Annotated in this window: 42 protein-coding genes, 19 tRNA genes, 3 rRNA genes and 8 pseudogenes (2 of these 72 cut by a window edge); 55 read left to right on the plus strand and 17 right to left on the minus strand. The window is 45.9% G+C overall.

Translation table 11 applies throughout. The annotated features are described in order from the left end of the window. Positions 1-909, minus strand: a pseudogene (locus L0M13_RS05145) (glutamate-1-semialdehyde 2,1-aminomutase) (it extends 377 nt beyond the left edge of the window). A 121-nt stretch (positions 910-1,030) separates the two neighbouring features. On the opposite strand from L0M13_RS05145, the gene bcp reads away from it, so the two are divergent. The 4 genes from bcp to perR all read left to right on the plus strand — a co-directional run bounded on the left by bcp (position 1,031) and on the right by perR (position 3,582). Beyond that, positions 1,031-1,507, plus strand: coding sequence for a thioredoxin-dependent thiol peroxidase (gene bcp / locus L0M13_RS05150; RefSeq protein ID WP_235198619.1), 477 nt, complete (start codon positions 1,031-1,033; stop codon positions 1,505-1,507). Between the two features lie 13 nt (positions 1,508-1,520). Continuing rightward, a complete protein-coding gene (locus L0M13_RS05155; RefSeq protein ID WP_235198620.1) occupies positions 1,521-2,462 on the plus strand; it encodes a D-2-hydroxyacid dehydrogenase in 942 nt (313 codons plus the stop codon). A 2-nt stretch (positions 2,463-2,464) separates the two neighbouring features. After that, a complete protein-coding gene (locus L0M13_RS05160; RefSeq protein ID WP_235198621.1) occupies positions 2,465-3,016 on the plus strand; it encodes a cob(I)yrinic acid a,c-diamide adenosyltransferase in 552 nt (183 codons plus the stop codon). 122 nt (positions 3,017-3,138) lie between these two features. Beyond that, positions 3,139-3,582, plus strand: a complete 444-nt coding sequence (perR, locus tag L0M13_RS05165) for a peroxide-responsive transcriptional repressor PerR (protein ID WP_052652364.1) — start codon at positions 3,139-3,141, stop codon at positions 3,580-3,582. A 94-nt stretch (positions 3,583-3,676) separates the two neighbouring features. Here the strand turns inward: perR and L0M13_RS05170 are convergent, their stop codons facing one another. Beyond that, complete coding sequence (locus L0M13_RS05170; protein WP_235198622.1) at positions 3,677-4,030, minus strand: YgzB family protein; 354 nt, start codon at positions 4,028-4,030, stop codon at positions 3,677-3,679. A gap of 182 nt (positions 4,031-4,212) precedes the next feature. Here L0M13_RS05170 and L0M13_RS05175 point away from each other — a divergent pair, with 182 nt between their 5' ends. From L0M13_RS05175 to L0M13_RS05300, 26 genes and pseudogenes are all read left to right on the plus strand, one after another. After that, complete coding sequence (locus tag L0M13_RS05175) at positions 4,213-5,079, plus strand: nucleotidyltransferase-like protein (RefSeq protein ID WP_235198623.1); 867 nt, start codon at positions 4,213-4,215, stop codon at positions 5,077-5,079. A 460-nt stretch (positions 5,080-5,539) separates the two neighbouring features. After that, positions 5,540-7,089 (plus strand): 16S ribosomal RNA (locus L0M13_RS05180). Between the two features lie 102 nt (positions 7,090-7,191). Next, positions 7,192-7,268 (plus strand) — tRNA-Ile (locus L0M13_RS05185). Between the two features lie 14 nt (positions 7,269-7,282). Continuing rightward, positions 7,283-7,358 (plus strand) — tRNA-Ala (locus L0M13_RS05190). 121 nt (positions 7,359-7,479) lie between these two features. After that, positions 7,480-10,434, plus strand: a 23S ribosomal RNA gene (locus L0M13_RS05195). A 143-nt stretch (positions 10,435-10,577) separates the two neighbouring features. After that, positions 10,578-10,693: ribosomal RNA gene (gene rrf / locus L0M13_RS05200) — 5S ribosomal RNA — on the plus strand. Together the 16S, 23S and 5S rRNA genes with 18 tRNA genes alongside form the textbook arrangement of a ribosomal RNA operon. Before the next feature lie 12 nt (positions 10,694-10,705). Continuing rightward, positions 10,706-10,780: transfer RNA gene (locus tag L0M13_RS05205), tRNA-Asn, on the plus strand. Positions 10,781-10,787: 7 nt separating this feature from the next. Next, positions 10,788-10,877, plus strand: a tRNA-Ser gene (locus L0M13_RS05210). Positions 10,878-10,909: 32 nt separating this feature from the next. Then, positions 10,910-10,984 (plus strand) — tRNA-Glu (locus tag L0M13_RS05215). Between the two features lie 10 nt (positions 10,985-10,994). Next, positions 10,995-11,070: transfer RNA gene (locus L0M13_RS05220), tRNA-Val, on the plus strand. Between the two features lie 74 nt (positions 11,071-11,144). Beyond that, a tRNA-Met gene (locus tag L0M13_RS05225) sits at positions 11,145-11,221 on the plus strand. A 3-nt stretch (positions 11,222-11,224) separates the two neighbouring features. Then, positions 11,225-11,300, plus strand: a tRNA-Asp gene (locus L0M13_RS05230). 18 nt (positions 11,301-11,318) lie between these two features. Beyond that, positions 11,319-11,394: transfer RNA gene (locus tag L0M13_RS05235), tRNA-Phe, on the plus strand. A 22-nt stretch (positions 11,395-11,416) separates the two neighbouring features. Beyond that, positions 11,417-11,492: transfer RNA gene (locus L0M13_RS05240), tRNA-Thr, on the plus strand. Between the two features lie 5 nt (positions 11,493-11,497). After that, positions 11,498-11,581, plus strand: a tRNA-Tyr gene (locus L0M13_RS05245). A gap of 6 nt (positions 11,582-11,587) precedes the next feature. Then, a tRNA-Trp gene (locus L0M13_RS05250) sits at positions 11,588-11,661 on the plus strand. 19 nt (positions 11,662-11,680) lie between these two features. Beyond that, positions 11,681-11,756: transfer RNA gene (locus tag L0M13_RS05255), tRNA-His, on the plus strand. Positions 11,757-11,799: 43 nt separating this feature from the next. Next, a tRNA-His gene (locus L0M13_RS05260) sits at positions 11,800-11,875 on the plus strand. 9 nt (positions 11,876-11,884) lie between these two features. After that, positions 11,885-11,956: transfer RNA gene (locus L0M13_RS05265), tRNA-Gln, on the plus strand. Positions 11,957-11,961: 5 nt separating this feature from the next. Beyond that, positions 11,962-12,036, plus strand: a tRNA-Gly gene (locus L0M13_RS05270). A gap of 7 nt (positions 12,037-12,043) precedes the next feature. Further along, positions 12,044-12,117: transfer RNA gene (locus L0M13_RS05275), tRNA-Cys, on the plus strand. 10 nt (positions 12,118-12,127) lie between these two features. Further along, positions 12,128-12,211 (plus strand) — tRNA-Leu (locus tag L0M13_RS05280). A gap of 638 nt (positions 12,212-12,849) precedes the next feature. Beyond that, positions 12,850-13,466 (plus strand): annotated as a pseudogene (locus L0M13_RS05285) (DUF47 domain-containing protein). Between the two features lie 15 nt (positions 13,467-13,481). Beyond that, positions 13,482-14,480 carry an inorganic phosphate transporter gene (locus L0M13_RS05290; RefSeq protein ID WP_235198624.1) on the plus strand — a complete coding sequence of 333 codons (999 nt, stop codon included), beginning with the start codon at positions 13,482-13,484 and terminating at the stop codon, positions 14,478-14,480. 162 nt (positions 14,481-14,642) lie between these two features. Next, positions 14,643-14,726, plus strand: a tRNA-Leu gene (locus L0M13_RS05295). 319 nt (positions 14,727-15,045) lie between these two features. Continuing rightward, a pseudogene (locus tag L0M13_RS05300) lies at positions 15,046-16,097 on the plus strand (C45 family autoproteolytic acyltransferase/hydolase). Between the two features lie 34 nt (positions 16,098-16,131). Here the strand turns inward: L0M13_RS05300 and L0M13_RS05305 are convergent. Further along, positions 16,132-17,177 (minus strand): annotated as a pseudogene (locus L0M13_RS05305) (C45 family autoproteolytic acyltransferase/hydolase). A gap of 148 nt (positions 17,178-17,325) precedes the next feature. Next, positions 17,326-17,988, minus strand: coding sequence for a B3/B4 domain-containing protein (locus L0M13_RS05310; RefSeq protein ID WP_235198625.1), 663 nt, complete (start codon positions 17,986-17,988; stop codon positions 17,326-17,328). A 70-nt stretch (positions 17,989-18,058) separates the two neighbouring features. Here L0M13_RS05310 and queG point away from each other — a divergent pair. The 3 genes and pseudogenes from queG (at position 18,059) to L0M13_RS05325 (ending at position 20,433) form a co-directional block, all read left to right on the plus strand. Beyond that, positions 18,059-19,203, plus strand: a pseudogene (gene queG, locus L0M13_RS05315) (tRNA epoxyqueuosine(34) reductase QueG). A gap of 10 nt (positions 19,204-19,213) precedes the next feature. After that, the gene (trmL, locus tag L0M13_RS05320; RefSeq protein ID WP_235198626.1) at positions 19,214-19,687 is read left to right on the plus strand and encodes a tRNA (uridine(34)/cytosine(34)/5-carboxymethylaminomethyluridine(34)-2'-O)-methyltransferase TrmL; all 474 of its coding nucleotides are present in this window, start codon (positions 19,214-19,216) and stop codon (positions 19,685-19,687) included. Positions 19,688-20,124: 437 nt separating this feature from the next. Continuing rightward, positions 20,125-20,433 carry a hypothetical protein gene (locus L0M13_RS05325; RefSeq protein ID WP_235198627.1) on the plus strand — a complete coding sequence of 103 codons (309 nt, stop codon included), beginning with the start codon at positions 20,125-20,127 and terminating at the stop codon, positions 20,431-20,433. An 85-nt stretch (positions 20,434-20,518) separates the two neighbouring features. Here L0M13_RS05325 and L0M13_RS05330 read toward each other — a convergent pair whose 3' ends face one another. After that, entirely contained in the window at positions 20,519-21,820 is a 1,302-nt protein-coding gene (locus L0M13_RS05330) for an NCS2 family permease (RefSeq protein WP_235198628.1), read from the minus strand. A gap of 149 nt (positions 21,821-21,969) precedes the next feature. Here L0M13_RS05330 and L0M13_RS05335 point away from each other — a divergent pair, with 149 nt between their 5' ends. Further along, positions 21,970-22,800: an aldo/keto reductase gene (locus L0M13_RS05335; RefSeq protein ID WP_235198629.1), complete on the plus strand. Its 831-nt coding sequence runs from the start codon at positions 21,970-21,972 to the stop codon at positions 22,798-22,800. 28 nt (positions 22,801-22,828) lie between these two features. On the opposite strand, the gene L0M13_RS05340 is transcribed toward L0M13_RS05335, so the two are convergent. Genes L0M13_RS05340 through L0M13_RS05350 form a run of 3 tightly spaced genes read right to left on the minus strand, consistent with a single transcriptional unit; the run spans position 22,829 to position 24,655 of the window. Next, positions 22,829-23,674, minus strand: a complete 846-nt coding sequence (locus L0M13_RS05340; RefSeq protein ID WP_235198630.1) for an RluA family pseudouridine synthase — start codon at positions 23,672-23,674, stop codon at positions 22,829-22,831. Between the two features lie 56 nt (positions 23,675-23,730). Further along, entirely contained in the window at positions 23,731-24,201 is a 471-nt protein-coding gene (locus L0M13_RS05345) for a thioredoxin family protein (RefSeq protein ID WP_235199269.1), read from the minus strand. Positions 24,202-24,229: 28 nt separating this feature from the next. Next, the gene (locus L0M13_RS05350; RefSeq protein WP_235198631.1) at positions 24,230-24,655 is read right to left on the minus strand and encodes a disulfide oxidoreductase; all 426 of its coding nucleotides are present in this window, start codon (positions 24,653-24,655) and stop codon (positions 24,230-24,232) included. A gap of 169 nt (positions 24,656-24,824) precedes the next feature. Here L0M13_RS05350 and L0M13_RS05355 point away from each other — a divergent pair, with 169 nt between their 5' ends. The 4 genes and pseudogenes from L0M13_RS05355 to L0M13_RS05370 all read left to right on the plus strand — a co-directional run bounded on the left by L0M13_RS05355 (position 24,825) and on the right by L0M13_RS05370 (position 30,231). After that, positions 24,825-26,330 carry a carbon-nitrogen hydrolase family protein gene (locus L0M13_RS05355; RefSeq protein WP_235199270.1) on the plus strand — a complete coding sequence of 502 codons (1,506 nt, stop codon included), beginning with the start codon at positions 24,825-24,827 and terminating at the stop codon, positions 26,328-26,330. A gap of 331 nt (positions 26,331-26,661) precedes the next feature. Then, a pseudogene (locus L0M13_RS05360) lies at positions 26,662-28,360 on the plus strand (phospho-sugar mutase). Between the two features lie 103 nt (positions 28,361-28,463). Beyond that, positions 28,464-29,579 (plus strand): GAF domain-containing sensor histidine kinase, encoded by a 1,116-nt coding sequence (locus L0M13_RS05365; RefSeq protein WP_235198632.1) that lies wholly within the window; start codon positions 28,464-28,466, stop codon positions 29,577-29,579. Positions 29,580-29,597: 18 nt separating this feature from the next. Next, positions 29,598-30,231, plus strand: a pseudogene (locus L0M13_RS05370) (response regulator). A gap of 59 nt (positions 30,232-30,290) precedes the next feature. Here L0M13_RS05370 and rsgA read toward each other — a convergent pair. Beyond that, positions 30,291-31,351 (minus strand): annotated as a pseudogene (gene rsgA / locus L0M13_RS05375) (ribosome small subunit-dependent GTPase A). Between the two features lie 322 nt (positions 31,352-31,673). Between rsgA and L0M13_RS05380 the strand changes: the two are divergent. The 4 genes from L0M13_RS05380 to L0M13_RS05395 all read left to right on the plus strand — a co-directional run bounded on the left by L0M13_RS05380 (position 31,674) and on the right by L0M13_RS05395 (position 35,070). Beyond that, the gene (locus L0M13_RS05380) at positions 31,674-31,895 is read left to right on the plus strand and encodes a hypothetical protein (protein ID WP_235198633.1); all 222 of its coding nucleotides are present in this window, start codon (positions 31,674-31,676) and stop codon (positions 31,893-31,895) included. 109 nt (positions 31,896-32,004) lie between these two features. Then, positions 32,005-33,201, plus strand: a complete 1,197-nt coding sequence (locus tag L0M13_RS05385) for a cytochrome P450 family protein (RefSeq protein WP_235198634.1) — start codon at positions 32,005-32,007, stop codon at positions 33,199-33,201. A 91-nt stretch (positions 33,202-33,292) separates the two neighbouring features. Continuing rightward, on the plus strand, positions 33,293-34,579 hold the full coding sequence (locus L0M13_RS05390) for a DUF2254 domain-containing protein (protein ID WP_235198635.1): 1,287 nt from the start codon (positions 33,293-33,295) through the stop codon (positions 34,577-34,579). A gap of 86 nt (positions 34,580-34,665) precedes the next feature. Next, entirely contained in the window at positions 34,666-35,070 is a 405-nt protein-coding gene (locus L0M13_RS05395) for a YndM family protein (protein WP_235198636.1), read from the plus strand. Positions 35,071-35,110: 40 nt separating this feature from the next. Here the strand turns inward: L0M13_RS05395 and L0M13_RS05400 are convergent, their stop codons facing one another. The 3 genes from L0M13_RS05400 to L0M13_RS05410 all read right to left on the minus strand — a co-directional run bounded on the left by L0M13_RS05400 (position 35,111) and on the right by L0M13_RS05410 (position 37,962). After that, entirely contained in the window at positions 35,111-35,680 is a 570-nt protein-coding gene (locus L0M13_RS05400; RefSeq protein ID WP_235198637.1) for a hypothetical protein, read from the minus strand. A gap of 13 nt (positions 35,681-35,693) precedes the next feature. After that, positions 35,694-36,581, minus strand: a complete 888-nt coding sequence (locus tag L0M13_RS05405) for a cation diffusion facilitator family transporter (protein WP_235198638.1) — start codon at positions 36,579-36,581, stop codon at positions 35,694-35,696. Positions 36,582-36,657: 76 nt separating this feature from the next. Further along, on the minus strand, positions 36,658-37,962 hold the full coding sequence (locus tag L0M13_RS05410) for a hemolysin family protein (RefSeq protein WP_235198639.1): 1,305 nt from the start codon (positions 37,960-37,962) through the stop codon (positions 36,658-36,660). 202 nt (positions 37,963-38,164) lie between these two features. On the opposite strand from L0M13_RS05410, the gene chrA reads away from it, so the two are divergent. Genes chrA through L0M13_RS05425 form a run of 3 tightly spaced genes read left to right on the plus strand, consistent with a single transcriptional unit; the run spans position 38,165 to position 41,221 of the window. Continuing rightward, on the plus strand, positions 38,165-39,334 hold the full coding sequence (gene chrA / locus L0M13_RS05415; RefSeq protein WP_235198640.1) for a chromate efflux transporter: 1,170 nt from the start codon (positions 38,165-38,167) through the stop codon (positions 39,332-39,334). Positions 39,335-39,349: 15 nt separating this feature from the next. Further along, the gene (gene kynU / locus L0M13_RS05420) at positions 39,350-40,597 is read left to right on the plus strand and encodes a kynureninase (protein ID WP_235198641.1); all 1,248 of its coding nucleotides are present in this window, start codon (positions 39,350-39,352) and stop codon (positions 40,595-40,597) included. Beyond that, the gene (locus tag L0M13_RS05425; RefSeq protein WP_235198642.1) at positions 40,598-41,221 is read left to right on the plus strand and encodes a cyclase family protein; all 624 of its coding nucleotides are present in this window, start codon (positions 40,598-40,600) and stop codon (positions 41,219-41,221) included. It begins immediately after the preceding gene. A gap of 48 nt (positions 41,222-41,269) precedes the next feature. On the opposite strand, the gene L0M13_RS05430 is transcribed toward L0M13_RS05425, so the two are convergent. After that, the gene (locus L0M13_RS05430; protein ID WP_235198643.1) at positions 41,270-41,704 is read right to left on the minus strand and encodes a low molecular weight phosphatase family protein; all 435 of its coding nucleotides are present in this window, start codon (positions 41,702-41,704) and stop codon (positions 41,270-41,272) included. A gap of 166 nt (positions 41,705-41,870) precedes the next feature. Further along, positions 41,871-42,389, minus strand: a complete 519-nt coding sequence (locus L0M13_RS05435; RefSeq protein WP_235198644.1) for a universal stress protein — start codon at positions 42,387-42,389, stop codon at positions 41,871-41,873. A gap of 475 nt (positions 42,390-42,864) precedes the next feature. Here L0M13_RS05435 and L0M13_RS05440 point away from each other — a divergent pair, with 475 nt between their 5' ends. Then, positions 42,865-44,601 carry an ABC transporter ATP-binding protein gene (locus L0M13_RS05440; RefSeq protein WP_235198645.1) on the plus strand — a complete coding sequence of 579 codons (1,737 nt, stop codon included), beginning with the start codon at positions 42,865-42,867 and terminating at the stop codon, positions 44,599-44,601. Between the two features lie 2 nt (positions 44,602-44,603). Next, positions 44,604-46,358, plus strand: coding sequence for an ABC transporter ATP-binding protein (locus tag L0M13_RS05445; RefSeq protein WP_235198646.1), 1,755 nt, complete (start codon positions 44,604-44,606; stop codon positions 46,356-46,358). Between the two features lie 441 nt (positions 46,359-46,799). On the opposite strand, the gene L0M13_RS05450 is transcribed toward L0M13_RS05445, so the two are convergent. Continuing rightward, positions 46,800-47,003 carry a YheE family protein gene (locus L0M13_RS05450; protein ID WP_235198647.1) on the minus strand — a complete coding sequence of 68 codons (204 nt, stop codon included), beginning with the start codon at positions 47,001-47,003 and terminating at the stop codon, positions 46,800-46,802. A 72-nt stretch (positions 47,004-47,075) separates the two neighbouring features. Between L0M13_RS05450 and L0M13_RS05455 the strand changes: the two genes are divergently transcribed. From L0M13_RS05455 to L0M13_RS05465, 3 genes are all read left to right on the plus strand, one after another. Next, entirely contained in the window at positions 47,076-48,233 is a 1,158-nt protein-coding gene (locus L0M13_RS05455) for a DUF445 domain-containing protein (RefSeq protein ID WP_311195629.1), read from the plus strand. Between the two features lie 12 nt (positions 48,234-48,245). After that, the gene (locus L0M13_RS05460; RefSeq protein ID WP_052652301.1) at positions 48,246-48,593 is read left to right on the plus strand and encodes a YlbF family regulator; all 348 of its coding nucleotides are present in this window, start codon (positions 48,246-48,248) and stop codon (positions 48,591-48,593) included. 86 nt (positions 48,594-48,679) lie between these two features. Next, positions 48,680-49,459: an enoyl-CoA hydratase gene (locus tag L0M13_RS05465; protein WP_235198649.1), complete on the plus strand. Its 780-nt coding sequence runs from the start codon at positions 48,680-48,682 to the stop codon at positions 49,457-49,459. Between the two features lie 225 nt (positions 49,460-49,684). Here L0M13_RS05465 and L0M13_RS05470 read toward each other — a convergent pair whose 3' ends face one another. Beyond that, positions 49,685-49,870, minus strand: a complete 186-nt coding sequence (locus L0M13_RS05470; RefSeq protein WP_235198650.1) for a YhzD family protein — start codon at positions 49,868-49,870, stop codon at positions 49,685-49,687. Positions 49,871-49,990: 120 nt separating this feature from the next. On the opposite strand from L0M13_RS05470, the gene L0M13_RS05475 reads away from it, so the two are divergent. From L0M13_RS05475 to yhaM, 5 genes are all read left to right on the plus strand, one after another. Then, complete coding sequence (locus L0M13_RS05475) at positions 49,991-50,890, plus strand: ABC transporter ATP-binding protein (protein ID WP_235198651.1); 900 nt, start codon at positions 49,991-49,993, stop codon at positions 50,888-50,890. Then, on the plus strand, positions 50,883-52,130 hold the full coding sequence (locus L0M13_RS05480) for an ABC transporter permease (RefSeq protein ID WP_397443517.1): 1,248 nt from the start codon (positions 50,883-50,885) through the stop codon (positions 52,128-52,130). The genes L0M13_RS05475 and L0M13_RS05480 overlap by 8 nt, the downstream gene beginning before the upstream one ends. A gap of 101 nt (positions 52,131-52,231) precedes the next feature. Then, a complete protein-coding gene (locus L0M13_RS05485) occupies positions 52,232-53,449 on the plus strand; it encodes a metallophosphoesterase family protein (RefSeq protein ID WP_235198652.1) in 1,218 nt (405 codons plus the stop codon). Positions 53,450-53,452: 3 nt separating this feature from the next. Next, on the plus strand, positions 53,453-56,284 hold the full coding sequence (locus L0M13_RS05490) for an ATP-binding protein (protein ID WP_235198653.1): 2,832 nt from the start codon (positions 53,453-53,455) through the stop codon (positions 56,282-56,284). After that, a complete protein-coding gene (gene yhaM, locus L0M13_RS05495) occupies positions 56,281-57,222 on the plus strand; it encodes a 3'-5' exoribonuclease YhaM (RefSeq protein ID WP_235198654.1) in 942 nt (313 codons plus the stop codon). Before L0M13_RS05490 ends, yhaM begins: the two co-directional genes overlap by 4 nt. 45 nt (positions 57,223-57,267) lie before the next feature. On the opposite strand, the gene L0M13_RS05500 is transcribed toward yhaM, so the two are convergent. Then, positions 57,268-57,671, minus strand: partial view of a peptidylprolyl isomerase gene (locus L0M13_RS05500; protein WP_235198655.1) — the 3' portion only. The gene runs 511 nt beyond the window's last position; the window shows 404 of its 915 coding nt (coding positions 512-915); the start codon falls outside the window, past its right edge; the stop codon is at positions 57,268-57,270.

Raw genomic sequence — 57,671 nt, forward strand, 5'->3', positions numbered from 1 at the left:
TGCCGGCCATAGTTCCTGCCTGATATGCAGGTCCAAGAGGAGCGACAGTTTCCATAATTTCTTTCTTGCCGCCGTATGCTCCGATTGGCAAGCCGCCGCCGATGATTTTGCCTAAAGCTGTTAAATCAGGTGTTAAACCAAGAAGATCCTGGGCGCCGCCGTAATGGAAGCGGAAAGCTGTGATGACTTCATCATAAACGATCAATGCACCTTTTTCTTTGGCAATGCGGTGCACTTCTTCCAAGAAGCCTTTATTCGGCTCGACGATTCCAAAATTCCCGACGATTGGTTCTACTAAGATACACGCGATTTGTTCTCCCCATGTATCCATAGCTTCAGCGAAAGCTGATGGATCATTGAAAGGAATCGTAATCACTTCTTCGGCAATCGTCTTCGGAACTCCTGCAGAATCAGGGGTGCCAAGCGTAGCAGGGCCAGAACCGGCAGCGACTAATACCAAGTCAGAATGCCCATGGTAGCAGCCAGCGAATTTCATGATTTTTGTCCGGCCCGTATAAGCGCGGAAACACGGATTGTCGTCATAACGGCTTCAGTACCGCTATTCACAAAACGGACTTTGTCCATTTTCGGCATTGCTTCTTTCAGCATTTTCGCAAAAGTGATTTCATGGCGTGTCGGGGTTCCGTATAATAAGCCGGTTTCCGCTGCATGGGTAATGGCTTTTGTGATATGCGGATGTGCGTGGCCCGTGATGATCGGACCGTAGGCAGCAAGGTAATCGATGTATTTATTGCCATCGACGTCCCAGAAATAAGCGCCTTTTGCACGCTCCATTGCCACCGGCGAACCTCCGCCTACCGCTTTATAAGAGCGCGACGGGCTATTGACTCCGCCAACGATATGTAATAATGCTTCTTCATGCAATTTTTCAGATGTAGAATGGTTCATTTTTTACAGCCTCCTAATATTGTCTACTCTTCATTGTAGACAATATTAGGGAAGAACGCCAAAGAAATTGAATATAGCGCTGCCGTCCGTTACGATAGATAGTAGAAAAGGAGTGGTAAAGATGACAACATTAGAAGGTTTGCAAGCACCGGATTTCTCATTGAAAAATGAAGCAGGCAATACAGTCGCTTTAACTGATTTTGCAGGAGATAAGTATGTGGTCCTTTATTTTTATCCAAAAGACATGACTCCGGGCTGTACAACGCAAGCCTGTGATTTCCGGGATGCCGAGAAAGATTTCTCCGAACTGAACGGGGTGATTTTAGGCGTTAGTGCAGATTCGGAAAAACAGCACGGGAAATTCATTGAAAAGCACGGATTGCCATTTTCTTTATTAGTGGATGAAGACCATGCGGTTTCAGAAAAATACGGTGTCTGGGTGCAAAAGAAAATGTACGGCAAAGAATTCATGGGCATTGAACGTTCAACTTTCCTGATCGATCCAACCGGAACGATTGTCAAAGAATGGCGGAAAGTGAAAGTGGACGGCCATATCGAAGAAGTACTCAATACCTTGAAATCTTTGACGAATCAATAAAGGGGCGGAAATTATGGAAGTGCTTTTTACTTTTGTGCCAAAAGAGCATCAGCAGGAAATGCTGAAAGAAGAGTTTCCGGAAGTGGAGTTCCACTTTACTTACCATGATAAATCACGTCTTTCCGATGCGGATGTCATCGTGACATACGGGGAAGATTTAGCTGCTGAAGACATCGAAGAAGCGGCAAATTTAAAATGGATCATGGTGGCAAGTGCCGGAGTAGAAAAAATGCCGCATGAGGCCATTCTCGAAAAGGGAATTACCGTGTCGAATGTGCGAGGCATCCATAAAACACCGATGGCTGAATCGGTGTTGGCGCATTTGCTTGCGATTAAACGCTCGCTTCCGGCCATTTACGAAAGGCAGCAACAGAAAAAATGGGACCGAAAAATCCGTTCAAGCGAATTAGCTGGATCCGCGGCATTGATTATCGGGCCGGGTGCTATTGGCGGTGAAATCGGCCGTTTGCTGCAAGCTTTTGGTGTTTCTACCATAGGCTGCAACCGTTCGGGAAAACAAGCCGATTATATGGATGAAATGGTGTCATTTGACAATATCCTGGATGCGCTGCCAAAAGCGGATACGGTTATTTCCGTAGTGCCTAGCACTGAAGAGACAAGAGGGATGCTTGGCAGTGCGCATTTCAAAGCGATGAAACAGGATGCAATTTTTATGAACTTCGGAAGAGGGGATCTTGTATCGGATGACGTTTTGGTAGAGGCATTGAAGAATGAAGAAGTCGCTTATGCTGTATTGGATGTTTTTGAGCAAGAACCGCTGCCTGAAGACCATCCTTTATGGGAGATGGAAAATGTGGTGGTTTCACCGCATGTATCCAGCCATTCCGGCCGCTATGTTGAACGGGCATTAGAGATTTTTGCACCTAACCTGAAAAAATGGTTGGAAAATAATTCGGATCTTACAAACCTAGTCAATATGGAAAAGGGGTATTGAAAGTGAAAATCTATACGAAAACAGGCGATAAAGGTACAACTTCCCTCGTATATGGCACTCGGGTTGCGAAAAATGACGCACTTGTTGAAGCATATGGCACCTGTGATGAAGCCAATTCAATGATTGGCCTTGCAATTGGGCATATGAACAATGAATTCTTTGAGGAAAAAGAACAGTTGGAATCCATTTTTCATGAAATCCAGACTACTCTATTCCATGTGGGAGCTGAACTTGCCACGCCTGCTGGAAAAGAAGTGAAGTGGAAGCTCAAAGAGGAAGACATAACAAAGCTCGAGCAGTGGATCGATCAATACGATGCAGAAGTGCCAGCACTCAAAAACTTCATTTTGCCTGGGGGCCATCCGACAGGAGCTGCACTCCATGTCGCGCGCACAGTGGTCAGAAGAGCGGAAAGAGCAGCGATTTCCATCGGGGATTCAGTGTCGCCGAATGTATTGGCCTATTTGAACCGGTTATCCGATTTCCTGTTTGTTGCAGCACGCTTAATCAACCAGCGTCTTGGCAAAATCGAAAAAGGCCTTCATCAGTCTTAAACGACTGATAAAGCCTGCAAAGCTTGATAATATAGTGATTTCTTGACATGCACCCTCTTATTTAAGTACACTAATTATAACGATTATAATATAAGAATATTTATGAAGTGAGGTGCACAGCGATGTCTGACGGACAACTAAAGGACGCGCTTGATGCTTTGAAGTCTACAGGTGTGAGAATCACTCCACAACGCCATGCGATTTTGGAGTATATGATTCATTCTACAATGCACCCAACAGCGGATGACATTTATCGCGCGCTTGAGAAAACTTTTCCTAATATGAGCGTTGCAACTGTTTATAATAATTTACGGGTATTCAGAAAAGCCGGTTTGGTGAAAGAATTGACTTACGGCGATTCTTCCAGCCGTTTCGATTTTGTAACCAACGACCACTATCATATGATCTGCAATGATTGCGGAAAAATAGTGGATTTCCATTACCCAGGACTGGATGAAGTGGAGCATCTTGCTTCGCATGTAACAGGATTCCAAGTAGACTATCATCGTCTTGAAATTTATGGAACCTGCCAGGAATGCTCGGAAAAAACTGCAAAAGCCCAATAATCGACGAGCATGTTTCTCATGCTCGTTTTTATTTTGACGGTTTGCTGCAAAAAAATCGCCGGAGCAAGTGAATAGCTCCAGCGATTAGCAGTCTTTATAGTTTAGAATTTTTCTTATTGTAATCGACATCGAATTCTTTTCCTTCAAGTGCAGGATCCATAGTCAATGGTTCACGGCAATGCATACACATGTCTACACGGCCAAGCATTTTTGTATGTCTTCCGCAATTCGGGCATTCAACGGGGATGGTTTTCATCGAGAGCAATCCGATCCATGCATAGACAGCTGTACTGCCGACGATGGCAATAAGGCCGAGCAGCATGAAGATTACCATTACAACCGGATGGTTTCTAAAATAGATCCCGACGTACATAATGACAATACCGATGAAGATCAACGACAAGGCAAAAGTCCGAATGCGATTGATTTTATTTTTATAAGGTTTCATTATTTATTTCCTCCTTGCATCCATCATACTATATCATAAATGCATCGAAAAAGTGATAATGATTCATAGATGCAGGAATCTAAAAGAAATATGTCGAAATAAAGAATACAAGAGCCGGTTTGGATTAAAATGAACGGGCTAATATATCCGCATGTCCGATAGAACGCAAGGAGTGAAATTCAATGGAGCAGATTCTTAGACCGATTTACCAGGAACGTGCCAGCCAGGAAAGTACGCTGGGTGTAATAGTAGTTGAAAAAAGAGAAAAGGTCAGCCCGATTACGGATACATTCGATACAATTCTTTTAATTATTACAAAAGAAAATGAAACTTCGGTATTCACCAAACATTATACGTATCTCGATAAAAAGGCTGCTATGCACATTATTACGGAAAGGCAATTGCATAAATGGCTGTTGCTGGGAACCAACCGGAAAATCGTAGACTGGCTATTCCATGGAAAGATTATCTATGATCGCAATGAATTCATGGAAAAGCTGAAACGGGAATTGAAAGATTATCCGTTCTACGGAAGAAAGATTAAAATGGGAATGGAGTTCGCAAAATTAATCCGCCGTTATTTAGAAGGTAAAGTGTTTTTTGAAGAGAAAAATTATTTGGATGCTTATCATCATATTGTGGAATCGCTGCATCATTTAGCTCGATTAGCTGTACTTGAAAATGGTTTGCCGCCGGAAGTGACTGTGTGGACTCAAGTGAAACAAATGGAGCCCGCAATTTACAAATTATACGAAGAACTTGTAACAAGCGATGAATCCATTGAAAAAAGATTGGAACTTTTATTCTTAGCAAGTGAATTTTATATCCATTCACGGACAAATGATGGCGCCCAACACATCCAAGAAATAATGGCAGGCAAAGAACAGTGGACGATCCAGGAACTGCATGAACAAGAAGAGCTTCGGAATTATTCATCGGACTTAGAGGTGTTTATCGAATACTTGGTCGATAAAGAATTGATTTTTGTAAAAAGTATAAACACGAAAAGCGATGGAATCTTCCATAGATATTATTACTTGAAAAGTTAATTGCGAGAAAAGATTTAAAAAGAGCCAGTTTTTCCGAGAAGGGGAACTGCTCTTTTTTATTTTAATTAATGAAGCATATATAGAAGGAAAATGATTTAAGAATGCTTTCAGAATAAGGGGATTTAAGTATTTTCATTTTTTTCGTAGAATCTGTTGACAAAGAAGCAGGATCCATATTATGATAATACACGTCGCTAAGAGATAAACGATTTCACAAGAAAAAATTATTGTGAAAAAGTGCTTGACTCTTTTGAGAAGCGATGATAAATTAGAGAAGTCGCTTTTACAGGACGGCAAAACATGAACCTTGAAAACTGAACAGCAAAACGTCAACAATATCGGCAACGGACCTCCGGGTCCCGCGCCACAAACTTACTGATCAGGCTCAGCCAGATCAAAGCGAATCGCGCGTCTTTTCGGAGACGGCGATGCGCCAGCATTGAGCAATCAATACTACTCTATAATGGAGAGTTTGATCCTGGCTCAGGACGAACGCTGGCGGCGTGCCTAATACATGCAAGTCGAGCGGAACACTTGGAGCTTGCTCCAAGCGTTTAGCGGCGGACGGGTGAGTAACACGTGGGCAACCTGCCCTGCAGATCGGGATAACTCCGGGAAACCGGTGCTAATACCGAATAGTTTGAAGCCTCACCTGAGGCTTCACGGAAAGACGGTTTCGGCTGTCACTGCAGGATGGGCCGCGGCGCATTAGCTAGTTGGTGGGGTAACGGCCCACCAAGGCCACGATGCGTAGCCGACCTGAGAGGGTGACCGGCCACACTGGGACTGAGACACGGCCCAGACTCCTACGGGAGGCAGCAGTAGGGAATCTTCCGCAATGGACGCAAGTCTGACGGAGCAACGCCGCGTGAGTGACGAAGGTTTTCGGATCGTAAAACTCTGTTGTGAGGGAAGAACACGTACCAACTAACTATTGGTACCTTGACGGTACCTCACCAGAAAGCCACGGCTAACTACGTGCCAGCAGCCGCGGTAATACGTAGGTGGCAAGCGTTGTCCGGAATTATTGGGCGTAAAGCGCGCGCAGGCGGTTCCTTAAGTCTGATGTGAAAGCCCACGGCTCAACCGTGGAGGGTCATTGGAAACTGGGGAACTTGAGTGCAGAAGAGGAAAGTGGAATTCCACGTGTAGCGGTGAAATGCGTAGAGATGTGGAGGAACACCAGTGGCGAAGGCGACTTTCTGGTCTGTAACTGACGCTGAGGCGCGAAAGCGTGGGGAGCAAACAGGATTAGATACCCTGGTAGTCCACGCCGTAAACGATGAGTGCTAAGTGTTAGGGGGTTTCCGCCCCTTAGTGCTGCAGCTAACGCATTAAGCACTCCGCCTGGGGAGTACGGCCTCAAGGCTGAAACTCAAAGGAATTGACGGGGGCCCGCACAAGCGGTGGAGCATGTGGTTTAATTCGAAGCAACGCGAAGAACCTTACCAGGTCTTGACATCCCGCTGCCCGCCTTGGAGACAAGGCTTTCCCTTCGGGGACAGCGGTGACAGGTGGTGCATGGTTGTCGTCAGCTCGTGTCGTGAGATGTTGGGTTAAGTCCCGCAACGAGCGCAACCCTTGATCTTAGTTGCCAGCATTCAGTTGGGCACTCTAAGGTGACTGCCGGTGACAAACCGGAGGAAGGTGGGGATGACGTCAAATCATCATGCCCCTTATGACCTGGGCTACACACGTGCTACAATGGACGGTACAAAGGGCAGCCAACCCGCGAGGGGGAGCCAATCCCAGAAAACCGTTCTCAGTTCGGATTGCAGGCTGCAACTCGCCTGCATGAAGCCGGAATCGCTAGTAATCGTGGATCAGCATGCCACGGTGAATACGTTCCCGGGCCTTGTACACACCGCCCGTCACACCACGAGAGTTTGTAACACCCGAAGTCGGTGGGGTAACCCTTACGGGAGCCAGCCGCCGAAGGTGGGACAGATGATTGGGGTGAAGTCGTAACAAGGTAGCCGTATCGGAAGGTGCGGCTGGATCACCTCCTTTCTAAGGATTTATTCGGAAACAAGATCTCCGGATCTTGTGTTGACGTTTTGCGTTCAGTTTTGAAGGATTCATGTGAATTTTTCAATTTTGATATTCCCAAGAGGGCCTATAGCTCAGCTGGTTAGAGCGCACGCCTGATAAGCGTGAGGTCGATGGTTCGAGTCCATTTAGGCCCACCATAATTTTTCTTCTTGGGGCCTTAGCTCAGCTGGGAGAGCGCCTGCCTTGCACGCAGGAGGTCAGCGGTTCGATCCCGCTAGGCTCCACCAATCATTTTTTATAAATGAACTTGTTCTTTGAAAACTGGATAAAACGACATTGAAACAAATGAAAACAAGCAATTCATGCAAGCACGATCCCAATTGGGATCCACTTTTTAACAAACCACTTGGTTAAGTTAGAAAGGGCGCACGGTGAATGCCTTGGCACTAGGAGCCGAAGAAGGACGGCACTAACACCGATATGCTTCGGGGAGCTGTAAGTGAGCGATGATCCGGAGATTTCCGAATGGGGGAACCCACCGCCTTTAATGGGGCGGTATCCATGTGTGAATACATAGCACATGAGAAGGCAGACCCAGGGAACTGAAACATCTAAGTACCTGGAGGAAGAGAAAGCAAATGCGATTCCCTGAGTAGCGGCGAGCGAAACGGGAACAGCCCAAACCAAGAGGCTTGCCTCTTGGGGTTGTAGGACACTCATTGCGGAGTTACAAAATCCGAATTTAAGCGAAGCGACCTGGAACGGTCCGCGAGACAAGGTAACAGCCCTGTAGCTGAAAGGTTCGGATCTCCCGAGTGGATCCTGAGTACGGCGGAACACGTGAAATTCCGTCGGAATCCGGGAGGACCATCTCCCAAGGCTAAATACTCCCTAGTGACCGATAGTGAACCAGTACCGTGAGGGAAAGGTGAAAAGCACCCCGGAAGGGGAGTGAAACAGATCCTGAAACCGTGTGCCTACAAGTAGTCAAAGCCCAGTTAATGGGTGATGGCGTGCCTTTTGTAGAATGAACCGGCGAGTTACGATTGCATGCAAGGTTAAGCTGAGAAGGCGGAGCCGCAGCGAAAGCGAGTCTGAATAGGGCGAATGAGTATGCAGTTGTAGACCCGAAACCAGGTGATCTACCCATGTCCAGGGTGAAGGTAAGGTAACACTTACTGGAGGCCCGAACCCACGCACGTTGAAAAGTGCTGGGATGAGGTGTGGGTAGCGGAGAAATTCCAATCGAACCTGGAGATAGCTGGTTCTCTCCGAAATAGCTTTAGGGCTAGCGCTCAAATCGTTTAGAATCCTGGAGGTAGAGCACTGTTTGGAGCTAGGGGCCCATCCCGGGTTACCGAATTCCAGACAAACTCCGAATGCCAGTGATTTATGATTGAGGAGTCAGACTGCGAGTGATAAGATCCGTAGTCCAAGAGGGAAACAGCCCAGACCACCAGCTAAGGTCCCCAAATCTATCCGTTAAGTGGAAAAGGATGTGGCGTTGCTTAGACAACCAGGATGTTGGCTTAGAAGCAGCCATCATTTAAAGAGTGCGTAATAGCTCACTGGTCGAGGGTGACACTGCGCCGAAAATGTACCGGGGCTAAACGGATGTACCGAAGCTGTGGATGGACCTCTTTTGAGTGTCCGTGGTAGGAGAGCGTTCTAAGGGCGTTGAAGTCAGACCGGAAGGACTGGTGGAGCGCTTAGAAGTGAGAATGCCGGTATGAGTAACGAAAAGACGGGTGAGAATCCCGTCCACCGAATGCCTAAGGTTTCCTGAGGAAGGCTCGTCCGCTGAGGGTCAGTCGGGACCTAAGTCGAGGCCGATAGGCGTAGACGATGGACAACAGGTTGATATTCCTGTACCACCTCCCCGCCGTTTGAGCAATGGGGGGACGCAGAAGGATAAGGTGAGCGCGCCGTTGGTTGTGCGCGTCCAAGCAGTGAGGCGTGGAATGAGGCAAATCCCATTCCTGATACGTTAAGCTGTGACGGCAAGAGGATTCATCCTCGAGTCCCTGATTTCACACTGCCAAGAAAAGCCTCTAGCGAGGCGGAGGTGCCCGTACCGCAAACCGACACAGGTAGGCGAGAAGAGAATCCTAAGGTGAGCGAGTGAACTCTCGTTAAGGAACTCGGCAAAATGACCCCGTAACTTCGGGAGAAGGGGTGCTCTGGTAGGGTGTTACAGCCCGAGAGAGCCGCAGTGAATAGGCCCAGGCGACTGTTTAGCAAAAACACAGGTCTCTGCAAAACCGTAAGGTGACGTATAGGGGCTGACGCCTGCCCGGTGCTGGAAGGTTAAGGAAGGAGTGCTTAGCGCAAGCGAAGGTGCGAACTGAAGCCCCAGTAAACGGCGGCCGTAACTATAACGGTCCTAAGGTAGCGAAATTCCTTGTCGGGTAAGTTCCGACCTGCACGAAAGGCGTAACGATCTGGGCACTGTCTCAACGATGAGACTCGGTGAAATTATAGTACCTCGGTGAAGATGCAGGTTACCCGCGATAGGACGGAAAGACCCCGTGGAGCTTTACTGTAGCCTGATATTGAATTTTGGTGCAACATTGTACAGGATAGGTAGGAGCCTTTGAGCCTGGAGCGCCAGCTTCGGAGGAGGCGTCGGTGGGATACTACCCTGGTTGTATTGAAATTCGAACCCACACCCCTGATCGGGGTGGGAGACAGTGTCAGGTGGGTAGTTTGACTGGGGCGGTCGCCTCCTAAAGAGTAACGGAGGCGCCCAAAGGTTCCCTCAGAATGGTTGGAAATCATTCGCAGAGTGTAAAGGCACAAGGGAGCTTGACTGTGAGACGTACAGGTCGAGCAGGGTCGAAAGACGGGCTTAGTGATCCGGTGGTTCCGCATGGAAGGGCCATCGCTCAACGGATAAAAGCTACCCCGGGGATAACAGGCTTATCTCCCCCAAGAGTCCACATCGACGGGGAGGTTTGGCACCTCGATGTCGGCTCATCGCATCCTGGGGCTGTAGTCGGTCCCAAGGGTTGGGCTGTTCGCCCATTAAAGCGGTACGCGAGCTGGGTTCAGAACGTCGTGAGACAGTTCGGTCCCTATCCGTCGCGGGCGAGGAAATTTGAGAGGAGCTTGATCCTTAGTACGAGAGGACCGGGATGGACACACCGCTGGTGTACCAGTTGTTCTGCCAAGGGCATCGCTGGGTAGCTATGTGTGGCCGGGATAAGTGCTGAAAGCATCTAAGCACGAAGCCCCCCTCAAGATGAGATTTCCCATTGCGCAAGCAAGTAAGATCCCTCAAAGACGATGAGGTAGATAGGTTCGAGGTGGAAGCGTGGCGACACGTGCAGCTGACGAATACTAATCGATCGAGGACTTAACCAAAATGGCTTTCTGAAGAGCGCGTTGCGTTTGTTTCATGTCGAATATCCAGTTTTGAAAGAATAAGGCAAAAGTTTTTTCAAAAAAAGCTTGAAATACCGGTCAGAATTGGTATAATAAAACTTGTCTTTCAAAATAAATATTAGTCTGGTAGTGATGGCAAAGAGGCCACACCCGTTCCCATCCCGAACACGGAAGTTAAGCTCTTTTGCGCCGATGGTAGTTGGGGGTCTCCCCCTGTGAGAGTAGGACGTTGCCAGGCTGATAATATTATTCCGAAGTAGCTCAGTGGTAGAGCACCGCACTGTTAATGCGATGGTCGTAGGTTCGAATCCTACCTTCGGAGCCATTCTTTTGGAGAGCTGTCCGAGTGGCCGAAGGAGCATGATTGGAAATCATGTAGGCGGGCAACCGTCTCAAGGGTTCGAATCCCTTGCTCTCCGCCAGTAGCAATATCCAAATGAACATACAAATTAATGGCCCCTTGGTCAAGCGGTTAAGACACCGCCCTTTCACGGCGGTAACACGGGTTCGAATCCCGTAGGGGTCACCATTATATAATTGGAGGATTAGCTCAGCTGGGAGAGCATCTGCCTTACAAGCAGAGGGTCGGCGGTTCGATCCCGTCATCCTCCACCATTTACAATACATAAGTAAAACTTGTAAATATGAGTTTCTTCTATAATATAGGAAATAAACTCAATTATTATTATCGCGGGGTAGAGCAGTTCGGTAGCTCGTCGGGCTCATAACCCGGAGGTCGCAGGTTCAAATCCTGCCCCCGCAACCAAATGGTCCCGTGGTGTAGCGGTTAACATGCCTGCCTGTCACGCAGGAGATCGCCGGTTCGATCCCGGTCGGGACCGCCATTTTTATCTTTCAAATGTGGGTCAGTAGCTCAGTTGGTAGAGCATTAGATTGAAGCTCTAAGTGTCGGCGGTTCGATTCCGTCCTGACCCACCATATTTTTAATTTTCATCTCCATGCCGGAGTAGCTCAACTGGTAGAGCAACTGACTTGTAATCAGTAGGTTGAGGGTTCAAGTCCTTTCTCCGGCACCATTTTTGGTGGGGTAGCGAAGTGGCTAAACGCGGCGGACTGTAAATCCGCTCCTTCGGGTTCGGCAGTTCGAATCTGCCCCCCACCACCAGTTTTTAGGGGCATAGTTTAACGGTAGAACAGAGGTCTCCAAAACCTCCGATGTGGGTTCGATTCCTACTGCCCCTGCCAATTTTAAAATTATATGATGGCGGTCGTGGCGAAGTGGTTAACGCACCGGATTGTGATTCCGGCACTCGGGGGTTCAATTCCCCTCGTCCGCCCCATGTTTTAATTTCAATTAAATGCACTTATAAAAATAGTAAAGTGGCGGTCGTGGCGAAGTGGTTAACGCACCGGATTGTGATTCCGGCATTCGGGGGTTCAATTCCCCTCGTCCGCCCCATCTTATTATTGGGGTATAGCCAAGCGGTAAGGCAACGGGTTTTGATCCCGTCATGCCCTGGTTCGAATCCAGGTACCCCAGCTTTTGCGGAAGTAGTTCAGTGGTAGAACGCCACCTTGCCAAGGTGGAGGTCGCGGGTTCGACCCCCGTCTTCCGCTCCATAAAATTGGCGGCATAGCCAAGTGGTAAGGCATGGGTCTGCAACACCCTTATCACCGGTTCGAGTCCGGTTGCCGCCTCCATTTATATTATGCCGGCGTGGCGGAATTGGCAGACGCGCGGGACTCAAAATCCCGTTCCTTCACGGGAGTGTCGGTTCGACCCCGACCGCCGGTATCTTGCAAAGGACCTGCCTGTCCTTTCAAAAAAACCTTCAACATCTTCGGATGCTGAAGGTTTTTTTGTGCTTTAAATAAGAGAGGAGGAAATGGTTTTGAAAAAAGATGTTTAAACAGCAATGAGCGAAATAAAAGTGCGCATCTGCAGTTTTTCATAGGATGAATTTGTATAGAACAGAACCGTTTATCAGGACCCAGGGATGAGGTTAAAAGGTTTAAATTGAGTTACGGACGTTCTCCTCAATGAATTCTCTTATGAAAGATCTCCATCTAAGGGAAGGAAGAAAATATCAGGAAGATTTTAAAAAAGAAACAAACCGGTTTCCAGCTGTATGCAGGCTAGGACGTAGGAGATAAAAGTCTTTCTAATTTCTATGGAATGTTTTATACTAAATTAGCTAATTTGAGAAGTTCTCTTTAACAGAGATCAGATTAAATGGCGAAGGAGAACAGCAGCCGTTACGTTATTACAGAAATGGAGATTAAAGAAAATCGAATAGATTAAACAGGAAATTCATAATCGTTTGTTTTATTAAGGTTTTGTAAAGTTGGGGTTAAAGTTCTATTAAAAAAGATTAAAAAGAGCTATCATAATCTAGCTTTGAATTTATTTTAGAAATTAGCGGAGGTAAGAAAATGGCTTTCAAGAAAAAAGATAAGTTTGCAGTTCTACTAGGGGATATCGCTTTGAATTTAAAAGAGAGTGCAGCTTATTTTGCTGACTATAAATTGCGGAAATCAGTGATTTGAAGATTTTCTCCAATACGATGAAAGATTATGAAACAAAAGGCGATAATTATGTCCATACAGTCATCCAGGACTTGAACAACGCTTTTATCACGCCTATTGAAAGAGAAGACATTCTCGCACTGGCTATGAGTATGGATGATGTGCTAGATGGTTTAGATCATACTGCCTCAATGTTTGAAATGTATTCAATCGTCAATGCGGATGAATTCATGTTGGAGTTTGTAGAAGCGATCCGCCTCAGCACGATTGAAATCGAAACGGCTGTGGATTTGATGTCTTCTAAGAAATTGCCGGCTATGAGAGAGCACGCTATTAAAATAAAAGATTACGAGTCCCAATGTGATGTGACGAGACGCCATGCGATCAAACATCTCTTCCAGACGGAAAAAGATCCGATCCGCATTATTCAATATAAAGAAATCTATGAAGAGCTTGAAGAAATTGCAGACCATTGCCAAAAGGTAGCAAATACATTTGAGTCTATTATCATGAAAAACGCTTAAGGAGCAAGATGACCGATGGATATGGTTCTGCTAATAACAGTTTTAATTGTCGTTTTTGCTGTAATATTCGACTTTATCAATGGCTTTCACGATACAGCCAATTCAATAGCTACTGCAGTCTCTACAAAAGCTTTAAAGCCGCGTCATGCAATTATGCTTGCTGCGGTAATGAACTTTGTCGGAGCTATGGCATTTACAGGAGTAGCAAAAACAATCACGAAGGATATTGTTGATCCATTTACATTGACGAATGGGTCGGTGGTGATTTTAGCCGCTTTGCTTGCTGCAATCACTTGGAACTTGGTTACCTGGTATTACGGAATTCCGAGTAGTTCTTCTCATGCTTTAATCGGTTCTATCGCCGGTGCTGCCATTGCAGCGGCAGGATTCGCAGCATTGAATTACGGAGGGTTTATAAAAATTCTCCAAGCGTTGATTTTATCGCCTATTCTGGCATTCGCTGTGGGGTATCTTGTATATAGTATCTTTAAAGTAGTATTCAAAAATAATAATTTAACGAAAACGAATCGAAATTTCCGCTTGATTCAAATTGCGACAGCGGCTTTGCAATCATTTTCGCATGGTACGAATGACGCACAAAAAGCGATGGGGATTATCACAATGGCGTTGATCGTCAACAACTACCAATCTTCAGATGATATTCAGTTATGGGTACAAGCTACTTGTGCTGCCGCAATGGCATTGGGGACGTCTGTTGGTGGATGGCGAATCATTAAGACCGTTGGCGGCAAGATTATGAAAATTCGTCCTGTCAATGGCGTAGCTGCTGATTTGACTGGAGCAGCCGTTATCTTCGGAGCGACATTCATTCATTTACCGGTTAGTACAACGCACGTCATTTCCTCTTCCATTATGGGGGTAGGAGCTTCACATCGGCTTAAAGGCGTGAAATGGGGAACCGGTAAAACGATGCTGATTACATGGGTGATTACGATGCCGATATCGGCAGCATTAGCCGCAGCCATCTATTTCATCCTTAATATTTTCCTTTAAAAGAAAGACAGGGACTTTGATATTCAAAGCCCTGTTTTTCTTTGGACTTTGGCAGCGGCTTTCATAGCTTATGGATTTAGACGGATGATGAGACTTTTCGCAAAAAAGGCTTGTGCAATTTATAAAAGCTATGTTAAGATAAATCTTGTCCAATTCGATTAAGCCGGCGTGGCGGAATTGGCAGACGCGCGGGACTCAAAATCCCGTTCCTTCACGGGAGTGTCGGTTCGACCCCGACCGCCGGTATACTTTGCACCGCTTAGCGGATGCTGAAACACTTCTTGCTTCATGCAAGAAGTGTTTTTTTATGCTCTTTTATTGAAGAAGAAGAGGGTTATTGCTGAAAAGCTTTGGAGCTTGCTGTAGAAACACTTTTAAATCAATAGGAAGAGTTTCCACTAAAGTATTTCTGCAGCTGTTAAGTATCTTAAAAGAAGAATTAGAGGCATATATGCTCTACGAGTCTATTAAAGAAACTGGCAAAAAGCACAATTCCTGTCTTTATCCATTATTTGCTTGATATAATGACGGGAGAAAATGTGTTTAAAAGCAGAAGGAGGAGCCTATGAAGCAGATACATAGCGATATTTTTCAATTCCGTGGCAGCCATTATGAGTTTGGAAAGATGCAAGGAGAACGTTTAAGAGATTCCATTATTTTGGATAACCGCAGAAAGCAATGGAAAGCGAAACGCCCGAGATTTAAAATTGATGTAAATGAAACGAAAACCGCCTTTTTGAAATTTGCGCCAGGAATTTGGGAAGAGCTGCTTGGCCTTCAAGAAAGCTTATCGCTGCCGATGGAGGAAGTGCTAAGGGATTTCGGAGGCTACCGCATCGATGCGATGCCGTCTGGCTGTTCGATTGTGACAGGAGACGACTTCTTGGTCCGCAATTATGACTTCCATCCTCAGACTTATGAAGGGCGTTTTTTGCTGTTTCAGCCAACGGATGGCGGCTATGCCTTTATCGGGCCGTCTTCCGCATAACGGGGCGCATGGATGGCATGAATGAGAAGGGATTTGCGATGGGGTATAATTTCACGCACCGGAAACAGCCGGGAGATGGATTTGTCTGTTATATGATTGGCCGGATCCTGCTTGAGACTTGTTCGACGGTCCAGGAAGCAGTTGCGCTTTTAGAAGAAATTCCGCATCGCGGTTCGTTCAGCTACGTTGTACAAGATAAGAGCGGCGAGTCTGCCATCATTGAAGCAAGCCCGAGAGCAGTCGATGTCAGGAAGGATGCGGCGTGCACCAACCATTTTGAAATTCAACAATATGAAAACCGGAATTACTTAAACGATTCGTATGAACGTTTGGATGCGATCCGGCAGCAGCCGGATGCAACAAAGGATGCTTATCAGGCTTTTCGCCTCTTCAATGATGTGGATAAAGGGGTGTTCTCGAAGTTGTATAAGAGCTGGGCAGGAACAATCCACACATCTGCTTATTTGCCGAAAGAATTGGCGGTATGGTTTGCGCTAGGCGGCAATCAGGAACCAGAAATTTTTGATTTCAAAAAATGGCTCACGGGAGAAAATCTTACCGAACAGCAAATCTACGGGGAGATCGATACAGATATCGGTTTTGCCCATCTGGATAAGCAGTTTGTTTAATGACATGAAAAAAGCGCCCAGTGGGGGCGCTTTTTTACATTTCTGCCATATGCGGGAATGGCAGTTTCGTATCGATTTTTCCGTTGATGCGTTTAGCAAGCAGTCGTTCGCCTTGCAGCCATTTATCAAAATCAAACAGGAGCGGCAAGCGATTCGGACCGAGGGCAAAACCGACTTCCAAGCTTTCCGGGAAGTAAAAAGCGGTATGGAGCGTTCCGGAAGCCGTGCTGTATTTCTCCGAAAAGACGCCTTGTTCCAAATCGTTCAATCTGCGAAAGGCGCTGTAGGCATCTGTTGCTTCGTTTAAATGGGTGCGAATGGTTTCTTCACGGCGAAGCGAATCGTTCATCTGGTAGCGGTTTTCTTCTGTCAGCAATTCAAAATGATTGGTGGAAACGTTTGAAGTACGTGCAACGACAGAGCGTGGAGAAGCTTCAACGACTACGGATTTCCGCTTCGGTCGAGCAGCACATAGCTGAAAGAGCGGCGGTGCGGAATTTCTTCCAGCAATTCAATCGCTTCTTCAACAGTTGCACAATTCTCTAAGATCAACCGGCCGATCATATTGCAAATAAAACCGTCTTCAGAATTGCGCCGATTGATGAAGTTATAACCCATTACGAGCCCTTTTTCATTTAACCCGTCGGTTCTGCCGGTAATTTGCATGGTCGGTCCGATGGTGGCATAGCCGCCGTCTGTCGGCTGATACAGGGCAAACCGTCCTTCGTAGCCTTCGGGTGAGCTGTCGTAATTGCGGACCATGTATGCGCTGCTTGTAAAAATTGAACAACCGCTTCTCGTATATTCCAAATAATAGCCGCCGAATTCGCGGATGGCGTCTTGCATGCTCCATTCGAGTGCATCGGCCAAGCCGGTGATTTCCTCCCAAATTCTTGGAGCAAACGCAAGCAGCGTGTTGGTTGCCTGTGTTTCATCTATTAGAAAATTTTTGTTTTTGGAGCCCCATTGTTTTTTGCGGTTGGGGAGGATAAAGGAATCCCTTAACAACTCGCCTTGTTTAAAACCGAAATCATAATGGCTGCCGCGAAATTGAATAATATCACTGTGGACTTTTTTCACTGGCGATCCCTCATTTATTGGAAATTAGCGAATTTCTATGAGTCTGTGAAAAACTCTCGAATTCGAGCTACTCCGAGTTTACTGCATTTTTTTCGGAAAGAAAAAGAATCTGCCTAGCACTCGGAAAGGAGGCGGGGCAAATTCCAAATTAGAGAATATAAAATTCAGCGTCGCCGCCGTTGATGCCGGTGAACATATTGGATGCAGCAGTCAACAGTTCAAGCGCCGTATCGCGGTCCATAGACGGACGCAAATAAAAGATGTGGAGCGCATTTTTGGTTTCTTCTGTGACAGCGGTCCGGATGGAATCGACATACGGGCTGCCGAACGGCCCTTGGCTGTCTTTTGCCACAATGATATTGGCAAGTGTATTCAAGCGGTTATTGATGCCTTCGTACTGGTCTTGGTCCGTACCTAATGTAATTTCCACATCGCCACTGATTTTGTCTTCATCGTAAAGGCCAAGTGGAATTTCGTATTGCAGGGACAGGAAGTTGTTCATGTCGACGCCTGAATGCACGGGCTTCAAGTAATTCTGCTTTTTGATCCGGCGGAACAGGGCTTCTGCGGAATGGCGGTAGCGGTTCGGGTCTGCACCTAGCGCTTTCCATGCCAGTTTCCATTCCAACAGGCCGGGAAAATCCGTCAGCTCTTTTTCATCCAAGTCGAAATACAATTGCTCCTGGAAAAGCTGAAGGCGGCCTTTTAACATTTGAGGTGAATCGGAAACGGTGATATTGTTATAATGAATGATGCCTATTTTAAAATCAGGAAGGATTTCTTTGATATGAGAGTCGATGGAAGCTTTCATGGCACTCTTCCTTTCAGGTAATAGTAGTTAATCATTATAGTATCATAGAATAGAATTGAGGGGTTACAGCATGAATCTCGATCAATTTCAAGAAGAGCTTGTTGCGTATGCCTCGGAGATCGGAATTGATAAAATCGGTTTTGCTTCGGCAGAACCTTTTTATAATTTAAAGCATCGGCTGATCCGCCAGCAGCAATTGAAATACCAATCCGGCTTTGAAGAACCGGATATTGAAAAGCGGATCCGCCCTGATTTACTGCTGGATGAAGCAGTGAGCATCATCGCCATCGCGATTGCCTATCCGTCAAAAATGAAAGATGCGCCTCAAGGCGTCAAAGGTGCACGCCGCGGAATCTTTTCCCGGTCTTCCTGGGGGAAAGATTACCACGCAGCGTTAAGAGAGCGTTTGGTCCTGCTTGAGGCATTTATTGCAGCCCATTATCCGGAAGCGCGCATGCGCTCAATGGTGGACACTGGCGAGCTATCTGACCGTGCCGTGGCCGAACGCGCGGAATCGGCTGGAGTGCGAAAAACACGTCAATCATTACAACGGAATTCGGTTCTTACGTCTATTTGGGGGAAATGATCACCAATATCCCGTTCCGTTACGATGAGCCGATGGAAGACCAATGCGGAGATTGCCGGTTATGCATCGATGTCTGTCCGACAGGGGCGATTGTGGAAGGCGGACAATTGAATGCAACGCGCTGCATTTCATTCTTAACCCAGACGAAAGGCTTTTTGCCGGACGAGTTCCGGGGCGTCATCGGCAACCGGTTATATGGATGCGATACATGCCAAACGGTCTGTCCGAAGAATAAGCGCAAGGCAAATCAAATCCATGCGGAATTCGAACCGGATCCGGAAATTGCGAAACCGCTTTTAGAGCCTTTGCTTAAGATTTCCAATAAAGAATTCAAAGCGAAGTTCGGTTATGTGTCGGGTTCTTGGAGAGGCAAAAAGCCGATTCAGCGGAATGCGATTCTGGCATTGGCCCATTTTAAAGAAAAATCGGCTGTACCTGCACTGATCGAGCTGTTGAAAAGCGATGAACGACCGGTTATTCGCGGAACGGCCGCATGGGCTATCGGAAAAATCGGCACCGAATCTGGGCTTGAAGCATTGAAACAAGCCCAGCTCGTCGAACAGGATGCGGAAGTGGCAGAAGAAATTCAAAAAGGATTGGCGTTCTACGCCGAAGAATTGAAAGGATAAGTGAAAGAACTTGGCTATACACATTGTTTTATATCAACCGCTGATCCCGGCAAATACAGGAAATATTGCACGTTCGTGCGCAGGTACAGGAGTAAAATTGCATTTGATTCGCCCGCTTGGCTTTTCAACGGATGATAAAATGCTGAAACGGGCTGGACTCGATTATTGGGAGCACGTCGATATCCATTACCACGATTCGCTTCAAGAGTTATTCGATCGTTATGCAGACGGCGAATTTTATTACATTACGAAATTTGGAACGAAAACGTATACGACTTTCGATTTCTCGGATGTTGAAAAAGACCATTTCTTCGTCTTCGGACAGGAAACGAAAGGCTTGCCAAGAGAGTTGATCGATGCGAACCTTGATCATTGCCTGCGCATCCCGATGAATGAAAATATCCGTTCGCTCAATTTGTCGAATACAGCTGCCATTTTAATGTATGAAGCGCTGCGCCAACAGGATTATCCAGGATTGAAATAGGAAAAAGGGTTGTCCCAAAAGCAATTTGGGACAACCCTTTTTTCGACGAAGCTAGCGCAGCGATGGAGAAACAGTATGATCAAACGCTTTATTAAAAACAAAAGGGCTGTCCAGTAAGTCTTTATTTGACTTACTGCACAGCCTTTTCATTATTTGTCTTCTGGAGTACCTGGTTTGTCGTCATAGCCTGCAGTGAAAATAGCAGCTAGGAACGCTACACAAATACCTAAAATAAGGATTAAGTTCATAAGTAACGACCTCCTTGAAATTTGCATCTTTGTTTAGTATAGCGTAAAGGCGGGAAAAATGAAATATAACTCTCCAGCCAAATATGGAGAAGTTTTGTCGGAGGCTGTTTGATTTGCTGAAGAAAACGAAACTTATCGCTTGGCCAAACGTATATAAAGAAAGGCATTAAAAGAAGGGATGATTCAATAATGAGAATGAAAATATCTGTAGCGCTGTTATGGATTACCGGATTAGCCGAAGCTTTCCTTGCAATTCCATTCATCGGCGGTTCTGTTGTCTTAAGCACAGGATATGGTGTTTTAGGCGTCATGTTTGTCCTTCACGCCATTACGCTATTCTTCTGTTTCCGTGAATTCTCGCCGAAATCAGGCTCGATTCTTGGGATTATCACAAGTCTCATTTCTTGGTTCCCGCTTATCGGCTGGGCTATGCACTTGCTTAGCGCCATCGTCTTGTTGATCAGCGCAGCTGTTTCAAACCGGACCGCTAGAATTTAATCAATCAAAAAAACGCCCATGAAGGGCGTTTTTTTGTGTCCAGACTCCAGCGCCCGTGTAGATTTGACGGGCGCTTCCGTTTTTCTTAATGCGGTGCAATAAAAAGTTGAATGGCGAAAAGGACAGCGAATACATAAAGAATCGGGTGCACCGTTTTCCATTTTCCTTTAAAGATTTTCATAAGCGGATAAGAGATAAAGCCGAGTGCGATTCCGGTTGCAATGCTCGATGTCAATGGCATTGCTAGAACAATCAAGAATGCAGGGAAAGCTTCGTCGAATTTTTCCCACTCGATGTTTTTCACTGAGCCGATCATCAAACTGCCGACGATGATCAAAGCAGGCGCAGTGATGGCTGCGACATTTGATAAGGCAGCGACAAGCGGGCTAAAGAATGCAGCCAGGATAAACAAGATGGCTACCGTTAACGTCGTTAAGCCGGTGCGCCCGCCAGCAGCAACTCCTGATGAAGATTCCACAAAAGCGGTAGTCGGGCTGGTGCCGACCATGGCACCGGCTGTACCGGCGATTGAGTCGGCAAGCAAGGCTTGTCTCATTCGCGGCATGTTATTGTTTTTCATCAATCCAGCCTGTTTTGCGACACCGACCATGGTGCCAGTCGTATCAAACAAGGTAACTAAAAGGAAAGAGAAAACAACGCCGTATAAGCCGAAATCGATAACCATTTGGAAGGCTTCAATCGGATTCCAGACGATGATGCCGTCCGGCAGCGAGGGAAGTTCCAAAAGTTTTCCTTCAAATTTCAGTTGGCCGGTGAAAAAGGCGATGATTCCAGTAACGATCATTCCGAAGAAAATTCCGCCATGAATATTCAGCGACATGAAGATCAAGGTGATGAATAAGCCGATTAAGGTCAAGATGACTGGCGCTGAAGTCAAATCCCCTAGACCGACAAGATTGGCATCATTAGCGACGATAAGTCCGCTCATGCGCATACCGATAAAAGCGATGAATAGCCCGATGCCTGCTGTAATGGCATGCTTCAGGTTTTCGGGAATCGCTTGGATCAATACTTTACGCAAAGGCGTCAACGATAAAATAACAAAAAGAAGTCCAGCCACAAATACAGAGCTGAAAGCAGTGATGTAATCGATGACTCCATCCGATCCAAGAACCATAGAAGTGAAATAAGCATTCAACCCCATACCGGGAGCGATGGCAATTGGATAATTGGCCATTAACGCCATCCATAAAGTACCGATCACGGAGGCAATGATGGTTGCAAGGAAAACTTGGTCAAAAGGCACGCCTGCAGCGCTGAGAATAACGGGGTTGACGATGACGATATAAGCCATCGTCAAGAAAGTGGTCATTCCAGCTAAAACTTCTGTTTTGGCAGTCGTTCCATTTTCTTTTAAGTGAAACATTGAATTACTTCCTTTCAAACACGAACGATTTAAACAACATTCATTATATTATTCGCTTTTATAATGAAATGCAACCCTTTTTAAGAAATCGTAATAGTCGAAATAAGTGGAAGTTATTTGTACAATAAAAGAGAGAAAGGATGATTGACATGGAATTAACGATTAAATCAACAAAAACCTTACATAATGGCGTGGAAATGCCTCGTTTCGGCCTCGGCGTGTATAAAATGAAAGAGCCGGATGAAGCGCTAAAAGCGATGGAGGCTGCGATTGGAGCGGGATATCCTGCGATTGACACGGCCACGGTTTATGAGAACGAACGGGAAGTCGGAGAAGCAGTTCGGGCGTCCGGGGTTAAACGCGAGGAATTATTCATCACTTCGAAAGTTTGGAACACCGACCAAGGATACGATCAAACACTCCGCGCTTTTGAGGCGTCGCTTGAGCGCCTTGGCTTTGATTATTTGGATTTGTATTTGACACACTGGGCCATACCGGAAACTTATGTTGAAACTTACCGCGCAATTCAGCGTCTTTACGATGAAAAACTGGTGCGGTCGATCGGAGTTTCTAACCACCAGATCCACCACTTGGAAAAGATTTTCGCAACTGCGAACACGAAGCCGATGGTCAACCAGATTGAGCTCCACCCTCAATTGACGCAAGAACCGCTGCGCCAATTCTGTGAAGAGCATAATATTGCTATCACTTCCTGGTCACCGCTAGCGCGTGGCAGATTGCTGGAAGATCCGGTCTTGGAAAAAATTGCCGAAGCCCACGGAAAATCGATTGCGCAAGTAGTCATCCGCTGGCATTTACAAAGTAATCTCATCGTCATTCCGAAATCCGTGACGCCTTCGCGCATAGTTGAAAATGCGGATGTCTATAACTTCTCCTTATCGGAAGAGGAAATGAAAATGATCGACGGGTTGAATCAGGATTGGCGTTCAGGAACGCATCCGGATCAAATCAGCCTATAAGAAAAGTCGCCAAATTTGGCGGCTTTTTTTAACGCGCAGAATCTTCTACGATAATCTTTTCATGGGTGAAGGGATGGATGAACGACATGCGGAATGCATGAAGATGGTAGGCACCGTCTTGTGTCGCTGGTCCGTCGTACATTTCGTCGCCGATGATCGGATGGCCGATATGGGACAAATGCGCCCGGATCTGGTGCGTGCGGCCCGTTTCCAAAGTCAAATGCAGCAATGATTTTCCTTCCATTTGCTTTAGCACTTTATAATGCGTGACAGCACTTTGCCCGGTAGGCGAGACACGGCGGCGGGTTGGGTGATGGCGGTCTTTGCCAAGCGGAAAATCAATCGTGCCGGATTTGTTGTGGACTTTGCCTTTTACTACCGCTTCGTAGTCGCGCACCAGCTGTTTTTGTTCAAGCATGCGGTCCAATACATTTTTTGCGACAGGATGTTTTGCGACCATTAACAGGCCGGATGTGCCTTGGTCAAGGCGATGGACATGCTCGCCGTAAGAACCGCCGTTGCGGATGATATGGCCGAGAATAGCATTGATGAATGTATCAATCTGACCGACTTCATTCGGATGAGTAGCCATGCCTTTTGGTTTGCGCGCCACGATGAAATGATCATCTTCGAAAAGGATCGGCAATTCCACGTCATGCTTTGGCTCGTAGGGAGATGCGGCAGGAGGCAGCTCGAATTGAAGCACAGTTCCTTTTGCAAGCGGTTCTTTCCAAATCACTTCCTGGAACTTATCATTCTTCACACTTTTGGCCATTCGCATTTCATGCACCACTTTTTTCCCAAGGCCCCATTCTTTCCTTAATAATTCTTCGACGGTCATGCCGTCGTCTTGTATAGTATAGCTCCACGCCATAACGATTCCTCCAAATGAAAGGGCCATGCGCACCGCACATGACCCTTTATATCTTATTATTTTAGAACGACTTGATTAAAGAATTCTTCTATATTTTCTTTCGGTTGTGCTCCGACCCAACGCGCGACTTCTTCGCCGTCTTCATAATGGACGAGTGTAGGCGTTGCTTCGATGAAATAATCTTCCCAGCCTTGCTCATACTCCAATAGGTTATATTGGAGAACTTCCACATCCATATCTTCTGCTGTTGGCATTAGAATAGGAGTTGTTGCTTGGCAATGCGGACAAGTTGGGCTAAAGAAGTAAACCGTAGTCGGTTCCCCGCTTTGGATTTGCTCATTGACTTCATCCGGCAACGCGATGTTCTGGTAGTTCTCGTCATCCAGCTGGTCAATCGTCGCTTGGTTCAAATCTTCTTTGTCGTATGGATTATCGGCTAATTTGCTTTTATTGGACTGATTGGTCAAAAAGATGATAAGTCCAAAGATGATAACTACGGCTGCAGCAATCCAAATTAATTTTGAAATACCGCTTTTCTTTGTTTTCGTATTCACTTTACGCTTCCTCCTTAAGGGTTTTCAGTAAGTACATGCTCATTCCGGCAATTAAGATGAATGCAGTCAGCGCTAAAAACGGAATGGTGATAAATCCTAGCCAGTTAATGTATTCCCCAGTGCATGGAACTTGTCCGCAAGAAGGAGCGGAATCAGACAGGAAGTCCAGCTTTTGCAGCCCATAATGGTAAAGCGAAATGCATCCGCCGATAAGTGAAAATACCAGGGCAGTCAAAGCAATCCGTACATTTTTCTGAGCGTAGGCAATGCCGATGATGAGAACCAGCGGATACATGAAAATGCGTTGGATCCAGCATAGCGTACAAGGAACGTAGCCTCTGATTTCAGAAAAATAAAGGGAGCCGGCTGTAGCAACAAGTGCTACGACCCACATGGAGAGCAAAATATTGTCTTGACGTTTCGTCACGAAAGTCCCTCTTTTCTATAGTAACATCCTTGAAATTATAAATGTTCTGGCGCAGCAAGTAAAATAATATCAACCTGGACAGCGTTCCTATATAATAAAGTTTGAAACTTTTGTGAAGGAGTGGCTGCAGTGCCAAGAACAATTCGATTTATCCCATTTTGAAAAAAGCATGATCATCCGGGAAATGACCTATTCAGATATTAGCGCGATTTTGGAAATGCAGCGCCTCTGTTTTCCTGGAATGGATCCATGGAAAGAAGAACAATTACGAAGCCATTTAGGGGTTTTCCCACAGGGGCAATTAGTGGCAGAGCTTGACGGCAAAGTGATCGGTTCTTGTTCCAGCCTCTTAATAAATTTTGATGAATACGATGACCGCCATACATGGGACGATGTAACCGACGGCGGCTATATCACGAACCACAATCCGGACGGCTACAATATGTACGGAATTGAAGTGATGGTCCATCCGGATTACCGCCGTATGCAAGTTGGCCAGCGCCTGTATGAAGCAAGAAAAGAATTGGCGCGCGAATTGAATTTGAAGTCGATCATTCTTGGCGGACGCATTCCGAATTACCATAAACATTCAGATGAAATGTCTCCTAGAGAATATGTGGACGCTGTTTCACGCCATAAAATCTACGATCCGGTCTTGACGTTCCAGTTGATGAATGGATTCCAATTGATGCGCATCAACCCGAATTATTTGCAGGATGATATTGCATCCGGTAAATACGCGACATTGATGGAATGGAATAACGTGGATTATAAGCCGATTTCGAAACGCCATTTTAAAACGAGTCTGCCAGTGCGCATTTGCGTCGTTCAATATTTGATGCGCGCAATCGAATCATTCGATGATTTAGCGAACCAAGTGGAATACTTTGTGGACGTTGCATCAGATGCCCATTCAGATTTCGTGGTTTTCCCTGAGATTTTCACGACGCAATTGATGTCTTTCCTAAACGAACCGTCTCCGAGCCAAGCGGTACGGAAATTAACGGAATATACACCTCAGTATATTGAATTGTTTACGGATCTTGCGGTGCGCTACAATATCAACATTATCGGGGGCTCGCATTTCGTCAAAGAAGAAGATGACGAGATCTACAACATTGCGTATTTATTCCGCCGTGATGGATCGATCGATAAACAATACAAAATCCATATCACGCCGAATGAACGCAAATGGTGGGGGATTTCTGCCGGAGATTCCGTGCGCGTATTTGATACGGATTGCGGGAAGATCGCGATTCAAATCTGCTACGACATCGAATTCCCGGAACTTGCCCGCATTGCAACGGATATGGGCGCAAACATCATCTTTACGCCATTCTGTACAGAAGATCGCCAAGGTTACCTGCGCGTCCGCTATTGTGCACAGGCTCGTGCTGTGGAAAACCAGATCTACACGGTCATCTCGGGAACAGTCGGCAATTTGCCACAAACGGAAAATATGGATATCCAATATGCCCAGTCCGGCATTTTTGCACCATCTGATTTCGAGTTTGCCCGCGACGGCATCGTCGGTGAAACCAATCCGAACCTGGAAATGGTGTTAATCGGGGATGTAGATCTTGAGATTCTTCGCCGCCAGCGCCAAAACGGGACGGTCAAGCAATTGAAAGACCGCCGCCACGACGTCTACAACGTAGAATACAAAAAAGATTAATTCTGAACCGCTTCTTACAAAGAAGCGGTTTTTCAGTATATTAAAAATAAAATTTACTAAGTTGCATTCAGAAACCGTTACTCCGCAGCTGTTTTGCGCAAGAGTAGGAGTTTAAAACCGTGATGGTACAGTAATAGCCTATCTGCTGCCTTGCATCCTCGGCTTATTGTGGGATTTCTGTCCATAGCGCCGAAGCGGTCTATAAAAATGGATGCTTTAATTCGACTGATTTCTTGATGCTCTACACAATCGCTTCTCACAAAGAAGCGGTTTTTTTCTGGATTATTTGGTAAACTGAATGGTAAAGACTCATAGAAATGGTGGGATGGATATGACATGGCAGGAACGGATCAAACGTTGGCTTGAACATGACCGGCTGGATGAAGTGACACGGGAAGCTTTGACGCTCTTGAAAGACGATGAAAAAATGGCGGAAGACGCATTTTATCAGGATTTAACATTTGGCACAGGGGGCATGCGGGGAAATTGGCCCGGGTACGAACCGGATGAATGTGTATACTGTCAGAAAAGCATCCCAAGGAATCGCTGATTACATAACTGACAATGGTGAAGAAGCAAAAGCCCGCGGCATCGTCATTGCATATGACAGCAGAAGAATGTCGCCGGAATTCGCCGAAGAAGCGGCTCGGACATTCGCTGCAAACGGCATCCATACGTATCTTTATAATGGGCCGCGGACAACTCCGCAATTATCATTCAGTGTGCGGTATCTAAATGCCTTTATGGGCGTTGTCATCACTGCAAGCCATAACCCGCCAGAATATAACGGCTATAAAGTCTACGGCGAAGATGGAGCACAATTGAACTTGGAGGATGCAGACCGAGTCATCAGCTTTGTCGGAAAAGTAGAAGACGAATTGAAGATTGAAAATGAACACTTCGAACCGGAATTGCTGGTCCGAATTGATGAAAAGATCGATAAAGTATATATCGACCATGCCCTTACAGTACAGGAACACACGGCAGCGCCGATCAAAGCGGTCTTTACGCCGCTCCACGGAGCATCAGGGGCAACCGTTAAACGGCTGCTTGATACAGCCGGCTATATCGATATCGTCTATGTGGACGAGCAAATGCAGCCGGACGGAGAATTCCCGACGGTGAAATCGCCGAATCCGGAAGAAGGCTCCGCTTTTGAAATCGCGATGAAATACGGAGAAAAAAGCGGTGCCGACGTGTTGATCGCTGTCGACCCCGATGGAGACCGCGTAGGTCTTGCTGTCTGGACAGGCACGCATTACGAATTATTGACGGGCAACCAAACCGGCGCCATTTTAATTGAGTATTTACTCAGCCAGAAAAAAGAAAAAGGCACGATGCCCGAAAAAGGCCGTATCTTTAAAACCATCGTCACGTCGGAATTCGGCCGTGTGATTGCTGAATCTTACGGAGCGGATTGCGAAGATGTATTGACAGGCTTTAAATTCATTGGTGAAAAACTCAAGCATAACGATGAAAATCCGACTTTTGATTTTCTTTTCGGATACGAAGAAAGCTATGGCTATCTGATCCGCGACTTTGCACGTGATAAGGATGCTGTCCAATCGGTCTTGCTCGTCATCGAAGCGGCTGCGTTCTATAAGTCACAAGGCAAGAGCCTTCACGATGTATTGGTCGAATTATACGGACGTTTTGGCTGGTACCGCGAATCGCTCGTGTCGATCACGAAAAAAGGCGTCGATGGCGCACGCGAAATCAGCGCATTGCTTGAAGGGCTTCGAAATGAACCGCTGCAAGCCATTGCGGGAATTCCTGTAGCTTCGATTGAAGATTACGAAACCCAGAACCGGATTTTTGTCGACCTCGGCACGAATGAAAAAATTGAATTGCCGCAGTCGAATGTTTTGAAATACTTCTTGGAAGACGGGTCGTGGGTTTGTGTGCGGCCAAGCGGCACGGAACCGAAAGTGAAATACTATTTCGGAGTAACGGCTGAGACCGAGCAGGAAAGCGACGAAAAACTGGAATTCATCAAAGAATCCTTCGTCAACGAATTGAATAACCGCTAATTTAGAAGCTCCCTTAGCCAAGGGGGCTTTTTCATTCGAAAGTACGAGGCATAGAAACTGTAAAAACGTGTAAAGTAAGAGTATTGGCAAAGAGGTGAAGAAAATGGTCATGGACGAACATTCAAATGTGACATTGCTAAAAGAGATCGCCGAATTATTGAACGAAGAAACCGATATGAAACGGATGCTAGACGGAGCGGTCTGGAAACTATTGAATGGCTCGAATTTTGAAAGCGCATGGATCTTTTTTATCAACGAAAAAGGCAAGCATCAATTAGTGACTCATGCAAACCTTCCGCCAGCCCTTCAGCGAAATGAATGCCGGCATTTGCAAAAAGGCGGCTGCTGGTGTGTCAAACGGTACCATGACGGGGATTTGGAAAAAGCTTCAAACATCATTGCTTGCCAGCGCATTGAAAACTCGATTGCAGCTAATGCCGTGGACCACGGAGGAATTACGCATCACGCCACGGTTCCGCTGCAATCGGGCGAAGAAAAATTCGGTTTGTTGAATATTGCAGCTCCGGACACGGTCCGCTTCTCAAAAGATGAACTGGCTTTATTGGAGTCGGTAGCTTTTCAGATTGGTTCAGCGATTAAACGCATCGGCTTGACGAAACAGGAACAGGAAATGGCGCTGGTCAAAGAGCGCAACCGGCTGGCTCGCGATCTGCATGATTCGGTCAATCAATTGCTGTTTTCGGTGACGTTGACGGCACGCGGCGGCATCGAAATGTCTGAAGAGGAAAATGTCCAAGGCACTTTCCGAGACATCCAGCACTTGACGCAAGAAGCGCTCAATGAAATGCGTGCACTTATATGGCAGCTGCGTCCAAAGGGACTCGAAAGCGGCTTGCTTGAAGCGATACAAGCTTACGGGGAAATGCTCGGATTGACGTTGGAAATGAAAGTGACCGGCGTGATCCAATTGCCTTCTCGTACAGAAGAAACCTTGTTCCGCATCGCACAAGAAGCGTTGAATAATATCCGCAAGCATTCTGGGATCAACAACGCGCAATTATTTTTGACGGTGACTTCTTCGGATGTGTTAATGGTCATCAAAGACGAGGGCCGAGGATTTATCGTGGATGAACGGCTGCAGCTGCCGTCTATCGGCGTCCAAAGCATGCGGGACCGGGCGAAAGCAGAAGGCGGGACTGTCGATTGGTCAAGTGAAATCGGCAAAGGAACTGAGATTCTTGTAAGAATTCCTTATTAGGGGAAAGGGGGAGACCCGATGAAAGTATTGATTGCAGACGATCACCACGTCGTACGGCGTGGGTTATTATTTTTCCTGAAAACCCAAAAAGACATTGAGGTTGTGGGAGAAGCCGTCAACGGCAGAGAAGCAGTTGAAATGGCCGTTCAACTTCAGCCAGATATCGTCTTGATGGATTTAGTGATGCCGGAAATGGACGGCATCCAGGCAACACGAAAAATCAAAGAACAGCTTCCGGACATAATTGTCTTGATGCTTACGAGTTTTTCAGACCGCGATCATGTCGTACCAGCGATGGAAGCAGGGGCGGCTGGGTATCAATTAAAAGATATCGAGCCGGATGAGCTGGTGGCCTCGCTTCGCAGTTTAATGCGGGGAGAACACGTTGCATCCGAAAGCGACTTCCGAGCTTGCCAAGGGACCGGTAGCCCCGGCTCCCCACACCATCAATTTATTGACGCCTCGTGAACAGGAAGTGCTCGCTGAACTGACGAAAGGGAAAAGCAATCGGGAGATCGCTTCGGCACTTTTTGTAACCGAGAAAACGGTGAAAACCCATATTTCCAATATCTTTGCGAAACTGGAAGTACAGGACCGGACGCAAGCGGCCTTGTATGCAGTGAAACATGGCTTAACTGAACCAGGCAAATGAAAAAGAAGCAACTTCTCCATTTAAGGGGAAGTTGCTTCTTTTTGGCATGGGTTTCCGATTCAACGCTTTTGGACAGGGCGTTTTCGACTGTCTTTCGTGATTTGTTTCCATTTATTGCGGGCTGCTTTTTGAGCGGCCAAATTGCTTTTCCGCTCCATATGGGCGAGTTCCCGTTTAAGCTTAAGGTAGCTTTGGTAGCGGTCATATTTCAATTCACCGCTCGCTAATGCTTCCTGTACCCGGCATCCCGGCTCGTTATTGTGTTCGCAATCCCGGAAACGGCATAGTTCTGCCAAATCTTCGACATCAGAGAAGCCGGATTCAACGCCTTCTTCATAATCGCCCAACTGGAATTCCCGCATTCCTGGAGTGTCGATCAATAACCCGCCTCCCGGAAGCAGAACCAATTCACGGTGTGTGGTGGTGTGGCGGCCTTTGCTGTCGTCTTCACGGATGTCTTGGACAGCCATTAATTCTTTGCCGGATAAGGCATTGATCAAGCTGGATTTTCCGACTCCGGACGAGCCTAAAAGCGCGCCGGTCTTGTGGTCTTCGAGCAATTTCTGCAATTGGTCGATTCCGCGCCGGTCACACTGGAAACGGCATAGACCGGAACGCCGAATGCGACGCTTTCCACTTCGGTGATGAAAGGTGCGAGATCTTCGCACTCATCGCTTTTCGTCAAGACGACGACTGGATTTGCTCCGGAATCCCAAGCGGCCAGTAGATAGCGTTCCAAACGCCGCACGTTGAAATCATGATTCAACGACATGACGAGAAATACGTAGTCCACATTAACAGCGATAATTTGGATATCCGAAGTTTCTCCGGCTGCTTTTCTTGAAAACTGCGAAGAACGCGGAAGGATGCTGTGGATGATTCCTTTTTGTTCTCCGGGCATCTGTTCGACCATTACCCAGTCGCCGACTGCCGGAAATTCACCGTGAACGTGCTCATGGCGGTATTTTCCGGATAAAGTAGACAGCCACTCCCCGTTATCGGTAACGACGCGATACATATTCTTATGTTCCAAAACGACGCGGCCCGGAATCCCGACAGCCCCTCTATTTTCTTGCCATTTATCATTCCAGCCAAAATGTTCGATTAAATTCAATGTAATTTCCTCCTATTATGCAAAATAAAAAACCATGGATGCGCGCAAATCGCAATCCATGGTTCCCGGGCATAATGGAAGAAGCGTATCGTCAGCGATACACAGAGCGGGACATTATGGATTGGATTTGCGGTTTAAAAAACAATGAAATAGCCATAATGCCTCACCTCTTTCTTCAAGTTAATTTAAAGATACTGGATAAGCCTGAAATGGTCAAGCCTTTTTCAGAAAAATTATTATTGTCTATTTTTCTTGATTTTGTTAAAACGGAAGTAAAAAGGGGTATGAACTAAAATAAGCAAGGATTACGGAAAGAGGAGGAAGTTGGATGGCACATTCGAAATGGCTGAAACTCGGAGCAGCTGCATTTCTATCTGTTGGCATGCTTGCAGCATGCGGCGACGGAGATGGAGATGGCGACGACGATACGATAGAAGTGGATGACCCAGTTACTGGAGATGAAGATCCGGAAGGCGAAGGGCCTCAAGGTGAAGATCAGACCGATGATGATTTGGAAGAAGATAACCAAGACGGGGACGAAGCAGAATAATCCGCTGAAAGGCCACTCATAGAGTGGTCTTTTTTTTTCAAAAATAAGGAAATAGGATGAGCTTTTTCTTAGACTCATTGGGTATAGATAACAAAAAGGAGGGGAATCGATGGCTTCATCTCATTCAGAAAATGTGGAATTGTTTTCGCCCGAGTTTACACGCAATCCGTATCCGGTTTATTCCAAGCTCCGCAGTATGGACCCGATCCATCAAGTAAGGTTTCCGGATGGACAACGCGGCTGGCTTGTTACCAGTTATGAAGACGGGACAGCGGTATTGAAAGACCCCCGTTTTATCAAAGATTTCTCCAAGCTTTATGGCAGCAGTATGGACCAAATGTCAGTTTTTACACAAAACATGCTGTTTTCAGATCCGCCGGACCATAAACGGCTCCGAGGGCTTGCCCAAAAAGCGTTCACGCCGAAAATGATTTCAGGGATGCGTGAACGGATCGAGGAAATCACAGACGAATTATTGGAACAGATGGGGGACAAAGAACAAGTGGATTTAATCGATGAATTTGCTTTTCCGTTGCCCATCATCGTCATCTGCGAAATTCTTGGCGTGCCTTCGGAAGACCGGGACAAGTTTCGCCGGTGGTCGAACTCGTTGATTGAAGGGACCAGCGGTGAAGCCGGAGTCAGCGTTTACGAACACATGACGCAATTTGTGCAGTATTTAGGGCAGTGGTTTACAAAAGTGCGTGAACAGCCTGGAGAAGACTTGATCAGCAAACTCATCATTGCAGAAGAAGAAGGCGACCGGCTGACCGAAAAAGAACTGTATGGAGTCGTATCGCTGCTGATTATCGCGGGGCATGAAACAACCGTTAATTTGATTGGAAATACAGTCTTGTCTCTATTGGCCTATCCGGAACAGCAGCGGCTTTTAAAAGAAAATCCGGAATTGATCACTCAAGCGCTTGAGGAATCACTGCGTTTTAACGGACCCGTCGAGTTCAGTACATCGAGATGGGCAAATGAAGACATGGAATTCCAAGGGAAGCAATTTCATCGCGGCGATCTTGTCGTGGTGTCTTTAAATGCAGCAAACCATGATCCAAAAAGGTTTACGGATCCGGAAACTTTTGATCTTACCCGTGAAAAAAGTCCACACCTGGCGTTTGGAATGGGCATCCATTTTTGTTTAGGCGCGCCTCTGGCCAGGCTGGAAGGCGAAATCGCCCTTTCAAAATTGCTCGAAAAATTTCCTGATTTGGCATTAGCTGTGGACGAAAGCGAATTGGACTGGCGGCCTGGAATGATTGTCCGCGGAGTAAAAAAGATCCCACTTCGCATCCAGTAAAGGTTGGAGCATGCTTCCAGCCTTTTTGGTTTGCATTCTTTTTGAAAAGGGAAATTACGGGCTAACTCGCTATAGAAAGTTGGGATGATAAATGAAGCCCATTTCTTATGTATTCAAAGAAAAAATCTGGATTACGCCCGCCTTATACAGCATCGGTGCGATTCTATTGTCACTGGCTGCATTTTATCTCGACTTGCTCGTAATCGGCAAAATCACCGATTACATTCCTTCCATCTTTTTGACGAAAGTGGATGAAGGGCAAACCATCCTGGGGATTTTAACAGCGGCAATGCTGACAATGACGACGTTTACGTTTTCGACTGTGCTGGTCGTGCTGACTATGTATTCTTCCCAATTCTCTCCGCGTGCCCCTGAAAATTTCATCCGAAGCGCTACGACTCGCCACGTACTCGGCATTTTCCTTGGAGGCTTTTTATACAATATGCTGTCGCTTCTTTATATGCAGGAAGGGGTCTTCGACCATGAAGTGTTGTCGACATGGATCGGAATCGTCATTGTCTTTCTTTGCATTGCGACATTTGCCTACTATATCCATTTTGTCGCTACCAATATCCAAATTAGTACATTGATCAATAAACTAATCAAAGATGCTGAAAAAGTCATTGCTTATTACAAAGGGTTGTACGATCAAAAACACGCAACCTTGGAAAATTGGAAGCCGCAAACTTTGCAGGGAAAGGTGAAGGCGGAAAAAGCGGGCTATGTGCAATTTATCAATCTCGCGGAACTTGTGGAGAGTGCTGAAAAAGAACAAGCCGAGATTGAAGTTTTGGTGAAAATCGGGGACTATGTTTTTGAAGGGAAGCCAATCATGAAAATCCATTCGAACGGGTCCAATAAACTCGATTTGAAAGAAAGATTATTGATAGGAGATGAACGGACAGCTGAGCAGGATTTAGGGTATGCTGTGCAAAAAATCGTCGAAGTGGCGATTCGGGCGACTTCCCCGGGAAGACAAGACCCAAACACGGCCAACGACATTTTGGTACGGCTCGGCCATGTGCTTGGCGAGATGGGCCATTTGATGACGGACGGTTTGGTGTTGACGGATGAAACCGGCCATAACCGGCTGCTATACCGGTTTTCTTCTTATAGCGATATTCTTTACAAAGCTTTTTATCAAATTGTCTATCATAGCAAAAAAGACATCTCGGTATTTATTGCCATGGCCAATTCGTTGATTGTGGCGGCATCGATAGCACCTGAGATGAGGCACGATGCAATTTGGAAAATCATGCTTTATATTCTGGAAAGCATCAGCGAAGGGGAATTGAAATCATTGGACCGGGAATTTCTCCAGCAGAAAGTCGATGAGCTGGCAGAGCTGACCGGACATGAGAAAGTGATAATTGTGTAAGAAGATAGAACGAAATAATTAGAAAACAGGATTAAGGAGAAGAAAAGCGGGAAAAAAGCAATAACAACCAAGAAGGAGGAGAGAGCATGAATCATGTAAAAGCATTGGCCATGAAGTTTGTCATGATTGCTGCGGTCTTATTGGTTATTTTGACGTTATTCTTTGATGTGCCTTTTGTCGATACTTTATGGATCAGCTTGGTTCTGACTTTAGTGGCTTACGTGATGGGTGATTTGATGATCTTCCGCAAAGCGGGCGATCGCTCAGATCAAAACAAACGCAACGCAATTGCGACGGTTTCAGATATTGTCGTAGCGTTTCTAGTAATTTGGCTAATGGGTGAAGCGCTAGTGAGCAATGATGTGAACATCATTACCCCAGCGATTATTTCTGCCATTGTCATTGGCGGGGGTGAATGGTTCTTCCACAAATACTTGGATCGAAGCGTCTTCCCGGAAAAACAGAATCATCCTCATTCAACTGTACATTGACGAACAAAAAAAGGCCTTTTGAAAGGGCCTTTTTTTACGTCTATTTCGAAGTCACATCAATGCGTTCATGTGAACCGCCTGCTTGTTCGATTTTGTTGATCAGTGAACCGCTCATTTCAAAAATTCTGCCTGACGACATCTCGATGGAATCGCCGTTCTTAAAGTACAACGCAATGGATTCAACGGTATTGGTATTGTCTTTTTTCCCGATCCGCTCTTCTACTTTCTCAAAGTCCTCCCAAATATAGCTTTCTTCGGAGAAAGACAGCGGAGAGTTATAAAAGAATTCGTCCTCGGTCATATAATAATAATCGCTCAGCGACAACGAAACTCCAACAATTCCTAGAGCAAAAAGAATGCCGCTTATCAAGTATCTCTTTAAGCGATTTTCAAAAACTGCCAAGGCAATCAATCCGCACGCAACTAAAGCGATGCCAATGCCGCCTGTGATCAAAGAAAGATAGGAAGTGCCGACATAAAGAGCTGCTGGCGTAATAAAAACCGTTTTTAGCGGATAGAAAACGGCGGTTGGTGCAATAAGCGATGAAATAAAAAGGATAATCGCAAACGTGATGTAGACAATTCTCCTTTGGTCAACAAAATCATACATGGTACATATCCCCCTAACTGGTCCAATCTGGATGTTGATAGTCCGGTTCTATATGTACGTGTATGACGCAATTCGGTTTCACTTTTTGGATTTTTCTTTCAATTTCCTCGGTAATCCAATGGCTTTCGATGACGTTCAGCTCCGGATTGACGGCGACGGTCAAATCGATAAACATGACATTACCGTGATTTCGTCCTTTAAAGTCGCGCAGCACACTAACGCCTGGAACTTTGCGGACAAGAACGGACATGGTTTCCACTTCCTCTTCATCGAACCCGTCGGTCAAGGTCAGCACTGATTCTTTGAAGATGTCCAAGGCTGTTTTAATAATGATAACGCCAACGACGAAAGCCGTAATCACATCAAGAATCGGTGCACCGAGAACAGCCCCGGTAATCCCGATCCCTGCACCTATGCTGACTAAAGCATCTGAACGGTTATCATAGGCCGCAGCGCGTACTGCCGAGCTTTTGATTTCCTTGCTGAGTTTCAGGTTATAGCGGTAAACCAAGTACATGACCACTGCACTGAAAGCCGCAATGCCCGCTGTATAAAGTGAAGGGGTCTCCGCTGCGGGTTCGAAAAAGCTGCGGACGGCACCGCTAAGCACTTGAAGCCCGATCACCGCCATGATGAAGGAAGCAAGCAGCGAGGCAATCGTTTCTGCCCGCAAATGGCCGTAATGATGATTTTCATCCGGCGGCTTTTGAGAAATGCGAAGCCCGATTAATACGGCTAATGAAGCAATAATATCCGTTAAATTGTTTAATCCGTCTGCTGTCAAAGCTTCCGAGGAGCCGGCATATCCGAAAAAGAGCTTGATCGCGCTTAGGAAAACATATGCCCCGATGCTGATCCATGCGCCTTTTTCCCCTTTGCGCAAATTTGTATAAAGCTCCATAAAGTTTCCTGCCTCCAAGTCTTCTAAACAAAGGGAAACGACTCTCGAATGAGAGCCGTTTCGTTTGATTGTCCAATTATAGGGGTTCTGACTTTTGCACTTCCAAATAGAGGATATGATGTCCATCTACATCTTTAGCTAAAAATTCATAGCCCTGTTCAATAATTTTTTGTCCTCTTATTGTATCAAAACTCTCCGACATAAACCAGCCTCCGATAGTATCAATATCGTCGTCGGCAATATGGATGCCTAATAATTCATTGATATGGCCAATCAGAATTTTAGCATCCACAAGGTAATGGCCGTCGCCAAGCTTTCTGATTTCCGGAATTTCATCCCCGTCAAATTCATCTTGAATTTCACCGACGATTTCTTCCAGAATGTCTTCAATGGTCACCAGGCCGGAAGTGCCGCCGTATTCATCTTGGAGAATCGCTAAATGAATGCGTTCTTGCTGGATTTTTAATAAAAGTTCGTTGATTTTGATCGTTTCGATGACTTGGATAACAGGTTTGATGAAATGTTCCACCGTTAACTCTCCAGCAGAAGGATCGTGGATAAAAGCGGCCATTAAATTCTTCATATTGACGACGCCTAAAACATGGTCTCTATCACCGTCGATGACAGGATAGCGTGTGTATTGCTGAACGCCGACGGTTTTGAAAACTTCCAGGAGAGTCGAATCTTTTTCCAAAGTGCACATGGCCGTCCGCGGAACTTTGATTTCTCTCGCGATGCGTTCATCAAATTCGAAAATCTTATGGACATACTCAAATTCCGATACATTGATTTCACCGTTTTTCAAACTGTCGCTTAAAATGGTTTTGATGTCTTCTTCCGTATGTGACCATTCTTTTTGGCTCATCGTAGAAAAACCGAATAACGATGAGAACAAGCGCGCAGCAGCTTTGAAAATGGCAATTGGTATATAGAGAATACGGTATGTCCAAATGAGAAGGGGAGCATTTGCCAGTAAAATGTTTTCAGCTTTCTGCGTAGCGATTGTTTTCGGTATCAGTTCACTGATGATGACGAGTGCGAAAATAAGAAGCGAAAATAAGATGAAAATCGCAATTGTACTAGGCTCATTATCGGCTATTTCGGAAATTGCCAACATTGCAGGGAAGAAGTGGTCAGCAATCGAGTAGCTTAGCCAGCCGCTTCCAAGAATGGAAATCACGATGCCAAGTTGACAAGCAAATAAATAATCATCGGCATTGGCTATAATGCTTTTTACAGATTTGGGTTTTGGCTGTCCATTTGCAAGCAATTGGTCGATTCGGGAGATCCGGACTTTCACTATCGCAAACTCACTGGCTGAAAAAAAAGCCAAGGCTGCGATTAAGACAGCAAAAGCTGCCAATTGTATGGGGATGTCCAAATAGCTCCTCTGCTCCATTTCCTGAGAAGAAAAAGAAGCAGAGTTTTCACCTCCTGATTTAAAAAAGCTTGAGTTTAATTAATGATAAAATAGTTCGGTTAAAAAAACAAATTATTCTGAAAACAAATTTACAAAGTTGTAATATGATTTCATATAAGTAATCAGTTATGCTTTTAGAAACAACGTAGATAAGGAGAGGCTTATGAAAAAATCGACTTATGCAGAAATCTTAAAAGCATCCACAAAACTGGGGCTCACTTCTTTTGGGGGTCCGACAGCCCATCTTGGGTATTTCAGGGAAGAATATGTCGTGAAAAGAAAATGGCTGGATGACAAAGCTTACGCAGACTTAGTGGCTTTATGCCAATTTCTTCCTGGCCCTGCGAGTTCCCAAGTCGGGATTTCAATCGGAATGCTGCGAGGCGGATTATTCGGAGGATTCTTGTCTTGGTTCGGCTTTACGATGCCGTCCGTTATTCTTCTCGTTCTTTTTGCCATATTGGTGACGAACGGCTCTTTTGACAGCGGCTGGATTCAGGGATTAAAGATTGTCGCAGTTGCTGTAGTTGCGCATGCTTTACTTGGCATGGGGAAGTCTCTAGCGCCGGATAAACCAAGAATTGCTTTGGCGGTGGGCGCTGCTGCAGCGATTTTATTGATGCCGACAGCCTGGGCACAAATTGGCGTTATACTGATTGCCGGAGTAATCGGTTACCTGATTTACCGGAAGGAAGAGGCACCAGAAGCGGTGAAACTCGTGCTGACTTTCGGAAAAAAGACAGGACTGGCGGCCTGGATGATTTTTGCCGGTTTACTAATCGGATTGCCGCTGCTCCGTCCAATCATTGAATCGAGTTATTATGCCATCTTTGATATTTTCTACCGGGTTGGTTCGATTGTTTTCGGAGGCGGGCATGTCGTACTTCCTATGCTTGAGCGGGAAGTGGTCCCGAATTGGATGACTGCGGACCTATTCATTTCAGGTTACGGAGCGGCCCAAGCGGTACCAGGTCCGTTATTTACATTAGCCGGTTATTTAGGGCAGCTGATGGACGGCGGAATGGGGGCAGCGCTTGCCGTGATTGCGATGTTCTTGCCTTCGTTTTTATTGGTGGTCGGAACTTTGCCGTTCTGGAGCATCATCCGCACAAAATCTTCTGTCCAAGCTGCCTTGAAAGGGGTCAATGCAGCTGTCGTCGGAATCTTGCTTGCTGCCTTGTATGATCCGGTTTTCACTTCATCTATCCGGGTGCCGGCAGACTTCGCCATTGCAGTGTTTGCCTTTGCAATGTTAGTCTATTTTAAACTGGCACCGTGGATTGTTGTTTTGATAACGGCATTGCTTGGTGCAGGAGCATATGCAGTTCTATAACAAGGAGGAAGCAAGATGTCTGTGCAGAAAGATCCAATGGATTTGTTCGCTCTTTATAAAGAAGAATTTTATCAAAGTAAAAATCAGCTATACATGGACGGGAATTCACTCGGATTAATGTCGAAACGATCCGAACGAAAGTTGATCGAACTAGCGGATAGCTGGAAAGTTTACGGAATTGAAGGCTGGACTGAAGGAACTCATCCTTGGTTCTCTTTAGCGGAAAACTTGAGTGCAAGAATAGCACCGCTTGTCGGCGCCAAGCCGAACGAAGTGATGGTTACAGGTTCGATCACGGCGAATATCCACCAAATGCTGTCGACCGTTTTTCAGCCGACGGAAGAGCGGTTTGCAATTGTCGTCGATGAATTGAATTTTCCATCTGATATTTATGCAGTGGAGAGCCATCTGCGCCTCCGCGGTTTAGACCCAGAAACGGCTATGAGAAAAGTGAAGAGCCGGGATGGCTACACATTAAAAATGGAAGATATCGAAGAACAATTGACGGATGATGTTGCCGTTTTGCTATTGCCATCCGTCTTATACCGGAGCGGCCAATTATTGCCGATGGAAGAGATTACAAAAGCTGCACATGAAAAAGGCATACTCGCCGGTTTTGATTTGGCTCATTCAATTGGGGCACTTCCGCATGCCTTACACGGCATTGGGGCAGATTTTGCTGTCTGGTGCCATTATAAATACATGAACTCCGGACCAGGAGGCACGGGTGGGCTCTACATCCATGAACGTCACCATCACTTGCTTCCGGGAAATGCCGGCTGGTTTGGGTCAGACAAAGCGAAACAATTCGATATGGACCATCAGTTTTCCAAAGCGGAAGGGGCTGGTGCCTATCAGATCGGCACGCCGAATATTTTCAGCATGGCGCCGCTTCTTGGAAGCATAGAAATTTTCGAAGAACTGGGCATCGATAAAATTCGAGAGCGCTCTCTGCAATTGACGAACTATCTGCGTGAATTGATTGCAGAAAAACTGCCGGAATTTCAAGACGTGACCCCAACAGCGGCCGAAGAGCGGGGCGGGCATATTGCGCTTGCCCATAAAGAAGCGGCACGAATCTGCAAAGCGTTAAAAGAAGCGGGAGTGGTTCCGGATTTTCGCGCCCCGGATATTATCCGCCTCGCACCTGTAGCATTGTACATTTCTTTCAAAGATGTAGAGGAAATGGTAGAACGCTTGGAAAAGATCATGAAACAGGAACTTTATAAAAACTATTCCAATGAAAGAAATGTGGTGGCATAAATGAAGAACACAGAAATCATTGATATCACGATGGAGTTAAGCAGCCAGACGCCCGAATGGCCGGGAGATGTCGCGTTTGACTATAAACTATCGGTCACGAAAGAAGAAAGCGGTTCAGTGAATGTGGGCCAGTTCAAAACAAGTACCCATATCGGCACCCATGTGGATGCGCCTTTCCATTATAATGACGATGGCATCAAAATAGATGAATTGCCTTTAGATGTTTACCGTTCAGCTGCTCAAGTTGCAGATGTACGGGGACTAACTAAAATCACGCCGGAAGATCTGCCAGAGCTGGAAGAAGGCGTAACGACACTCTTATTAAAATCAGATACATGGAAAGACCGTACGCAATTTCCGGACTTTTGGCCGCTGTTTGATCCGCGCATAGCTGAATGGATGGTTGAAAAGGGAATTAGGCTGCTAGGAGTCGATGTTCCTTCAGTGGACGCCGAAACGAGCAAGGAATTGCCGACGCATATGTCCATGAACCGAAATGGCCGATTTATCCTTGAAGGCATTGTCTTAGATGATGTGGCAGCAGGGGTCTATGAACTGATTGCTCTGCCATTAAAAATCAAAGGGGCGGAAGGCAGTCCGGTGCGTGCTGTTCTATACCGTTAAAAAATTTCACACAATAAAACCCTCCACTTAGCCATCAAGTGGAGGGTTTTACATATAGTTAGACCGGAAATACGGTTCTAAGCCTTTTATATTCATAGCGATTTCATCGCATACTTCCTGGTAGATCGCCCATTGCTCCGATTCATCTGCCGCACGCAATTCAGGATTGCGGATATTCCAGCGAACTAACTTTTGTGCTGGCAAATCGGCTGGAATGTCAGCAAATTCAAAATCCCCATCATGCAAGGCAATGATCAAGTCCGCTTCGCTCACTTCTTTGGAATCATAGGAGCGCGGCTCTACATCTGGTACATCCAGAACAATTTCTTTCATGATTTCATAGGGGGTATCCGACTGTAATGGCTGGCCCCAAGCGGCACTCCGAATATCCCAATCTGGGAGATTTAAGCGGTTGGCCCAAATTTCAGCCATAAGCCCGCGATGCTGTTGCGGAGACAGGAAATAGACCGTATGTTTAGTCATAGCTGTGCCCTTCTTCCTTTATACAAATTCCTTTTTTCTCTTAGTAATGTTTACCCATCTGTAATATTTGTAAACTAATATTTTTATGTGGTTTTATTGAAAGTTTTGGAGCAATAAGGAAGCCTGGCCAGCAAAGCTTATTTCTAAGCTCGTGGACCAGGCTGTCTTACTTGACCACTAGCACGGAACAAGGTGCTTCTTTCAATAATTTCTTGCTAACAGATCCGACGAAGAATTTTTGAAGCCCTGATTTTCCGCTATTGCCGATAATCAGCAAATCAATCTGCTGCTCCTCGATAAAAGCGGGGATCATTTTTGAAGCATTGCCTTCAAGCGCTAACACATTGCCTTCTATTTGATGGGCATCGAGCTGCTGTTGAATGGCGTTATGCATATGCTTAGAAAATTCAATCGAGTCATCTGCATAATCACTCGGAACACGGTAGCCATCATCGCCGATTTCCGGCGGCATGAACTGGGCATAATTGCTGTCCACGTTTGCCGATACCACTGGGGCGGAAGCGCCTCCGGCTTCCATGAAACCGATGTTTTCTTTGACTTGCTCGTTAACGTAAATGACGTTCAATTTGCTTTCAGGAAAGGACTTTTTAATTTCAAGTGCTTTATCCAACGCAATTTTGCTGCCGTCAGATCCATCGTATGCCACTGCCAGATTCTGATACATGTGAAATTCCTCCCAACCTGCTTCTTTACTAGTAAACTACCCTTCATTCAAATTCTAGAAACATCCGGCAAATGCGGCCTTAAAAAATAAATTCAAAAAATCTTGACAATTCAAAATTGTTGGTGGTAATCTTAAAGTACTAAATCGGAGAAAAGGGAGGTTATGACAATGAAAAAAATAGCATTTGTACATTCATCAAAGTTAATAGCATTGTCAGGTCTGCCTAAATTTTCCCGTTGAATTAATTCGGTAACTGGATATCCAGGGGCAGGTCTGCAAACCTGCCTTTTTTTCATGCGCGTGCGCCTAAAAATAGGTGCGCGCTTTTTTGGGTTTAATCAGCGAATGCTGTTTAAATAAATAAGAAAATCGAAGGAGAGAATGAAGATGAAAAGACTTCAGCAACGGAAAATCATGATCAAGGAATCGCTAGAAGGCGATTAGTTAAAATCGAAGCAGAGAGAAGGAATAAGAAATGTTTAGTGTTTTATGGAAATTAAGATGGTTTTTTAAAGAAAATTGGCTGCGCTACACCATTGCAGTTGGACTATTATTCATTGCGAATATCCTTGAAATCATCCCGCCTTGGCTAATCGGAGTTGCCATCGATTCGATTGCCCAGGAACAATTAACGGTTCAATTGCTATGGCAATATGTCGGCGTTTTGGCCATTTCGATGGTTCTCGCTTATTTGATCAATTTTGTCTGGCAATATCAGCTGTTCGGAGGCGCCTATGTCATCGAGCGGCAGCTCCGGTCCAGTTTAATGGGTCATTTCTTGAAGATGACGCCGACGTTCTTTGAAAAAAACCGGACGGGCGATTTGATGGCGCGAGCCACCAACGACTTGCGGGCAATTTCAGAAACGGCGGGATTTGGTATTTTGACGCTGGTCGATTCGACGCTTTATATGGCAACCATCATTGTGGCCATGGGCTTCTTGGTATCATGGGAATTGACTTTGTTTGCGTTGATTCCGCTGCCGATTTTAGCGATTATCGTACAAATATTGGGCAAAAAAATCCATGTGCGCTATATGGCGGCGCAAGATGCATTTGGTGATATGAATGACAGCGTATTGGAATCGGTGGGAGGCGTCCGGGTCGTACGCGCTTATGTACAAGAGCGGTCATCCGAAAAAGATTTCGCACATATGACTGAAGATGTCTACGAAAAGAACATGGCCGTTGAACGGATCGATGCCCTATTTGCACCGGTTACAAAAGTGTTGACGACGATCAGCTACATGATCGGCCTCGGCTACGGTGCCTTCTTAGTAGCCGAAGGAAGCATGACGCTCGGTGATTTGGTTGCATTCAACGTCTATTTAGGAATGATCGTTTGGCCGATGTTTGCCATTGGCGAATTGATCAATACCTTGCAGCGAGGCAATGCGTCGCTCGACCGGGTCAATGAAACTTTGGATTACAAAGAAGATGTCGTTGATCCGGAGCATCCGAAATTCACGGAAAAACCTGAGCATATCGGTTTCCGGAATTTCAACTTTACGTATCCGCAATCGAGTTCGATCAACTTGCAAGGCATCAATTTGTCGATGAACAGTGGGCAGACGCTCGGAATCGTCGGGAAAACGGGGAGCGGAAAAACGACTTTCGTCAAACAGTTGATGCGGGAGTATCCGCTCGGTGATGGCTCGATTTCGATGAACGGCATCGATTTGAGCGATTTATCGAAAGACCAGCTTCGCGGCTGGATCGGCTACGTGCCGCAAGATCATGTGTTATTCTCCCGTACCATCCGCGCCAATATCCTTTTCGGAAAATCGGATGCGACAGAGGAAGATATCGAAAATGCCATTCGCTTGTCTCATTTTGAAAAAGATTTGGCAATGCTGCCGAATGGTTTGGAAACTTTGGTCGGAGAAAAAGGGGTGGCTTTATCGGGCGGACAGAAGCAGCGCATTTCCATTGCCCGTGCACTCATCAAAAATCCGGAAATCCTTATTTTGGATGATTCGCTGTCTGCTGTCGATGCGAAGACGGAAGCGAAGATTATCGAAAATATCCAAGCAGAACGAGCCGGAAAAACGACCATTATTACGACGCATCGTTTATCAGCTGTGCATCATGCAGACTGGATCGTCGTACTCGATGATGGAAAAGTCATCGAAGAAGGAACCCATGAAGATTTGCTGAAAGCTAAAGGTTGGTACAATGAGCAATACCTCCGTCAGCAGATCGAGGAGGTGTAAAAATGGGGACAGGAAAACGTTTAGTTAAATACGCAATGCAATTTAAAAAGATTTTACTCGGGGGCTTGATGCTTTTAGCCGTGGCAGTGGCAGCCGATCTGGCAGCGCCGCTCATTGCGAAAGAAATCATCGATAACCACATCGCACCAGCAAACGGAACTGTGAATTTTGAACCGATCGCCTATCTATTGGCCATTTTCCTTGGGCTTGGTGTAGTGGCTTCCATCTTCCGGTACCTGGAATATATCTTCCTGCAAAAAGGGGCGAACAGCATCATCAAAAAGATGCGGAACGATGTCTTCGAACATGTTCAGACCTTGCCGATCCGCTATTTTGATAGTTTGCCTGCAGGTAAAGTAGTTTCCCGAATCACTAACGACACAGAAGCCATCCGGGAACTGTTCGTGACCGTGTTGTCTCAATTTGCTACTAGCTTCATGTATATGGCGGGGATTTATGCAGCTTTGTTCTATTTGGACTGGCAGCTCGCGGCGATGATGCTCGTATTGATTCCGCTATTATACGGCTGGATGCTGGTATACCGGAAATTCGCAGCGAAATACAATCATGTCGTACGTGAAAAATTGAGCGATATGAATGCGATCATCAACGAATCGATTCAAGGAATGACCATTATTCAGGCTTTCCGACGCGAAAAACAGATGAAAAATGAATTCGAGGAATTGAATGATAAGCATTACAAATTCCAGCAAAAATTATTGATATTGGAAGCGGCTGCTTCCCATAACATGGTTGGAGTTTTGCGCTCGCTCATCTTCATTTTATTCATTTGGTATTTCGGAACGGCTTCAATGAGCGTCAATTCAGCTGTCACTGTCGGTGTTTTGTATGCGTTTGTCGATTACATTATCCGCTTGTTCAACCCAATCAGCGGAATCGTCAATCAGTTCGCGAAATTGGAACAGGCCTTAGTTGCGGCAGAACGGGTTTTCCGTTTGCTTGACCGCACCGGCGAACCGGTCAGCGATGAGAAAATTGCCCGTTACCGGGGAAATGTACGGTTTGAAAAGGTCTGGTTTGCTTATGAGGAAGATGAATATGTATTGAAGGATATTTCATTTGAGGCAAAGCAGGGCGAAACAGTGGCATTAGTGGGGCATACGGGATCTGGAAAAAGTTCCATTATGAACTTATTGTTCCGCTTCTATGACGTCACGGAAGGTGCCATTAAAATTGACGGCATGAATATCAATGATATGACACGCCAAGCGGTCCGGGAACATATGGGCATTGTTTTGCAAGATCCTTATTTGTTCACCGGTACGATTGAATCCAATATTACACTCGGCGATTCGCGGATTTCGCGGAAACGGGTGGAAGATGCGCTGGCTGCGGTCGGCGGCGAGCGGGTGTTGAAGCATTTGCCGAAAGGCATCGACGAACCGGTTGTCGAAAAAGGAAGCACCTTATCTTCCGGGCAGCGTCAATTGGTATCATTTGCCCGTGCACTCGCATTCGACCCGGCCATCCTCATTTTGGATGAAGCCACTTCGAATATCGATACAGAAACGGAAGAAATCATCCAGCATGCGATGGAAGTGCTGAAAAAAGGGAGAACAACCTTTATAATTGCGCACCGTCTGTCGACCATTAAAAATGCGGACCGCATTTTGGTGCTCGACCATGGCCGGATTGCCGAATCGGGTTCACATGATGAATTAATGAAACTCGGCGGCCAATATTACCAGATGTATCAAATTCAATCAGGGATGTCTCCTACCCAAATTGTTGGGTAAGGGGCATTCCCTTTTTTATTGTTGGGGAGTTTAAGAAGGGGGAAGAAATCGCTCCAGGCGGACGCCTTCCGCTCTTTCTTTTAGAATGTATGTAGGAATATACAGTTAACAGTACTAACCTTATTGAAGGAAAACCATCCAATTATAAAGTGTTTATTTAAGATGTGGAGCAAAATAGCGGAGACTCCGCAGGACAGTGAAGTGTCGAAATCCACTTTGGCATTTAGCTAAAGTTAGTTCGGCGCAAGCCCGCAGGAAAGACAAAGGCCGCAGCTTGCAAGGCCTTTGTCTTTGCGACGAAGCTAGCGTAGCGATGCAGGAGCATATCTTTTTAGCGAAGCTGTTTTGCGGAATATCAGTTAGAAACTAAATCAATAGTAATTACTGTTAAATTTTCTTGAGGTTACATATAATGAAAAAGCGCCGGAACTTTCCAGCGCATTAATCGTATACATGAAAGAGCATCAATTCGTGGATCATCGTTTTAACTTGTTCTTCGTCTTGAGGTTCCTTGGAGACCCAGACAATCGATCCGTCCGGATGATATTCTCCTGTAATGCGTTCGTTCTTATAGAAAAAAGAAACAATCCAGCCAGGCAACTGGCGGTTTTCAAACATGGGTTTAAATTTAAAGTGCTGAAGCATGTAAATCCTCCTTTAGGTTCTTCTTTTCATTATAGGGGATTGAAAGCGATTCACAAAGACAAAAAGAAATGAGTGAAGGTCTTGAGTATTTTATTGACGATTACGATTATGGCAGTCTTAGGTGCATTGATCGGGGGGATTACCAACTTCATCGCCATTAAGATGCTTTTCCGTCCGTATAAAGCGGTCTATATCGGAAAATGGCGCTTGCCGTTTACACCGGGGCTGATTCCGAAGCGGCGTGATGAATTATCGACTCAGTTGGGGCGCACCATTGTCCAGCACTTATTGACGCCGGAAACATTTAAAAAGCGTTTCTTTAATGATGAAATGCGGGGTAAAGCTGAAAGATGGATTCGGAAACAATTGGAAATGCACGTTTTTCATTCGCCAAAAACTTTGAATGAATGGTTGGAAGGCGCAGGCCAAGGCGGCTTGGATCTGAAAATTGAAGCGAAGCTCGATGAATTGGTAGACCGCCAGACGGTATCAATCCGCAACTACGTAGAAGGCAAAACCATTAAAGAATTGATGCCTGAGAATTGGCGTGATGAAACAGAGCAAAAGATGATCCAAGGCGTCAAATATGCTATTGATCAAGGTTCAGATTATTTTGCTTCATTGGAAGGGCGTCAGACGATCAAGACGTTCATCGATGAGTTTTTATCTTCACGAGGAAGATTCGGCAATATGCTGCATTCCTTGCTTGGCGAGTCAAAAAGCATTGTCGACCGCATCCAGCCGGAAATCATCAAATTCCTGAATTCGCCGCGAACTTTTGAACTGGTCATTACCTTAGCTTACGGGGAATGGGAAAAGTTGCAAAACCGCAAAGCGGATGACTTTTTGAAGGAATTTGACTTTGAACCGGCAATCGGTGCAGTGAAAGAGTATGTAAGAGAAACGGCAGACATTAAAGGCCGTCTGGATGCGACACTTGCAGAGACTTGGCCGAACGGGTTAGAATGGACAAGTGCAAACATCATCCCGCTTGTTGTGGATTTCGGATTCCAGCAAGGGGAAGAGAAATTGGAAGAAGCCTTGCAGAAGATTAACATGGAAGGCATGGTAAAAGAGCAAGTCGATTCTCTGCCGTTAAGCCGCCTCGAAGAACTCGTTCTTGGGATTTCGCAAAGGGAATTGAAAATGATTACAGCGCTAGGATTTTTGCTTGGAGGAGTCATCGGGATCGTCCAAGGGTTCTTAAGCTTAGCACTGAATACAATGTAGAGGAGAATCATAATGGCAGTAAACATTTATGACGACATCAACAAATTGGAAAGTACATTCCGCAACACGGAGGAATTCACGAAATTGCAAGCAGCAGTTGAAGCTGTAACAGCGGATGCAGAAGCAAATGATTTGTTCAAGGGCTTCCGTGATCTTCAAATGACGCTTCAGCAAAAGCAAGCGCAAGGCGAAGAAATCACGGAAGAAGAAATGATGAGCGCACAAGCGACAGCTCAAGCTGCTCAAGGCAATCCGAAAATCCTGGCAATGCTTGAAGCAGAAATGGGATTAAGCCAAATCATCGATGAAGTGAACCGCGTCTTGATCAAACCAGTTCAGTCTTTATACGAATCAATGTAATTTAAAAAAATAAAGGGTTTTCTCTTATAGACACCGAATACGTAAAGATGAATGACAATTCATTTTACGGAAGGGTGTCTTTTTTTATGTATGAAACAATCGAATTAACGAAGCAAGGACGCACGGGCTATTTAAAATTAAACCGGCCGAAATCGATGAACGCGATGAATGGCACGATGATGAAAGAGTTGGCCGACTGTTTCGAGTCGCTATTGGATGAGAAGAGCTTGCAGGTGCTGATTATCCACGGCGAAGGAAGAGCGTTTTCTGCAGGTGGAGACATTAAAGAAATGATGGATCCTGAAAATCCGATGGATATCGATCTTGTCATGAAAGAAGTGACGAAGCTTGCCAAGTCGCTTTATACCTTGCCGCAAATTACCATTGCTGCAATCCATGGAGCTTCAGCTGGCCTTGGTTTCAGCATGGCACTGGCCTGCGATCATGTGATTGCAGAAGAAAACAGTAAACTTGCAATGAACTTTATCGGCATCGGCCTTGTGCCGGATGGCGGCGGACATTTCTTCATGAAAGAACGCGTCGGCGTTCCAAAAGCGAAACAATTGATCTGGGCCGGGCAGACGTTAAAAGCGCATGATGCGCTTGCAAAAGGGCTGATCGAAGAAGTGACGGCAGAAGGCCGGGCGATGGAACATGCAGAAGCCTATGCTTTAGATGTGCTGAGTTCACCTGTCCAGGCGAAACTCGCGTCCAAAGAAATTCTTCACCAATTGAAAGTCCTTGAGCTGGAAAAAGTATTAGAGATGGAAGCGAAAGCCCAGTCAGCGATGCGCAAAAGTGCAGACCACCTGGAAGGGATCCAAGCTTTTGTCGAAAAAAGAAAACCCGAATTTAAAGGGCAATGATCCAAAAAAGCATGGCCTTGCGCCATGCTTTTTTCTTTATGGGAGTTTTATGCGCGTATAGAGTGGAATGCGCGCGTTCGTGAGGAAATACGCGCGCTCACCGAAGAATGCGTGCGTTCAAAAGGAAATACGCGCATTCACAGAACAATGCGCGCGTTTAGTCAAATCCAATAAGAAGTCGACAAAAATACCATCCGCAGTTTCACAGATGGCATTCACTATTTTCTATGAATGGAAAAGCAGCAATTTGCCAGCTGGCGAAGCCAGGCGGTGCGTTTGGTTGGTCAATTCTTTTTCTTCTAGTAATGCGCGCCCTTTATCTTTTGCCTGCTCGTCATTTTCTGCAGTGAAAGTTTCTTCTGTGATCAGTTTGCCTGTTTGTTCATAGGCCGTCAGTTTATAGGTTCTCATGCTAGACAACTCCTTCTGAATGGTTATTCATTTTAAGTATATCGGGTTTTGCGGAAAAAGTCCTCCGCTTTTGAAACATTTCGAAACTTGCGGCGTATTAAAGAAAGAGGAGGAATGAGGATGACGTTATCAATACAACATGCTACGAAAAGATTCGGTGATTTTAAAGCGGTAGACGATTTGTCTTTGACGGTTGAACAAGGGCAGATGCATGGATTTTTGGGGGCAAATGGGGCTGGTAAAACGACTTCTTTCCGCATGATTCTTGGTTTGTTGAATCCCAATGCGGGTGTGATTACGTGGAAAGGAAAGCCTATTACGTATGCAGCAAGTCCGGAAATCGGCTATTTGCCCGAAGAACGGGGCTTGTATCCGAAAATGAAAGTCTTGGATCAATTGGTGTATTTGGCGCAGTTGCGTCAAATGCCTGCTTCAAAAGCGAAACAAGAAGCGATGGTCTGGCTCGAACGGTTTCAAGTACCTCATTACGCAGCGAAGAAAGTGGAAGAATTATCAAAAGGAAATCAACAGAAGATCCAGTTGATTGCATCGCTGCTCCATAATCCGTCGCTGCTTATATTAGATGAGCCTTTCTCGGGTTTGGATCCGGTGAATGTGGAAATGCTGAAAAAAGCCATTCTGGATTTTCAAAAACAAGGCGCTACGATCGTATTTTCCAGCCATCGCATGGACCATGTGGAAGAGCTCTGCGACAATATGACAATCATGGACCAAGGGAAAGTGGTGGTCGACGGTTCAATCCGGGAAGTCAAACGGTCATTTGGGAAACAGAATGTCCGAATTAAAATGGATGTGGATCTGTCCTCCTTAAAAAATACAGTGGGGGTCGTCCAGTTTACGAAAACCCATGACGGTGCCTTATTCCAAATTAACGATGAAGCTACGGCTGAGCGCTTGTTAGAAAGTTCGATGAAGCTTGGCAAACTCCGCCACTTTGCGATCGAAGAACCTTCCTTGGAAGAAATCTTTATTTCGAAAGTAGGGAAAGCGTATGCATAGTTTCTGGATTATTTTTAAGCAATCATTTTTAACGAAAGCCAAAACCAAATCGTTTATCATCACCACGGTAATCGTCGTGGCTGCCTTTTTCCTGCTGGCGAATTTATCGAATATCATTGAAATTTTTCAAGGTTCGGATGAAGAAGGGAACGTTCTCCACGTGATTGATGAAAGCGGGGAATTGGCACCGATTCTGCAAGCTCAATTGGATCAGCAAAACAGTGATGTCCAAGCGATGCCGACAGATATGACAGAAGCAGAACTGAAAGAAGGCATTGGAGAAGGGACAATCGATGCTTATCTTGTGCTCGAACAGGAAGGGACGCTCAACGCTCGCTATGTGTCGGAATCCGCAAATGAACTGGGAAGCGCCAATGATGTTGAGCAGGCAGTCCAATCACTCCAAACCGTTGTGACAGCGGAAAGCCTGGGCTTGAGTGAAAGCGAAGTCGGACAACTTTTCACACCGGTTGCGTTTGAACGGGAAGCGATTTCGGAATCCTCCAAATCCCAGGAAGAGTTAAGCCAAGCGCGGGCTCGTCTACATTTTGATCTTGCTCATTTATATCGCGGTTATTTACTATCCAAATATGATTGCGATGGAAGTGGCAAACGAGAAATCTTCCGCGTCATGGAAATTTTAATTTCCAGTGTTTCGCCCGTTAAGCATATGTTTGCAAAGATTGCAGGCATCGGAACGCTCGGTATTTTACAGATGTTGATTTTCGGGCTTTCGGGCTATCTGGCCATGAAAACAGCCGGCACGGCATTGACGGAAGGTGCATTTAGCGTTTTCGGCTTTTCCGATGTTAAAATCAGTACATTCCTTTTTGCCGTCTTGTTCTTTTTATTGGGCTATTTCCTTTATGCGGTCCTTGCAGCTTTACTCGGTTCGCTTGTCAGCCGAACGGAAGATGTCCAGCAATTGATGCTGCCGATGATGATGCTGATTGTGGTCGCTTCGTTAATCGCGTTTTCAGGAATTTCCGTTCCGGAAGCCACTTTTGTAACCGTCGCTTCCTACATTCCGTTTTTTGCTCCGCTCGTCATGTTCTTGCGGGTTGGGATGTTGGACATTCCATTATGGGAACCGCTCTTATCGATCGGGATCATGTTAGTGACCATCGGCTTGCTTGGGTGGTTCGGCGCACGCGTTTACCGCGGCGGTGTATTGATGTACGGTTCTTCCCAATCATTGAAAGACATAAAGAAAGCAATTCGCTTAGGCAATCAAAAATAAGCCTTCAAGCTGTTTACCGGAAGTTTCCGGTAAACAGTTTTTTTTCGTTGTTTGTCATGGTAAAATAAGAACAAATATTCGGTTTCCGAAGGAGTAGAATTATGGGCAATATCCGATTTATTCATACGGCTGATTTGCATTTAGGCAGCCCTTTCAGTGGCATGAAAGGTTTGAAAAAGGACCAGTGGCAATGGGTGAAAGACAGTACGTATGCCGCGTTTGACCGTTTAATCGATTACGCAATAAAGGAAATGCCTGATTTTGTTTTGATTGCAGGCGATATTTACGATGGCGAAGACCGCAGCATCCGAGCGCAGCATCGATTCCAGCAAGGAATGGAGCGCTTAGCGGATGCAGGAGTGCCGGTCGTGCTTGGATACGGCAACCATGACCATTTGAGCGGCCAATGGGTGCGTTTTGAATTGCCGGGAAATGTCCATGTTTTTGGACCCGAAGTTTCACAGAAAAGATTGGCAACGCCGAACGGCGAAGTCATCATTTCCGGTTTCAGCTACGGGGAACGGCATGTGAAACGAGCGATGATCCATGATTTTCCGCCTGCTGAAGAATCGGGAGCATTTCATATCGGCATGCTCCATGGCAGCATGGACGGAGAAACAGCCCACGCGGTCTACGCGCCTTTTACGAAACAGCAATTGCTCGAGAAAAATTATGATTATTGGGCGCTTGGCCATATCCACATGAGGGAAGAACTGAATCAAAATCCTTCAATTGTCTATCCAGGAAATATTCAGGGACGCCATAAAAATGAGGCAGGAGCGAAAGGATTTTACGATGTTTCGCTGTCCAAATCAGGCACAAGCCTTCAATTTATATCGGTTTCGGCGGTTCAATTTGACCGCCTTTCGATTGGATGTGAAGGCATCATGCATATGAACGAACTAATTGATGCCTGCAGAAACGGTATTGAGCACCAATTGATGGAATATGGCCCTTCGATTCTCCAATTGCATTTGACTCATTTAGATGCAGGGGCAAAAGAACTTTTTGAAGAAGTCACAGAAAAAGAATTGATGGAAACGCTCCAGGAAGCGTTGGAAGAACTGGAGGATTTTGTCTGGATCTCCTCGATAGAGACTGAGTTGGGGACTGATGCTTTTGAAATCTCGCCGTTGGCAGAGAAAATCATAGGCGTAATGGATTCCTGGCAATTGGCCGATTGGAAAAATGTATTAAAGGATTTGTATCGGCATCCAAAAGGCAGCCGTTTTCTTGACTCGTTGAACGATCATGAAACCGCGGCTATTCAAGCAGCCGCGATTCAGAAAATCCGCCGAAATGTCCGGATGGAGGAATAGCTGATGAAAATTGAAAAAGCCATCATTTACGGATTTGGCAAACACCAGGATGTAAGCATTGAATTGAACGGCCGGATGAACCTCTTTTACGGAGCCAATGAAGCCGGCAAAACGACCATTCAGCAATTTATTGTCCAGACTTTATTCGGCTATCCGCTTCGTACACAGAACCTGCAGCGGTATGAACCGAAAGCAGGAGGGAAATACGGCGGGCAATTGCATATCACCGACCCCATCTACGGCAAAGTCGTTATTGAAAGAGTAAAAGGCAAAGCGGCTGGAGAAGTCACCGTCTATTTTGAAGACGGCACGCGCGGATCAGATGCTGAATTGAAAATGCTTTTGAGAGATTACGACCGGTCGGCTTTTGAATCGGTATTTTCTTTTTCCATCCACGAACTGCAAGGCTTGGAAAAAATGACGGAAGACGAATTGAGCCGAACTTTACTGGCTTCCGGGACTACCGGCATCGATGCCATTAGCAAACTTGAAGACCGCGTGGAAAAAGAAATGGCCGGCATTTTTAAGAAAACAGGGCGCAACCCTGAAATCAATCAATTGGTTGAAGAACTCCGTGTGATGGAGGCGGAGCTGAAAGAGCTTCGAAGCCGTTCCGAACTTTACAGTCCTTATCTAGAACGCCTTCGTGAAATAGAGCAGCGCCTCCTTCTGATCAATGAAGAAGAAGATCAAGCAAGCGAGGAAATGAAGAAAATCGAAAAGCAGCGGCAGGCTGCACCGTTGATTGAAAAAGAAAGAATGCTTCAAAGCGAATTGGACTCGATGACTGTAACCGCATTCCCTTCCGATGGACAGCGGCGGATGGACCGGTTAATGGACCGTTTGTCTGAAGCACAGGCGCGAAAAGCGTTTCTTGAAAAAGAAGCGGAACGTACGACGGTCCAAGAAAACGGACACGCAGATATCGGACCTTTGAATGCCTTGCTAGCGCGAGAATCGGAATGGCATCAATTGCGTTCCGTACTTCGCCAAAAGCAGGAAGAAGCCATTCGTTTGGAAGATGACCGGAGACGCCTTCTTTCCTTAATCGGAATAGAGGAAGCTATAGCGCTTCAAGCAGACGTTTCCTTGAGCCGGGAGGAAGAATTGATCCTGCTCGTGCAGCAAGCCGAAAGGGAAGAAGAAGAAAATCGCTACGCGGACCGGAAAGTGGCAGAAGAAAAAACGAAGCTTGCCGAAACCGAAAAAGAGCTGAAAATTTTCCTCGCGAATGAACCTAGTGAAAGCGATCGAAGAATGGCTGAAGAATGGCAAGCGATTGCCCATAAAGTGGCTGAAGCGAAAGCAGCAAAAAACGCACAAAAATCCGCCAGCAGCCAGACAGTGAATTACGCGATGACGGGAATTGGAGTGCTTACACTCATCATCGGTTTAGGGCAATCGAATTACCTTGTGGCGGTTATCGGCTTTTTAGCAGCCATAGGAGGGCTTTGGCTGATGCTGAAAAACCGGAAGCCCGAAACGCTTGAATCCGAACAGGAGGCTTTAATAAGCCGTTATGGCGGCAAAGAAACGGAATATGCGGCTTTGATTGCTAAATTGGACAGCTATGACCGCAAATTGGATGGCTATATAGAGCAACTAGAAGCGGCGAAGCGCTCTATCGGCAAACTTTCCAATGAAAGCCGCAGTGAACAGGCGCGCTTAGCGTATGAACATTTCTTGCGAAACTTAGGCCTGCCGCAAAATGCAAGCCGGTCGACGGTCTTGGGCCTTTTTGAGAAACTGCGGGAAATCCATGCTGTTTCGCTAAAAGAGAAGCGGTTGAAGGCGGAAATCGCAGCGCTTGAAAAGGAGCAGGCAGATTGGCTCGCTCATGTGGAAACCGTGCTTGATCAGCCTGTGCCAGCCGATGAATTGTATGCCGTGTTGCGCGCAGAAATGAACAAACGGCAGGAGCAGCGTGCGGCTGTAGAAAAAATGCAGGAAAAGGCGGCAGCTGTCCAAGAAGAACTCGAACAACTCCATGCCCTCAACCGGCAAATTGATGGAGAACAACAGGCCTTGCTGGCAGAAGCCAATGCACAGAACGTGGATGAGTTTTATTTACTGGGTGATGAGTGGCTGAAGAAAGAGCAAATTGAAAAAGAAATGGCACCGATTCAATCGCAGCTGCAAGCGCTTGGAAATTTCTCGAAAGCAGATGAAGAGCGTTGGGGCGAGTCGAATATCCAGAAGCTTGAATCAGATCTGCAGCGGCTGAAAGAAGAGCGGCGAGCTCTTTTGGGTGAACAGGCTGAAAAACAACAATTCACGAAGCAGTTGTTGACCGATGAAGCTTACGAAACTCAATTGCAGCTATTCAATGAAAAGAAAGAAGAATTGGCGGACATGGCGAAAAGATGGTCTGCAGGAAAAGCGATTACAGAAGCGATTAAACAGACGATGGATGAATTAAAAGAAAAGAGTTTGCCCGCTGCCATTCAAAAAGCACAAGCTTATTTTGAGAAATTGACTTCCGGTTCCTATACGGGAATGGAAATGACGCAAGAAGGGTATTTCGAAGCGGTGCGAAAAGACGGCATGCGATTCCACATAGCAGAGCTGAGCCAAGCAACAAAAGAACAGGCGTATCTGTCCTTGCGGCTGTCACTGGCTGTATCGATGGCCAAAAGCCATCCGTTCCCGATCATCATGGATGATCCGTTTGTTCATTTTGATCGCCGGCGGCTCCAGCAAATGATAAACTTAATAACAGAGCTGCAAGAAGACCACCAGTTCGTCTACTTTACGTGTCATGAAATGATGCAGCAGGTTTGGCCTGATGCTTATGTAATAGACGTGGCTACTATCGAAAGGAGTGTATATTCATGAGCAAAGGAATCACACAGCGAGCGGTTGGCGAAACCATCGATGAGTTTTTGCTGATCAAGCAATCGGTCAAAGGCGTTACGACCACCGGAAATCCCTTTATGTCTTTAGTGCTGCAAGATAAAAGCGGAGACATTGAAGCGAAATTATGGGATACAAAAGATGAACATGAAAAGCTATTTGCAGCAGAGACGATTGTCCGAGTAGGAGGGGAAATCCACAACTACCGCGGCAAAAACCAATTGCGGATTAAGAGCATCCGTCCGGCAAAGCCGGAAGAAAACCAGTCCATAGCGGATTTGATGCCGTCTTCCGAGAAAAGCACGGATGAATTATTCGAAGAAGTGATGCAGTATTTATTTGAAATGGAAAACCCGCAGATTCAGCGGATTACACGCCATATCTTAAAGAAATACCAGCAGCCGTTTTTGACATTTCCTGCCGCTACGAGAAATCACCATGATTATGCGTCCGGTTTAGCGGATCATGTGGTTTCCATGCTGAAACTGGGGAAAGCACTTTGCGAAATTTACCCATCCCTGAACAAAGATCTTTTATATGCAGGAATCATTTTGCATGATGTCGGCAAGGTATTTGAGTTGTCTGGCCCGATTGCAACGACTTATACACTTGAAGGCAATTTGCTTGGCCATATCTCAATCATGGTTACGGAAATTTCCAAAACAGCAGATGAGTTGGAAATCAGCAGCGAAGAAGTTCTATTGCTTCAGCATATGATCCTTTCCCATCACGGCAAAGAAGAGTGGGGGAGCCCGAAAAAACCGATGATCAAAGAAGCGGAGATGCTGCATTATATCGATAATATCGACGCGAAAATGATGATGCTCGACCGGGCGCTCGGCAAGACAAAAGCAGGCGAGTTTACAGAACGCCTTTTTCCGCTCGATAACCGTTCGTTCTATAAACCGACGATTGAATAAAAAAGAAGCCCTTTGCCGACTAGGCAAAGGGCTTTCTTCATAGGCTTATTCAGCCGGTGTTTCTTCAGTTGGAGCCTCTTCAGTTGGAGCTTCAGCGTTCATAATATCATCGAAGGCACCTTTAAGGTCTTCATCTTTGATATCAATGTCTGCATCTTCCATCATTTTTGCAATTTTAGGGATCAACGCTTCTTGGTCTGCTTTTCCAACAGCCAATTCTTTGCGGATTTGGTCTTTTTGGTCTTCAAGAGCAGGCTGATCTTCCACTTGGCGTTTTTCCATTACTTGAATGATGTGGAAACCATGCTGTGATTGAACAGGTGCACTGATTTCTTCCACTTCTAAAGCATAAGCCGCATCTTCAAATTCAGGAACCATCGCGCCAGTTCCGAACCAGTCAAGGCTGCCGCCGTTTGCTGCAGATCCTGGATCTGTTGAGTACTCTTCAG

The sequence above is a fragment of the Planococcus sp. 107-1 genome, from assembly GCF_021513255.1.
Lineage (GTDB): Bacteria > Bacillota > Bacilli > Bacillales_A > Planococcaceae > Planococcus.

Coding starts and splice junctions, on each gene's coding strand:
- bcp (WP_235198619.1), top strand. CDS start 1,031: ATGACAACATTAGAAGGTTTGCAAGCACCGGATTTCTCATTGAAAAAT.
- L0M13_RS05155 (WP_235198620.1), top strand. CDS start 1,521: ATGGAAGTGCTTTTTACTTTTGTGCCAAAAGAGCATCAGCAGGAAATG.
- perR (WP_052652364.1), top strand. CDS start 3,139: ATGTCTGACGGACAACTAAAGGACGCGCTTGATGCTTTGAAGTCTACA.
- L0M13_RS05170 (WP_235198622.1), bottom strand. CDS start 4,030: ATGAAACCTTATAAAAATAAAATCAATCGCATTCGGACTTTTGCCTTG.
- L0M13_RS05175 (WP_235198623.1), top strand. CDS start 4,213: ATGGAGCAGATTCTTAGACCGATTTACCAGGAACGTGCCAGCCAGGAA.
- L0M13_RS05290 (WP_235198624.1), top strand. CDS start 13,482: ATGGATATGGTTCTGCTAATAACAGTTTTAATTGTCGTTTTTGCTGTA.
- L0M13_RS05310 (WP_235198625.1), bottom strand. CDS start 17,988: ATGAAAGCTTCCATCGACTCTCATATCAAAGAAATCCTTCCTGATTTT.
- L0M13_RS05325 (WP_235198627.1), top strand. CDS start 20,125: ATGAGAATGAAAATATCTGTAGCGCTGTTATGGATTACCGGATTAGCC.
- L0M13_RS05330 (WP_235198628.1), bottom strand. CDS start 21,820: ATGTTTCACTTAAAAGAAAATGGAACGACTGCCAAAACAGAAGTTTTA.
- L0M13_RS05335 (WP_235198629.1), top strand. CDS start 21,970: ATGGAATTAACGATTAAATCAACAAAAACCTTACATAATGGCGTGGAA.
- L0M13_RS05340 (WP_235198630.1), bottom strand. CDS start 23,674: ATGGCGTGGAGCTATACTATACAAGACGACGGCATGACCGTCGAAGAA.
- L0M13_RS05355 (WP_235199270.1), top strand. CDS start 24,825: ATGATCATCCGGGAAATGACCTATTCAGATATTAGCGCGATTTTGGAA.
- L0M13_RS05365 (WP_235198632.1), top strand. CDS start 28,464: ATGGTCATGGACGAACATTCAAATGTGACATTGCTAAAAGAGATCGCC.
- L0M13_RS05380 (WP_235198633.1), top strand. CDS start 31,674: ATGGCACATTCGAAATGGCTGAAACTCGGAGCAGCTGCATTTCTATCT.
- L0M13_RS05385 (WP_235198634.1), top strand. CDS start 32,005: ATGGCTTCATCTCATTCAGAAAATGTGGAATTGTTTTCGCCCGAGTTT.
- L0M13_RS05390 (WP_235198635.1), top strand. CDS start 33,293: ATGAAGCCCATTTCTTATGTATTCAAAGAAAAAATCTGGATTACGCCC.
- L0M13_RS05395 (WP_235198636.1), top strand. CDS start 34,666: ATGAATCATGTAAAAGCATTGGCCATGAAGTTTGTCATGATTGCTGCG.
- L0M13_RS05400 (WP_235198637.1), bottom strand. CDS start 35,680: ATGTATGATTTTGTTGACCAAAGGAGAATTGTCTACATCACGTTTGCG.
- L0M13_RS05405 (WP_235198638.1), bottom strand. CDS start 36,581: ATGGAGCTTTATACAAATTTGCGCAAAGGGGAAAAAGGCGCATGGATC.
- chrA (WP_235198640.1), top strand. CDS start 38,165: ATGAAAAAATCGACTTATGCAGAAATCTTAAAAGCATCCACAAAACTG.
- kynU (WP_235198641.1), top strand. CDS start 39,350: ATGTCTGTGCAGAAAGATCCAATGGATTTGTTCGCTCTTTATAAAGAA.
- L0M13_RS05425 (WP_235198642.1), top strand. CDS start 40,598: ATGAAGAACACAGAAATCATTGATATCACGATGGAGTTAAGCAGCCAG.
- L0M13_RS05430 (WP_235198643.1), bottom strand. CDS start 41,704: ATGACTAAACATACGGTCTATTTCCTGTCTCCGCAACAGCATCGCGGG.
- L0M13_RS05435 (WP_235198644.1), bottom strand. CDS start 42,389: ATGTATCAGAATCTGGCAGTGGCATACGATGGATCTGACGGCAGCAAA.
- L0M13_RS05440 (WP_235198645.1), top strand. CDS start 42,865: ATGTTTAGTGTTTTATGGAAATTAAGATGGTTTTTTAAAGAAAATTGG.
- L0M13_RS05445 (WP_235198646.1), top strand. CDS start 44,604: ATGGGGACAGGAAAACGTTTAGTTAAATACGCAATGCAATTTAAAAAG.
- L0M13_RS05450 (WP_235198647.1), bottom strand. CDS start 47,003: ATGCTTCAGCACTTTAAATTTAAACCCATGTTTGAAAACCGCCAGTTG.
- L0M13_RS05460 (WP_052652301.1), top strand. CDS start 48,246: ATGGCAGTAAACATTTATGACGACATCAACAAATTGGAAAGTACATTC.
- L0M13_RS05465 (WP_235198649.1), top strand. CDS start 48,680: ATGTATGAAACAATCGAATTAACGAAGCAAGGACGCACGGGCTATTTA.
- L0M13_RS05470 (WP_235198650.1), bottom strand. CDS start 49,870: ATGAGAACCTATAAACTGACGGCCTATGAACAAACAGGCAAACTGATC.
- L0M13_RS05475 (WP_235198651.1), top strand. CDS start 49,991: ATGACGTTATCAATACAACATGCTACGAAAAGATTCGGTGATTTTAAA.
- L0M13_RS05480 (WP_397443517.1), top strand. CDS start 50,883: ATGCATAGTTTCTGGATTATTTTTAAGCAATCATTTTTAACGAAAGCC.
- L0M13_RS05485 (WP_235198652.1), top strand. CDS start 52,232: ATGGGCAATATCCGATTTATTCATACGGCTGATTTGCATTTAGGCAGC.
- L0M13_RS05490 (WP_235198653.1), top strand. CDS start 53,453: ATGAAAATTGAAAAAGCCATCATTTACGGATTTGGCAAACACCAGGAT.
- yhaM (WP_235198654.1), top strand. CDS start 56,281: ATGAGCAAAGGAATCACACAGCGAGCGGTTGGCGAAACCATCGATGAG.